Origin of the sequence: Sporosarcina sp. (assembly GCF_029257255.1) — a bacterium.
In the GTDB taxonomy this organism is placed as follows: Bacteria; Bacillota; Bacilli; order Bacillales_A; family Planococcaceae; genus Sporosarcina.
Genome location: NZ_JARICI010000057.1, coordinates 1 through 49,004 on the forward strand (window position 1 = coordinate 1; position 49,004 = coordinate 49,004).

The 49,004-nt window shown below is 43.2% G+C and carries 44 protein-coding genes; 20 read left to right on the forward strand and 24 right to left on the reverse strand.

Annotation, left to right across the window (positions count from 1 at the left end):
- The 4 genes from deoD to Q1J64_RS11875 all read left to right on the forward strand — a co-directional run.
- Positions 1–563 (forward strand): purine-nucleoside phosphorylase (deoD, locus tag Q1J64_RS11860; RefSeq protein ID WP_301109276.1); only part of this gene is annotated, 563 nt, incomplete at its 5' end.
- A gap of 87 nt (positions 564–650) precedes the next feature.
- Positions 651–2,156: a lmo1851 family serine protease gene (locus Q1J64_RS11865; protein ID WP_301109277.1), complete on the forward strand. Its 1,506-nt coding sequence runs from the start codon at positions 651–653 to the stop codon at positions 2,154–2,156.
- Positions 2,157–2,237: 81 nt separating this feature from the next.
- Positions 2,238–3,140, forward strand: coding sequence for a CobW family GTP-binding protein (locus Q1J64_RS11870; RefSeq protein ID WP_301109278.1), 903 nt, complete (start codon positions 2,238–2,240; stop codon positions 3,138–3,140).
- Between the two features lie 179 nt (positions 3,141–3,319).
- Positions 3,320–4,117, forward strand: a complete 798-nt coding sequence (locus Q1J64_RS11875) for a CAP domain-containing protein (RefSeq protein WP_301109279.1) — start codon at positions 3,320–3,322, stop codon at positions 4,115–4,117.
- Positions 4,118–4,165: 48 nt separating this feature from the next.
- On the opposite strand, the gene Q1J64_RS11880 is transcribed toward Q1J64_RS11875, so the two are convergent.
- Positions 4,166–5,527: an MATE family efflux transporter gene (locus Q1J64_RS11880; protein ID WP_301109280.1), complete on the reverse strand. Its 1,362-nt coding sequence runs from the start codon at positions 5,525–5,527 to the stop codon at positions 4,166–4,168.
- Between the two features lie 109 nt (positions 5,528–5,636).
- Here Q1J64_RS11880 and murG point away from each other — a divergent pair, with 109 nt between their 5' ends.
- The 4 genes from murG to Q1J64_RS11900 all read left to right on the forward strand — a co-directional run bounded on the left by murG (position 5,637) and on the right by Q1J64_RS11900 (position 11,315).
- Positions 5,637–6,713, forward strand: coding sequence for an undecaprenyldiphospho-muramoylpentapeptide beta-N-acetylglucosaminyltransferase (gene murG, locus Q1J64_RS11885; RefSeq protein ID WP_301109281.1), 1,077 nt, complete (start codon positions 5,637–5,639; stop codon positions 6,711–6,713).
- A 185-nt stretch (positions 6,714–6,898) separates the two neighbouring features.
- Entirely contained in the window at positions 6,899–9,709 is a 2,811-nt protein-coding gene (locus tag Q1J64_RS11890; protein ID WP_301109282.1) for a 2-oxoglutarate dehydrogenase E1 component, read from the forward strand.
- 95 nt (positions 9,710–9,804) lie between these two features.
- Positions 9,805–11,028, forward strand: coding sequence for a 2-oxoglutarate dehydrogenase complex dihydrolipoyllysine-residue succinyltransferase (odhB, locus tag Q1J64_RS11895; protein WP_301109283.1), 1,224 nt, complete (start codon positions 9,805–9,807; stop codon positions 11,026–11,028).
- A 77-nt stretch (positions 11,029–11,105) separates the two neighbouring features.
- Positions 11,106–11,315 (forward strand): DUF6501 family protein, encoded by a 210-nt coding sequence (locus Q1J64_RS11900; RefSeq protein ID WP_301109284.1) that lies wholly within the window; start codon positions 11,106–11,108, stop codon positions 11,313–11,315.
- A 401-nt stretch (positions 11,316–11,716) separates the two neighbouring features.
- On the opposite strand, the gene Q1J64_RS11905 is transcribed toward Q1J64_RS11900, so the two are convergent.
- The gene (locus tag Q1J64_RS11905) at positions 11,717–12,907 is read right to left on the reverse strand and encodes a toxic anion resistance protein (protein WP_301109285.1); all 1,191 of its coding nucleotides are present in this window, start codon (positions 12,905–12,907) and stop codon (positions 11,717–11,719) included.
- Positions 12,897–13,556, reverse strand: coding sequence for a 5-bromo-4-chloroindolyl phosphate hydrolysis family protein (locus Q1J64_RS11910; protein ID WP_301109286.1), 660 nt, complete (start codon positions 13,554–13,556; stop codon positions 12,897–12,899). Before Q1J64_RS11910 ends, Q1J64_RS11905 begins: the two co-directional genes overlap by 11 nt.
- A 234-nt stretch (positions 13,557–13,790) precedes the next feature.
- Between Q1J64_RS11910 and Q1J64_RS11915 the strand changes: the two genes are divergently transcribed.
- Entirely contained in the window at positions 13,791–14,084 is a 294-nt protein-coding gene (locus Q1J64_RS11915; protein ID WP_301109287.1) for a DUF1033 family protein, read from the forward strand.
- 209 nt (positions 14,085–14,293) lie between these two features.
- A complete protein-coding gene (locus Q1J64_RS11920) occupies positions 14,294–14,494 on the forward strand; it encodes a cold-shock protein (protein WP_153723634.1) in 201 nt (66 codons plus the stop codon).
- Between the two features lie 48 nt (positions 14,495–14,542).
- Here the strand turns inward: Q1J64_RS11920 and Q1J64_RS11925 are convergent, their stop codons facing one another.
- Complete coding sequence (locus Q1J64_RS11925) at positions 14,543–15,220, reverse strand: hypothetical protein (RefSeq protein WP_301109288.1); 678 nt, start codon at positions 15,218–15,220, stop codon at positions 14,543–14,545.
- Positions 15,221–15,313: 93 nt separating this feature from the next.
- Complete coding sequence (locus Q1J64_RS11930) at positions 15,314–16,912, reverse strand: ABC-F family ATP-binding cassette domain-containing protein (RefSeq protein WP_301109289.1); 1,599 nt, start codon at positions 16,910–16,912, stop codon at positions 15,314–15,316.
- A 148-nt stretch (positions 16,913–17,060) separates the two neighbouring features.
- Between Q1J64_RS11930 and Q1J64_RS11935 the strand changes: the two genes are divergently transcribed.
- The 3 genes from Q1J64_RS11935 (at position 17,061) to Q1J64_RS11945 (ending at position 20,516) form a co-directional block, all read left to right on the forward strand.
- On the forward strand, positions 17,061–18,233 hold the full coding sequence (locus tag Q1J64_RS11935) for an MFS transporter (RefSeq protein ID WP_301109290.1): 1,173 nt from the start codon (positions 17,061–17,063) through the stop codon (positions 18,231–18,233).
- A 75-nt stretch (positions 18,234–18,308) separates the two neighbouring features.
- Positions 18,309–19,265 (forward strand): LCP family protein, encoded by a 957-nt coding sequence (locus Q1J64_RS11940; protein WP_301109291.1) that lies wholly within the window; start codon positions 18,309–18,311, stop codon positions 19,263–19,265.
- 27 nt (positions 19,266–19,292) lie between these two features.
- Positions 19,293–20,516 carry an AI-2E family transporter gene (locus Q1J64_RS11945; RefSeq protein WP_301109292.1) on the forward strand — a complete coding sequence of 408 codons (1,224 nt, stop codon included), beginning with the start codon at positions 19,293–19,295 and terminating at the stop codon, positions 20,514–20,516.
- A gap of 26 nt (positions 20,517–20,542) precedes the next feature.
- Here Q1J64_RS11945 and Q1J64_RS11950 read toward each other — a convergent pair whose 3' ends face one another.
- The gene (locus tag Q1J64_RS11950; protein ID WP_301109294.1) at positions 20,543–21,499 is read right to left on the reverse strand and encodes a substrate-binding domain-containing protein; all 957 of its coding nucleotides are present in this window, start codon (positions 21,497–21,499) and stop codon (positions 20,543–20,545) included.
- A 156-nt stretch (positions 21,500–21,655) separates the two neighbouring features.
- Here Q1J64_RS11950 and modA point away from each other — a divergent pair, with 156 nt between their 5' ends.
- From modA to Q1J64_RS11975, 5 genes are all read left to right on the forward strand, one after another.
- On the forward strand, positions 21,656–22,474 hold the full coding sequence (gene modA, locus Q1J64_RS11955) for a molybdate ABC transporter substrate-binding protein (protein WP_301109296.1): 819 nt from the start codon (positions 21,656–21,658) through the stop codon (positions 22,472–22,474).
- 29 nt (positions 22,475–22,503) lie between these two features.
- On the forward strand, positions 22,504–23,178 hold the full coding sequence (modB, locus tag Q1J64_RS11960; protein WP_483315947.1) for a molybdate ABC transporter permease subunit: 675 nt from the start codon (positions 22,504–22,506) through the stop codon (positions 23,176–23,178).
- Positions 23,139–23,861 (forward strand): ATP-binding cassette domain-containing protein, encoded by a 723-nt coding sequence (locus tag Q1J64_RS11965; RefSeq protein WP_367183392.1) that lies wholly within the window; start codon positions 23,139–23,141, stop codon positions 23,859–23,861. The genes modB and Q1J64_RS11965 overlap by 40 nt, the downstream gene beginning before the upstream one ends.
- 176 nt (positions 23,862–24,037) lie before the next feature.
- The gene (fni, locus tag Q1J64_RS11970) at positions 24,038–25,069 is read left to right on the forward strand and encodes a type 2 isopentenyl-diphosphate Delta-isomerase (RefSeq protein ID WP_301109300.1); all 1,032 of its coding nucleotides are present in this window, start codon (positions 24,038–24,040) and stop codon (positions 25,067–25,069) included.
- A gap of 43 nt (positions 25,070–25,112) precedes the next feature.
- On the forward strand, positions 25,113–25,484 hold the full coding sequence (locus tag Q1J64_RS11975; RefSeq protein WP_301109302.1) for an rRNA methyltransferase: 372 nt from the start codon (positions 25,113–25,115) through the stop codon (positions 25,482–25,484).
- A 221-nt stretch (positions 25,485–25,705) separates the two neighbouring features.
- Here Q1J64_RS11975 and Q1J64_RS11980 read toward each other — a convergent pair whose 3' ends face one another.
- The 15 genes from Q1J64_RS11980 to parE all read right to left on the reverse strand — a co-directional run bounded on the left by Q1J64_RS11980 (position 25,706) and on the right by parE (position 45,772).
- Entirely contained in the window at positions 25,706–27,706 is a 2,001-nt protein-coding gene (locus Q1J64_RS11980; protein ID WP_301109304.1) for a helix-turn-helix domain-containing protein, read from the reverse strand.
- A gap of 411 nt (positions 27,707–28,117) precedes the next feature.
- A complete protein-coding gene (locus Q1J64_RS11985) occupies positions 28,118–29,605 on the reverse strand; it encodes an aldehyde dehydrogenase family protein (protein ID WP_301109305.1) in 1,488 nt (495 codons plus the stop codon).
- An 18-nt stretch (positions 29,606–29,623) separates the two neighbouring features.
- A complete protein-coding gene (locus Q1J64_RS11990; protein ID WP_301109306.1) occupies positions 29,624–30,754 on the reverse strand; it encodes an acyl-CoA dehydrogenase family protein in 1,131 nt (376 codons plus the stop codon).
- Positions 30,755–30,772: 18 nt separating this feature from the next.
- Positions 30,773–31,969 (reverse strand): acyl-CoA dehydrogenase family protein, encoded by a 1,197-nt coding sequence (locus tag Q1J64_RS11995; protein ID WP_301109308.1) that lies wholly within the window; start codon positions 31,967–31,969, stop codon positions 30,773–30,775.
- A gap of 31 nt (positions 31,970–32,000) precedes the next feature.
- On the reverse strand, positions 32,001–32,423 hold the full coding sequence (locus Q1J64_RS12000) for a Zn-ribbon domain-containing OB-fold protein (protein ID WP_301109310.1): 423 nt from the start codon (positions 32,421–32,423) through the stop codon (positions 32,001–32,003).
- A gap of 10 nt (positions 32,424–32,433) precedes the next feature.
- Positions 32,434–33,594, reverse strand: coding sequence for a thiolase C-terminal domain-containing protein (locus Q1J64_RS12005; protein ID WP_301109311.1), 1,161 nt, complete (start codon positions 33,592–33,594; stop codon positions 32,434–32,436).
- 13 nt (positions 33,595–33,607) lie between these two features.
- Positions 33,608–34,045, reverse strand: a complete 438-nt coding sequence (locus Q1J64_RS12010; RefSeq protein WP_301109312.1) for a MaoC/PaaZ C-terminal domain-containing protein — start codon at positions 34,043–34,045, stop codon at positions 33,608–33,610.
- Positions 34,046–34,060: 15 nt separating this feature from the next.
- Positions 34,061–34,504: an FAS1-like dehydratase domain-containing protein gene (locus Q1J64_RS12015; RefSeq protein WP_301109313.1), complete on the reverse strand. Its 444-nt coding sequence runs from the start codon at positions 34,502–34,504 to the stop codon at positions 34,061–34,063.
- 15 nt (positions 34,505–34,519) lie between these two features.
- Positions 34,520–36,664 (reverse strand): acetate--CoA ligase family protein, encoded by a 2,145-nt coding sequence (locus Q1J64_RS12020; protein WP_301109315.1) that lies wholly within the window; start codon positions 36,662–36,664, stop codon positions 34,520–34,522.
- Positions 36,665–37,239: 575 nt separating this feature from the next.
- The gene (locus Q1J64_RS12025) at positions 37,240–37,902 is read right to left on the reverse strand and encodes a DNA-3-methyladenine glycosylase family protein (RefSeq protein WP_301109316.1); all 663 of its coding nucleotides are present in this window, start codon (positions 37,900–37,902) and stop codon (positions 37,240–37,242) included.
- Positions 37,895–38,641 (reverse strand): nucleotidyltransferase domain-containing protein, encoded by a 747-nt coding sequence (locus Q1J64_RS12030; RefSeq protein WP_301109317.1) that lies wholly within the window; start codon positions 38,639–38,641, stop codon positions 37,895–37,897. Before Q1J64_RS12030 ends, Q1J64_RS12025 begins: the two co-directional genes overlap by 8 nt.
- 66 nt (positions 38,642–38,707) lie before the next feature.
- On the reverse strand, positions 38,708–40,435 hold the full coding sequence (locus tag Q1J64_RS12035; RefSeq protein ID WP_301109318.1) for a M3 family metallopeptidase: 1,728 nt from the start codon (positions 40,433–40,435) through the stop codon (positions 38,708–38,710).
- 256 nt (positions 40,436–40,691) lie between these two features.
- Positions 40,692–40,895 carry an ATP-dependent Lon protease gene (locus Q1J64_RS12040; protein ID WP_301109319.1) on the reverse strand — a complete coding sequence of 68 codons (204 nt, stop codon included), beginning with the start codon at positions 40,893–40,895 and terminating at the stop codon, positions 40,692–40,694.
- 438 nt (positions 40,896–41,333) lie between these two features.
- Positions 41,334–43,760 (reverse strand): DNA topoisomerase IV subunit A, encoded by a 2,427-nt coding sequence (parC, locus tag Q1J64_RS12045; RefSeq protein WP_301109320.1) that lies wholly within the window; start codon positions 43,758–43,760, stop codon positions 41,334–41,336.
- A complete protein-coding gene (gene parE / locus Q1J64_RS12050; protein ID WP_301109321.1) occupies positions 43,757–45,772 on the reverse strand; it encodes a DNA topoisomerase IV subunit B in 2,016 nt (671 codons plus the stop codon). The genes parC and parE overlap by 4 nt, the downstream gene beginning before the upstream one ends.
- Before the next feature lie 226 nt (positions 45,773–45,998).
- On the opposite strand from parE, the gene plsY reads away from it, so the two are divergent.
- Together plsY and Q1J64_RS12060 are read left to right on the forward strand one after the other, a co-directional pair.
- Complete coding sequence (gene plsY / locus Q1J64_RS12055) at positions 45,999–46,601, forward strand: glycerol-3-phosphate 1-O-acyltransferase PlsY (RefSeq protein WP_301109322.1); 603 nt, start codon at positions 45,999–46,001, stop codon at positions 46,599–46,601.
- 30 nt (positions 46,602–46,631) lie between these two features.
- Positions 46,632–46,928 (forward strand): HesB/YadR/YfhF family protein, encoded by a 297-nt coding sequence (locus tag Q1J64_RS12060; protein ID WP_301109323.1) that lies wholly within the window; start codon positions 46,632–46,634, stop codon positions 46,926–46,928.
- Positions 46,929–46,958: 30 nt separating this feature from the next.
- Here the strand turns inward: Q1J64_RS12060 and Q1J64_RS12065 are convergent, their stop codons facing one another.
- The 3 genes from Q1J64_RS12065 to Q1J64_RS12075 form a co-directional block, all read right to left on the reverse strand.
- Positions 46,959–47,273 carry a hypothetical protein gene (locus Q1J64_RS12065; RefSeq protein ID WP_301109325.1) on the reverse strand — a complete coding sequence of 105 codons (315 nt, stop codon included), beginning with the start codon at positions 47,271–47,273 and terminating at the stop codon, positions 46,959–46,961.
- Positions 47,273–47,698 (reverse strand): acyl-CoA thioesterase, encoded by a 426-nt coding sequence (locus Q1J64_RS12070; RefSeq protein ID WP_301109326.1) that lies wholly within the window; start codon positions 47,696–47,698, stop codon positions 47,273–47,275. The genes Q1J64_RS12065 and Q1J64_RS12070 overlap by 1 nt, the downstream gene beginning before the upstream one ends.
- Positions 47,699–47,817: 119 nt before the next feature.
- On the reverse strand, positions 47,818–49,004 hold a 1,187-nt coding region (locus Q1J64_RS12075; RefSeq protein ID WP_301109327.1), incomplete at its 5' end, for an aconitase family protein.

The following is a 49,004-nucleotide window of genomic DNA, read 5'->3' on the forward strand; positions in this document are numbered from 1 at the left end:
TTACGGGCACATACAAAGGAAAGCGCGTTTCTGTTCAAGGGACAGGCATGGGTGTTCCTTCTATTTCCATTTACACAACGGAATTAATGCAGGAATTCGGCGTAAAAAAATTGATTCGTGTGGGAACATGCGGTGCGATTCAAAAAGACGTAAAAGTTCGCGACGTAATTTTGGCACAGGCGGCTACAACAAACTCTTCATTAAATGACGTGTCATTTGGACCAATCCGTTATGCACCGATTGCAAACTTTGATTTGCTGATGAAAGCTTACAATGCAGGGAAAGAAAAAGGCCTTCATTTGCAGGTAGGTAACGTTTATACAGAAGACTTCTTCTATAATGAAGACAGTCAGCACGAGAACCTTGCACGTCATGGCGTTCTGGCTGTAGAGATGGAAGCGGCGGCTCTTTATACACTAGCTGCACGCTACGGCTGCCAGGCGCTTGCTGTATTAACAGTAAGTGACCACATTCTGACAGGTGAAATTACGACACCTGATGAGCGTCAAACTACTTTCAATGAAATGATCGAAGTAGCACTAGAAACAGCAATTGCTGAGTAATCTATACGGAACAGAAACAGAACTTTCTCGAAAAGACCGCTCTTGGCAGCGGTTCTTTTCATGAGAGTATAGAAAGTAGGGAAGACGATGAGCGAGAACGATCCTCAAGAACACGGAATGCCTGAGCCTGAACCGGAAAAAAAACCGGAACCAAGCCGGTATATCCGTATTAAACCATTTTCGTTGATCATGCTCATCTTTGCACTTGTCCTGACGACAGCAGCGGTCACCTTTGTCGCATTGACAGTCGGCGAGGATAAAGTAGTAGAGGTTGTCAAACCCCAACAAGTGGGCAATGAACGGAAAGAATTTAAGAAACTTTTCGATGCATACGATCAATTGAAACAAAGTTATTTTGATGATGTAGATGACACAGAAGTAATAGACGGCGCAATTAACGGTATGGTCGATGCACTCGGCGATCCGTATTCCGACTATCTGAATGAAAAAGAAGCGAAACAGCTGAATGAAAGTATTTCTTCGAGCTTTGAAGGAATTGGTGCGGAGATACAAGAGTCAAACGGCTATATTAGTATCGTTTCGCCGATAAAGAATTCACCAGCTGAAAAAGTAGGTCTACTTCCGAATGATACGATTCTGTCTGTAGACGGAAAAAGTATTCAGGGCATGTCTTCTTCAGAAGCAGTGCTGTTAATTCGAGGAGAAAAAGGATCGACCGTAACGTTATCAGTCCAGCGCGGTAAACGTCAAGAACCGTTTAATGTGAAAATTGTACGAGATGTCATTCCAATCCATACTGTTTATGCAGAAATGCTGGATGATAAGATTGCACATATCAATATTACGTCTTTCTCTGAAAATACCTATAAAGAGTTATTGGAATCATTAAATGAAATGACGGAAAAAGGCATGCAAGGTGTGCTGATTGATGTACGCCAAAATCCGGGTGGTATTTTGAGCGCAGCTATTGATATTTCCGATTTATTTGTCGATGAAGGCAAGGCATTATTCCAAACGCAAGAAAAAGGACGCCAGCCTGAGATCTTCCCGGCTTCAGATGGCCAAAAAGTTGAAATTCCAGTTGCGTTAATCGTAGATGACGGCAGTGCGTCGGCTTCTGAGATTTTAGCTGGTGCTTTGAAAGAGTCTGCACATATTCCGATTGTCGGCGTGAAAACGTTCGGTAAAGGAACGGTACAGACACCAACACAGCTGCAGGACGGTTCTAATCTCAAACTGACAACTGCGAAATGGCTGACACCTGATGGCAATTGGATACACAAAAAAGGAATCGAGCCTGATGTCAAGGTGCCGTATCCTCCATACGCAAGCCTTCCTTTCCTCGATTCATCAGAGAAAATGACAGAAGGACAAGTATCACCTACCGTACAAGCAGCCGAAGAGATGCTTGAAGCAGTAGGATATGATCCTGGAGAAGCAGATGGTCTATATGACAAAAGCACTTCACAGGCGGTCAAAGCACTTCAGAAGGATCTGTCAGTTGAACAGACAGGTGTACTGACTGGCGATACAACAATCGGCTTAATGCAGAAACTGCGTGACAAAATGAAAACAGATGATCCTCAGTTATTGAAAGCGAAGGAAGTCGTCTTAAAAGAAATAAAAAAATAATCCGTATGACTACGGACCAGAAAACGCGTCCAGCTGATTTGAGCTAGGACGCGTTTTTACGGGAGAAAAGGATGATGAAACATGATTGATGTCTATTTACTGAGCGGATTTCTCGGCAGCGGGAAAACCTCATTGCTCGTACAACTGATTGAACAAGTAAAAAAACAAGGGAAGCAGCCAGCCGTCTTAATGAATGAGTTTGGCGAAATGAATATAGACAGCCAAATTGTAGAAGAGGCAAGCGAGGTACCGCTGAAAGAACTTCTGAACGGCTGCATCTGCTGCACTGGTGCTGAATCAACAGAGGCGCAATTACAGGGATTACTGACAGATTATCCGGAAATCGATGTACTGTTCATTGAAACAACAGGTGCCGCACATCCTGTTGAAGCGTTAGATGCCGTTTATTCTCCTTTATTTGCTGATCAATTAGATGTCAAAGGGATTATCACGGTTGTTGATGCGAAGCGCTGGATCGACCGTGATAAGCTGTCTCCGCGGATGCATGCACTATTTCTCGAACAAATACGCCATGCGCACTTTATGCTACTGAATAAAACAGACCTGCTCACTGCGGATGAACTGGCAACTGTGACGATGCAGGTGACGCAGTTCAACAGCTATGCACCGCTCGTTCAGACAACTAATGCCAAAGTAGACTTCAGCTATGTTGTGAAAATGATCAATGCGGCTTCTGCACCAAAACAACCCATCACTTCTGGCAAAGGACTACCTTTGTCGTCTAAAGTACTGGCGTTCGACAGTCCAATTAATCAGGAACATTTTGAAGAGTGGGTACGTTCTCTGCCCGACTCAGTCTACCGTATGAAAGGATATATTCAGCTCGAAGGTTCCAGATACTCGCATTTGTTCCAATATGCTTACGGCATGGTCAACTGGATACCGGAATATATGCAGATTCCTTCTAAACTAGTCATCATCGGTGAACAGATTAAAGATATCGAATATAGCCCTAATAGATAACTGTCAACCCCATTTGAATGGCAATAACCTCACGAGACGGACAATATTACCAAAAGTAATGAAGTGAAAACTTGAATCTGACAGGTTTGACGCTTTCATTGGTAAGACTGGTAATATTCATCAGAAATCCTCCTTTTCTTAAACGTTATGATTGGTCACGTAGAAAAGGAGGGACCAAGATGAAAAAATCGTTATCCATCATCTTATTAAGTTCAGCTATTTTATTGCCTACTCATGCAACAGAGGCAAGCACGACCAATACCGTTCAGACACAGGCGCATACGTATAAGTGGAAGATCGAAAATATGGAGACTAAAGATCTCTATGCTTATATTTGGAAAACATATAATTGCTATTTGAATGGCGAGCTACAAAAGCCTCAGCCTGAAAAGCCAAGCAAGCCGGAGGTAAAGCCGCAGCAGCCTCAACAACCAAATAAACCTGTTGAGAAGCCTGAGCAAAAGCCTGTTGAGAAACCAAGCAAGCCTGTTGAAAAGCCAGTACAAAAACCAAATGTTCCAACTGAAAAGCCACAACAGCCAAGCACACCACCAACAGCTGAGAAACCACAACAGCAACAGCCGTCTGTCAATGCGAATGTCTCCGCAACTGAGCAAGCTGTTTTAGATCTAACGAATGCAGAACGCACGAAAGCAGGTCTGAAGCCATTGCAAATTGACAGCGCACTGCAAAAGTCAGCGAAACAAAAATCTGCCGATATGGCGAAGAACAATTACTTCTCCCATACGAGCCCCACATATGGATCACCCTTTGATCAAATGAAGATGAATGGTGTTACGTATCGTGCAGCAGCAGAGAATATTGCGATGGGTCAGCGAAGCGCGCAGGAAGTCGTTACAGGATGGATGAATTCTCCAGGTCACAGACAGAATATCCTAACACCTGGATTCACGCATATCGGTATCGGCTATGATGCAAACGGAAATTACTGGACACAGCAATTCATCCAGAAATAAACAAAAAAGACGGTGGCACATTAGCCATCGTCTTTTTGTATATTTTAATCACTCGAGAAACTGCCCGGTTTGTTTACCCTGAATAAATCGTAGGCGGAATGAAAGAATGATTGCGCCGACTGTCAAGCCAGCGATCAGTCCAATCCAATAGCCGTACGCGTCAAGGTTCGTATAGGCAGCAAGTAGATAACCTGTAGGCAGGCCGATAATCCAGAATGAAATCACACCAACCAAGAATGTCATTGTGACATCTTTATACCCTCGCAACGCGCCCTGTATCGGTGCCTGAACGGCATCTGACAGCTGGAAGAACGCGGCATAGATGAAGAAATGCATAGCGAGTGTAATTATTTCAGGATCAGGCGTATACATAGAAGCAATCTGTTCACGCAACATCAGTAAGATGAATATGGATAGGAAACTGAAGAGAACCGCGAACCCAATTCCCAAATACGTATAGTGCCGCGCATCTTTCGGACGGCCTCCGCCGATTGACTGCCCCACAAGTATGGTCGTGCCCATAGAGACACTGAGAGGAACCATATAAAGCAGTGACGTAAAGTTCAACGCGATTTGATGCGCAGAAATGACTTGCGCAGTATAACTGCTCATTAATAGAGTAACAACAGAGAAGATACTGATCTCGACAAAGATCGAGAGACCGATTGGCACCCCGACCGCCAATATTTCTTTCCATTTGACAAATGAAATCTTCGGCCAATCTCTGAACAAATCGAATTCCTTAAAATGACGGGAAGACCAGGCAATGAATGCAGCGATAAAAAACACGAGCCAATAGGTAAATCCTGAAGCGTACCCTGCACCCGCACCGCCTAATTCAGGAAAGCCAAAATTACCGAAGATCAATAAGTAGTTCAGCCCGATATTAATAGGAGCAGAAATTAAAATAATCAGCATCGAAACACGCGTGGCTCCGAGTGCATCAAAGAACGAACGCAGTACGGTATAGGCCATCAGTGGAACAAGACCGATACTCATTCCGGTCAGATAACTTGCTGCCACCTGCTTTACCTGTTCATCAAGCGGCATATTCATGATGGCAGGGAGCACCGCCCATTTGATCAGAATAAAAATGATTGCCGAAAGAGTAAGAGATACGTATAATGCTTGCTGGACAGTAGGGCGTACACTTGATTTATTCCTCGCGCCGATCTGCTGTGCGATAATAGGAGTTAGTCCCATCAAGATCCCTGCAAGTCCGGTATACACTGGTGTCCAGAAGGAAGTACCAATGGTGACACCTGCCAGATGATAGGTGTCATAGCGGCCTGTCATTAAAATATCGAAGAATGACATTAAGTACAGGGCCACTTGGGTAATTAAGATAGGAATCATAATTTTAATGAACAATGAGATTTTATGCTGTACTGTATTTGTAGCAGAAGACATGATTGTTATTCCCTCAACTTTATCTTAGGTTCTTTTGACAACAGTCATTGTATCATGAAAAACAGAAGGAAAATGATCGTACATAACTTATAGGGGAAGGATGTAAAGAATGAAGCGACCGGTGATTGTGTTAACAGGTGGCGGTACTGCAGGACACGTTTCTGTAAATCAAGCGTTAATTCCCGTTTTTTTGGGTAAAGGATATGAAGTGCATTATATTGGTTCACATGAAGGAATCGAGAAAGAATTAATTGGAGAAGGTCATCCTGAAGTAATCTATCATGCGATACAAAGTGGCAAGCTACGGCGCTATGTTTCTATGAAAAACTTCACAGATCCTTTCCGGGTAGGTGCAGGGACTCTTCAGGCATTACGTATTCTACGTAAACTGAAGCCTGAGATAATCTTTTCAAAGGGTGGTTTTGTTTCAGTTCCCGTCGTGATGGCGGCAAAACTTGCAAAAGTTCCTGTTGTCATACATGAATCAGACGTCACTCCGGGACTTGCGAATAAACTAGCATTACCTTTCTCCTCACAGATCTTTACGGTCTTTGAACAGACTTTGCAATATGTGCCTTCAGGGAAATCCGTTTGCACAGGACCTATTATCCGGCCGGAACTTTTCCGAGGGAGCAGGGAAGAAGGCATGAAACGTACCGGACTGACTAGAGAACGTCCTATTTTCATTGTTATGGGTGGAAGTCAAGGATCAGCTGTTTTGAATGAAGCGGTTCGGAAAGCGCTGCCTGAGCTGCTAGAAAGATATCAGATCATTCATCTATGCGGAAAAGGAAATGAAGAACGTTCGTTAGATGATATATCCGGTTACGTTCAGTATGAATATGTAACTGATGAACTTCCTGATTTGCTGGCGGCTGCGGACTATGCTGTATCACGCGCCGGCTCCAATGCAATATTCGAATTGCTGGCTATTCATAAGCCGATGCTACTCGTTCCGCTTGCTGCTTCTAAAAGCCGTGGAGACCAAATATTAAATGCAACCTATTTTGCTTCTAAAGGATTAGCTTTACAAGTAAAAGAGGAAGAGCTTTTGGATCAACCAATGATTGAACGCTTCAGAAGTCTGGAACAAGAAAAAAGTCGGCTACTGTCGAATATCGAGCAGACAACTGAACCAAAAACACCCGAAAAAATGGCAGAAATGATATTGTTTTTTCAGAAATAACAGATAACAACCAACAGTAAAACCTAATAATTAACACTGTTTTCATTGATTTTTTATTATCTTCTTATAAATGTTTACAACTTCGTATTAATCCCTTTCAGTTCTAGGATTTGCGTGCTATTATTGTAAAGAAGTATTTAAAATAATCACAACAAGCCAATAGGCAAATGTGGAGGTCATATTACATGTCGAACAATGTGGATTCCCATCGTTCCCCGTATGCAGCATTTTCGGGTCCAAACCTTGGGTATGTAATGGAAATGTACGATCTGTTCAAAACAGATCCTAATGCAGTAGATCCTGAGTTAGCTGAGCTATTCAGGAATTTTGGTGCGCCTACGATGGCAGAAGGCGAAGACGCGGCAGTAGTTGCTCAAGGTTCTGGAACGGATCTTCGCAAAGTTCTAGCTGTGTATTCTTTATTGGAAGCGATCCGTTCATACGGACACCTTGCTGCTGACATTTATCCATTAAACGATCGACCGAAAGATACGTCACGTCTTGAATTGTCTTATCACGGACTGACAGAAAGCGATCTGGTCGGATTGCCAGCAACTTTGTTCTTGAAAAACGTTCCATCATCAGTAGAAAACGGACTTGATGCAATGAATTATTTAAAATCATTGTACACTGGGTCCATCGCATATGAATTTTCACACCTTATTGATGAAACAGAGCGTACTTGGATTCAATCGAAAATTGAAAACGGTGACGTTATGTCAAGCCTGCAAGGAGATGAGAAAAAAGATCTTCTTGAGCGTTTGACGAAAATTGAAGGCTTCGAGAAATTTATTCACCGTACATTCGTCGGTGCAAAACGGTTCTCAATCGAAGGGGTAGACACTCTTGTCGTATTAATCGATGAGCTCGTGCGCCGCTCTGAAGAAGCTCAAATGAAAAAAATGCTGATTGGTATGGCACACCGTGGACGTTTGAACGTCTTAACACATAACTTAAACAAACCATATGAAATGATGTTTGCTGAATTTGCCGGCGTACCTGCTTCTCCGTTCTTGCCAAAAGACGATTCATTGGAAGTAACACGCGGCTGGTTTGGCGACGTAAAATATCACATGGGCGCTCTTTACAAAGGGGAGTCCGGCTTAAACCGTTTCTTAGGATATAACCCGTCACACTTGGAAGTTGTAAATCCGGTCATCACTGGCCAGACAAGAGCAGCTCAGGAAAACACGGACAGCCCAGGAATTCCTAAGCAGGATACAAACGCAGCTTATGCAGTGCTTGTACACGGCGACGCAGCATTCCCTGGACAAGGGATCGTACCTGAATCATTTAACTACAGCCGTGTTCGCGGTTTCCAGACAGGCGGATCTATTCATGTCATCGCCAACAATACAATTGGTTTCACGACTGAATATTATGATTCCCGTTCTACACACTATGCATCAGACCCGGCGAAGGGCTTCGAAGTGCCTGTGTTCCACGTGAATGCAGACCACCCTGAAGAAGTCTTAGCTGTTGCTAAGCTTGCATTCGAGTACCGTCAGCAATTCGGCAAAGATGTTCTGATCGACCTGATCGGCTATCGCCGTTTCGGGCATAACGAAATGGACGAGCCTTTGGTGACGAATCCAGTGATGTATCATGAAATTCACAAGCACCCGACAGTACGTCAATTATACGGACAGCGTCTTGTGGAGCAGAACATCATGACGGATGAAGAAGTAAAACAAATGGATGCATCAGTGATCGCGACTATGCAGGCTGCATATGACCGTGTAAAAGAAGAATCTGTAAATGCGCCAAAAACTTCAAATGCGACTCCGGAAGTTGTTCTTGCGGGATTGCCTCGCGACTTGGAAACTGGTGTTTCCGAAGACCGTCTGCGCAAAATGAATGAAGAGTTACTGACTTACCCATCAGACTTCACTGTGTTCAGTAAACTGGATAAAATCCTTAAGCGCCGTGAAGAACCTTTCAACGGTAAAGGGAAGATTGACTGGGCACATGCTGAACAATTAGCATTCGGTTCCATCTTGCAGGACGGCAAGCCAATCCGCATGTCAGGTCAGGATATCCAGCGCGGTACGTTCGCACAGCGTCACCTGGTACTTCATGATGAAAAGTCAGGTGAAGAGTTTGTTCCGCTTCATCACATCGGCGGATCGAATGCTTCATTCGTCGCGTACAACAGTCCGCTGACAGAAGCAGGAATTGTCGGTTACGAGTTCGGTTATAACCTGGAAGAAGACAAAACAATGTCCATCTGGGAAGCACAGTACGGTGACTTCTCGAACATGGCACAGGTTATGTTCGACCAGTTCGTTTCATCCAGCTATTCTAAATGGGGTCAGCAGTCAGGACTCGTTCTATTGTTGCCTCACGCATTCGAAGGACAGGGACCTGAACACTCCAGTTCCCGGATCGAGAGATATTTACAGCTATGTGCAGAAAACAACTGGACAGTTGCGAATATTTCAAGTGCAGCGAACTACTTCCACGTACTTCGCCGTCAGTCGAAGATTCTTGGAAGCGAAGCAGAGCGCCCGTTGGTTATTGCTACACCGAAATCATTATTGCGTCACCCGTTAGTTGGAGCAGATGTCGAAGACTTAACTGAAGGCCACTTCAAGACGGTTCTTGAGCAGCCTGGTACAGGTACGAAGCCTGAAAAGGTTAAGAAAATCTTGTTTGCAAGCGGTAAGATGGCGATTGACCTTGCAGAAAAAATTAAAGACGGCGAAGGATTTGATTATCTGCACGTGATTCGCGTAGAGCAGCTATATCCGTTCCCATCCGATAAGATTACAGAAATTCTGAAGCGATTCCCGAAAGTGAAAGATCTTGTCTGGGTACAGGAAGAGCCGAAAAACATGGGGACTTGGTCATTTGCTTATAAATATCTGCAGGAAATTGCAGACGGCAAAGATATTTCGTATGTTGGACGTATTCACCGTTCAAGCCCTTCTGAAGGCGACGGCGCTTCTCATAAGATCGAACAAAATAGAATCATTGAAGAAGCACTAAAAAAGTGATATAACAAGTAAGGAAGCTTTACAGGACAAGTTAAAAACTACTTAGATAAAGTAACAATCCGTTAAAATGGGATACCTACGAGGAGGAATTTATTGTGGCAGAGATTATAGTACCTGAATTAGCAGAATCGATTACAGAAGGTACAATTGCAAAGTGGTTAAAACAACCAGGTGAAAACGTTGATAAAGGCGAATTCATCGTTGAGTTGGAAACAGACAAAGTAAACGTTGAAGTCATATCAGAAGAAGCAGGTGTTGTATCTGAACTGCTCGCAGCTGAAGGCGACACAGTTGAAGTCGGCCAAGTAATTGCGATTGTAGGCTCTGCAGGTGCACCGGCACAACAAGCTCCTAAAGTAGAGCCAGCAGCACAAGCTCCTGCTCAAACAGAACAAGCAGCACCTGCTCCGGCAGCAGCAGAAGAAACATCTTCTTCAGACCGTACAATTGCAAGTCCTGCAGCACGTAAATTAGCGCGTGAAAAAGGAATTGATCTTGCAGCTGTATCACCTGTAGATCCAATGGGCCGTGTACGCGCACAAGATGTTGCAGCTCACACAAACGCTCCTAAAGCACAACCTGCAGCTCCAGCGGCGCCGGCAGCAGCGTCTAAAGATGATGGACGTATTACTCGTCAAAAAATGACGCGTCGCCGTCAGACTATCGCTAAACGCTTGCTTGAAGTGAAGCAATCTACAGCTATGTTGACTACATTTAACGAAATCGATATGACAAACGTGATGGCTCTTCGTTCACGCAAGAAGGATCAGTTCTTCGATCAAAACGACGTGCGTCTTGGCTTCATGTCATTCTTCACGAAAGCAGTAGTTGCTGCACTGAAGAAATATCCTTATGTTAACGCTGAGATCGATGGCGATGAAGTTTTGTTGAAGAACTACTTTGACATCGGTATCGCAGTTTCTACTGAAGGCGGACTGGTTGTGCCGAACGTAGTGGATGCGGATCGTAAAAACTTCGCTGAAATCGAAGCATCAATTGGAGAGCTTGCTAAAAAAGCACGCGACAACAAGTTGACAATTGCTGACATGACAGGCGGTTCATTCACAATTACAAACGGCGGAGTATTCGGTTCACTATTATCTACTCCAATCCTTAACGGTACACAAGTAGGTATCTTGGGTATGCATACGATTCAAAAGCGTCCAATCGCTGTTGGAGACAACATCGAAATTCGCCCAATGATGTATGTTGCACTTTCTTATGATCACCGTGTAATTGATGGTAAAGATTCAGTAGGATTCTTGAAGATGGTTAAAGAATTGATTGAAAACCCTGAAGATCTTCTTCTAGGCTCTTAATTAATAAAAACATAAAGCGACCCGCGGCTATATGCGCGGGTCGCTTTTGTATAGAACGAATGAAAGGAGCTTTTTCCATGTCTTATTTGAACTGGTTGAACGAACCGACGTTAAAGACGGTGACTTGCACGCATTCTGATGCTGAGAAGTATGTGGTGAACAATATGCTGACAGTGGGGAAGACGTATGAAGTGAAGAACGAAACAGACGAGTTTATATTCGTCGTTGATAATTCAGGCAAAGTAGGGGGCTACTACAAAACCTACTTTGCTAACGAGCAGCTATAAGCAGTTATACACCGTCCTTTTAAAAAGGGCGGTTTTTTGTTGCAGATTGTGAATTTGTAAGTGGTAGGAGACCGTTGACTGCGCTTCAATCCTTATATAATAAACAGTGATACTTGATCTGACGTCTGCACAAATTAAAAAAATGAGTTAATAGAACAAGGTTTACAGTTCACTTCATCTTACTATGCACTTTGAAATGGACCTACCAAGTAAAATTTATTGAAAACTAACCCAGTGTACCGGAGTGGAAGGCGGCGATTCCCGGAGGATCAGCGGGACAGGTGAAACACCCAACGAGCGCAGCGAAGTTGTGGTTCACCGCACGACTTCCGGAACGCGTCCGCCTGGAACGTAGGGAAACGTATACTTACACATTCATTTCTACAGAAAAAACCGCCCTTTTAAGAAGGACGGTTTTTTGATTCTTCGTATACGGACAGCAGTCTTGTTTTCAAATCTTCTTCCATGCGGGCAATTTCTATCTCGGCTGACTTACGCTTTGCACGGCCGTCTGCCTGAATAACCAACGTTTCTTCGATAGTTTGAATCAAGTTTTCCTGCGTTTTCTTCAGCGTATCAATCTCAATAATGCCTTTTTCATTCTCTTTCGCCGTCTCAATACTGTTCACTTTCAACATTTCTGAATTTCGTAATAGCAGGTCATTCGTTGTCTTCGTCACTAGCTTCTGTGACTCAACAGCTTTTGCCTGACGATTCAGTGTAAGTGCAATCGCGATCTGGTTTTTCCAGAGGGGGATAGACGTCATGATCGAGGCCTGGATCTTTTCAGCGAGCGTCTGATTCGTCTGCTGTATCATACGGATCTGCGGAGCACTCTGGATCGTAATCTGACGGGACAGCTGCAGGTCATACAGGCGCTTTTCTAAGCGATCGACAAACTGCGCCATATCATTCACTTCCTGCACCATCATCTGATCATTTGATTCTTGTGCTTTTTTATGAAGTTCAGGAATAATTGTATTATTAATTTCATCCACTTTTAATTCAGCAGCAGCAATGTACACATTCAACGCCTGAAAATACGTTTTGTTTTGCTCGTATAAACTGTCGAGCATTTTGACATCTTCCATTAAACCACGTTTTGAATGTTCCAGCTGTACACTGATCTTATCAATTTGCGTACCGAGCTTCTGATAACGGGTCATCATTTCATTCACAGAACGTGTAGCTTTGCTGAACAGACGGCTGATACCTGATTTCTTTTTATCCGACAGGTCATCAGGGTCAATCTCAGAAAGCTTATTCATCAGTTCGTTCAACACATCTCCGACAGGTCCAATATCTTTGCTTTGAACATGATCAAGCATTTTATGTGAAAAACGAGAGAGTTCGTTTTGCGCATTCGCTCCGTAGGTGATGACTGCTTCATAATTCCCTACAGGAATTTGTGCAGCGAGCTGTTTCGCTTTCACCTGTTCCTCATCAGTCAGCCGATCAATCAGCTTAGTGGAAGAAGTGCTTTCTGCGAGTGTAGATTCCATTTCCTGCGGTAAAAGACTGGCATCCATATCGAATGGATTGTTTAGTAAATCATCCATTGTCGTTTCTGCCTGTGTATGTTTATCTGTCATTTGAATGTGCCCCTTTCGATTCCAGCAACGGTTTACCTTTATTAATCGTAACATCCACAAAATCTATTTCCATTTGCAGTTGCTCTAAATCTGTCGCCACCGCATTTCGTAAGTCTCTTTCCATTTCAAGATTTAGATCGGACAATGTCTCGCGTGTATGTTGGAGAGCCACTTTGATTTCCTGATCTTTTAATGGCTGATTTACCAGCAATCCATATTTAGAAGTCAATTCTACAGCAGAATCAAGATGTGCATAGAAAAAATTCTCCACTTGATAAAATTTCCGCGGGTTCATTTGAACAATTTTAATAATTCTTCTGGCCATAGAAGACATATCATATACTTGTCTGAAGGCTTGGATGGAACGTACTTGTCCGTACATATTGCCAAGCCGTTTCAGCTTTTTCTTTGATTCAGACACTTGAAATGCAATATGTTTATATTCAGATCTTGTCATACCAAATTTTTTTAACGTAGAACGCAATTGTATTTCTTTGATGGCCACATTACCGCCGGCATACAGTCCAATTCCAATGGCTGAGCTGACAAAGAAATTCAGACTCGTTGCTCCCAGTAGAATAAACCAGGTCACGAAACTGGTAGGCGCCATAAGCAAATGCCTTGTAAAGAAATTTTTGACGTTGTTCATGATTATTCAGGCCACCTTCCATTGTATCTATACATTATTTACGGATTAGCATCGAAAAAGTTTCATCATGTTACTAGCTGACGTAGATCAATAAATGTTCTCATTCTAATTATAGCTGAAATTAGACAAAAACTCATATATTTCGGCGCAGCAATCTTTTTACTTTGCTACAGCAGAGAGATTTGCTAGAATTAATGTCATTCGTGCATAGAGCCAATGAAGGAGTGCATACTAATGTATGAAGTAGTTTATATGAAAGCTGACTTTGAACCATGGTGGATGTTTGAGGAATGGAGAGATTTTACTGTTTCTTCAAAAACATTTTCGAATGAACATGACATGCAACAACATCTCAATGAAGTCCTAACGAAAATGGAGAAGCACTTTGAACGGTACGAAGCGCGCAAAGGATGTTTCCACGCATTTTGGTCTGCTTCTGAAAAACATTATTGCGATGGTTGCGAAGGGGATCTGCAGATTTTTCACGGAATTGTAGTGCTGCAAAACAATCAGCCTCTTATATCGTGATAACATTCTGTCATTTATACATGTTTTTAATTGACATTTACGTCACTCATGGTATACTTGCTGTAAGTAAATTAATTGAACAACCGTACACGAATGGATTCACCTATTACAAAAGTGATCGGCATCGTCGGTACTTTTTGTAATATGTGAATTTTTTTATGCGGAAGTTCATATATTAACAAGTACTTATCTATTTTGGAGGTAATCGAATGAAACAAGGTACAGTAAAGTGGTTCAACGCAGAAAAGGGCTTCGGTTTTATCGAAGTTGACGGAGAAGACGATATTTTCGTACACTTCTCAGCAATCCAAGGCGACGGATTCAAAGCTCTTGACGAAGGTCAGCAGGTTGAATTTGAAGTTGTCGAAGGTAACCGTGGTTTACAAGCAGCTAACGTTGTGAAATTATAATCCACTAAAAAAGGCATCCTAACGGGGTGCCTTTTTGCATGGGTAATTTTATTTCGTAACCGTTTCAAGTGAAGAGGTAACAACGAAATCCTTATTTGTCGTCATGATCGACTCACGCTTCACTTCGCCAAATCCTTTTACCAAGTACTTCCGATTAATAATATCATCGCCTTTTTGTTCCAATACGACCGCATCATTGAATTCCTGATAAGGCGTTTCGACGGACGCATCTGTTTCGATGATTTTCCAGTCTTCAAACACTGTCCCTTTTTCAATTGGACCATTCAGATAAATTCCGATTGGCTGCATTGCCTTTAAATCTTCGCCATTCGGTACTTCAGCTTTAATTTCAACAGGCTGTTCCTGGAGAATCTTAATTTCATCTCCCTCAAGCTTATAGACCTTCTGAATAAATGAACCTCCGTTATTCTCATGCACTACTACATAATCTTCTGCTGGGGAATCGACAGTGATATCGAGTTCTGCAAATTCATTTCCGTCACCTTTATAATGGGCGCTCGAGCCGTCAGGCAGAAAATAGTCAAGAAGAGATACGTCAGTTTTTTCTGCGTCTTCTTGTCCCGATTGGTTTTCATTCGTTTGTTCATCTTTTACCGAATCATTATTTGAATTGCTGTTACCGTCAAGAGAAGTAGCAGGCTTTGAAGAACAGCCGGCTAATGCAAGCAGAAGCACAAAAAACAGGAATAATCCATTACGTTTCATGTAAAAACCTCCTTTATTTTGTGTTATACCCTGAACAGATCTAATTATTCAGCAGAAAGCCGCTTCCTCCTAAGAGAAAACGGCTTAATCACCTTATGCTTTTTGACCTTTCCATTCCAGGTACTCGTCATAAGACATCATTTTATCGAAAATTGTACCGTCATCATTGATCTCAATTATCCGGTTAGCAATTGTCTGGATGAACTGGTGGTCATGAGATGTAAAGATCATAGCGCCTTTAAACGCAATCAGACCATTGTTCAATGCTTGAATTGATTCCAAATCCAAGTGATTCGTCGGCTCGTCAAGCAACAGCACGTTCGCACTTGTCAGCATCATTTTAGACAGCATACAGCGTACTTTTTCTCCACCTGATAACACGCTCGGCTTTTTATTTACTTCTTCACCCGAGAACAGCATGCGACCAAGGAAACCGCGCAAGAATGTCTCCGTTTCATCTTCAGGAGAATATTGACGCAGCCATTCAACCAGCGTCTGCTCAGATCCTTCGAAAAATTTCGAGTTATCGATAGGGAAGTAGGCACGTGTTGTCGTAACGCCCCATTTGATCGATCCTGCATCTGGCTCGGTTTCTTCTGCAAGAACATCCAGAAGAGCAGATTTAGCCAATGGATTACCAATTAGTACTACTTTATCATCTTTTCCTAGTGTGAAAGTAGCGTCTTTAATATATGTTTTACCGTCAACAGTCTTTGTAAGGTCTTTAATTGTTAAAACATCGTTTCCAATTTCGCGGCCCATCGAAAAGTTTACGAAAGGATAGCGTCGGGAAGATGGCTTAATATCATCCAATTCAATCTTATCCAAAGTCTTTTTACGTGACGTCGCTTGTTTGGATTTCGATGCATTCGCACTGAAACGCGCAATAAACGCTTGAAGTTCTTTGACTTTCTCTTCTTTTTTCTTGTTTTGTTCCTGTGAAAGTTTTAATGCAAGTTGGCTGGATTCATACCAGAAGTCATAATTCCCGGCATAAATTTGAATTTTACTGAAGTCCAAGTCTGCAATATGTGTACAAACTTTGTTTAAGAAATAACGGTCGTGAGAGACAACGATTACTGTATTTTCAAAGTTGATCAGGAATTCTTCAAGCCAGCGGATTGCTTTTAAATCCAGGTGGTTGGTAGGCTCATCCAGCAGTAATACGTCTGGTTTGCCGAATAAAGCCTGTGCAAGCAAAACTTTCACTTTATCTGATCCTGCGAGTTCAGCCATTTTCACGTGATGCAAGCTTTCAGGAACTCCAAGACCTTGAAGAAGCACTGAAGCTTCAGATTCTGCTTCCCAACCGTTCAGCTCAGCGAATTCGCCTTCGAGTTCAGCTGCACGCATACCGTCTTCATCAGAGAAATCTTCTTTCATATAGATCGCATCTTTTTCTTTCATCACTTCGTAAAGCGTTTTGTGACCCATGATCACCGTTTCCATTACCTCGAACTCTTCATATTCGAAGTGATCCTGTTTCAGTACAGCCAAGCGCTCGTCTTTTCCTAAAATGACGTTGCCTGTCTGCGGTTCGATTTCTCCTGAAACAATTTTTATAAATGTTGATTTACCCGCACCATTTGCACCAATTAATCCATAACAATTACCTGGATTGAACTGTATATTTACATCTTCGAACAGTTTGCGGTCGCCGAAACGAAGACTAACATTACTCACTGCTAACATAATAAAATCCTCCTAAATTCACAATGCTCCTATTATACATGATAATACGCCGAAATGAAATCTTTGACTGGTACAGTTTGCATTTTCGGTTTACGATAAGAAGGAGAGAGAAATTCTGGAATTCATCTGAATAAAAGGAGAACTATCATTGCGCTGGAAACCAACTCAAATTTTATTACTGCTAGCTATATTTATAGTAGCACTCAATTTACGTCCCGCTATTACATCAATTGGTCCCATGCTCGACATTATCAGGGTAGATCTGACGCTTTCAAACACGCAAGTCAGCTTGTTGACAGTTATTCCGGTTATTTGTATGGGTGTGTTCGCCATGCTCGCACCGATACTTAACAAAGCTATCGGGCTCAATAAATCGATGTATCTGATGCTGCTTTTATTGGCAGTCGCGACAGGAATACGGCTCAGTGTGTCATCGTTCAGTATTTTACTGTTGACAGCTCTTGCTGTCGGGATTGCGATTGCAGTGATTGGGCCACTCTTGTCTGCGCTAATCAAGCAGTACTTCCCGCAGCAAGTCGCAGCAGTTGTCGGAATTTATTCATTCGGTATGGGGATGGGTGCAACACTCAGTACAGGTCTTACTGGGGTATTCTATGAAAAAGCAAACTATCATTTTGCACTGGCCATTTGGGCTGTTCTAGCAGTGCTTGGAATGATTGCCTGGCGAGTCAGCTCAAAACATCCAATGGAAGTGAAACAAACGGCAGGCAAGTCTGCGAAAAAAGGAGAAAATCCTTGGCGAAGCAAGACGGCTTGGAGCTTTCTCGTATTTTTCGGATTACAGACTGCTTTATTCTTTTCCATATTGACGTGGCTCGTCCCAATTGCTGTGTCGAATGGAATGACCTTGTTGCAGGCAGGTACGCTGCTCAGCAGTATGACAGTCGTTCAGATCTTCATGAATATAGGTTTTCCTATTGCCTTACAGCGTTTCCAATCACGCACACCTGCGTTAATCGGTATTCTGCTGATCGGCATTGTTTCAATCGGCTTCATGTGGACTTCTGAACCGCTGCTATTTTCAATCGGTGTGCTGCTGATGGGCATCCCGCTAGGCGGACTATTTCCGATTTGTTTATTAATGCCAATGGATGCAACGGATACAGCGGAAGAGACGAATACCTGGACTGCGATGATGCAGACAGGCGGTTTCATTATCGGGGGAATCCTTCCTCTGTTTATAGCGATGCTCTATGATTACACGTCAAATCATCAAGTTACCTTATTCGTATTTCTCCTTTTATTTGTGGCTATGCTAGTACTGGCAATTCAAATTGGACGGACAGCCAGCAAAGCATGAGTAAAGACGCAACCCGACGTGCACAGAAACGTCTTTATTACAGAACTACAGCGATATTGGAGGAATGAAGGGTACATGGATGATCATTTGGAGGAACAGCTGCCCACGCGCAGAAAAAAGAAACGTAAACTCCGGATTGGCAGGGTATTTTTCACTGTCTTATTACTCGGCACAATCGCCGTAACGGCTTATTGTTATATACTGTACAAACAAGGAAAAGCGTTGACAGCAGGAAATGAAATCGAGCCAGGGGAGTTTCATGGTGATTTACTGGATCCTCAAGACCCGACAACAGAAAATTATTTGCTGCTGGGAATAGATAATGACGGGTCAGGAAAGTACCGAACTGATACGATGATGGTGCTATCATGGGATCAGACACATGGAACAGCGAATCTTATTTCGTTTATGCGCGATATTTATGCGCAGATACCAGGATACCAATCCTACAAATTAAATACTGCCTATTATCTGGGTGGTGTTCAGACTGCTAAAGAAACGATCTCGGGCATGTTTAACATTCCGATTCATCATTATGCCGTAGTGGACTTCGATAACTTTGAATCAATCATGGATATTGCCTTTCCAAAAGGACTGGAAATGGATGTTAAACAAGAGATGTCCGAGAAAATTGGTGTTACGCTCACTCCGGGCGTTCAGCGGCTGAACGGCAAAGAGTTATTAGGTTATGCCCGTTTCCGCGCAGATTCAGAAGGAGATTTTGGACGAGTCAACCGCCAGCAAGAAGTTATTCAGGCAGTTAAAGGGGAGCTATTCAGTGTTCCTACTATATTGCAGGCTCCCAAAGTAGCCGGTGCGCTGGATAATTTTATTACAACTGATCTTACGTCAAAAGAAGAGCTGACAAAATTACTGACGGTGCTAGCTAAACGTAAGCTGGATCTAAACACACTGAGAATTCCGGTAGAAGACAGTTATTCATTCCGTTCGTATCAGCACGCAGGCTCTGTCATTGAAATTGACTTAGAAAAAAATAGGGAAGCGATCCGTTCATTCTTAACGGCACGATAATTGTTTATTCAGAGGGGGAGAGTGGTTGTGAAACAGCCGCCAAAAAAGAATTCATTAAGGGATTTTTGGTCTACACGTTCGACATCACCGATCGTTGGATTTCTGGGTGGTCAATCTACGTTATTCGTACTTCTCTGTGTGTTGCTCATTGGATTGATCATCTTGATCTTTTCACAGGTCTCATTCATTTTCTATCCGATACGGGTCTTTTTTTCAACGGTCGTCCTGCCAGTTGTACTCGCGACGATTCTATATTACTTAATGCGGCCGATTCTTCGTTTTTTGGAAATGCGACTGCGGATCCCGCGAGTTTACGGAATCTTAATCATTTTCCTGGCCGCAGCAGGATTGCTGACATTGGTTATTTTCCTTGTGCTGCCATTCTTGCGGGAACAGTCGATCAATCTCTTTGAAGAATTTCCAACGTATTTCAAACAGCTCATTTTAGATATGGATGCTTTTTTCCGCAACTCTTTATTCGCTCCTGTTTATGAAGGATTTAACTTCAATGTCAATACCTTCTTAGATTCAGGATTTGAAAGTATCGGCAAGTTCTTTACCGAAACACTTGGAGGAATTGCTTCCGGCGTCACTTCGTTTATTTCTGCTTTAACAGGAATTATCCTCGGATTATTTACTGTGCCGCTAATTCTTTTTTATCTATTGAAAGACGGAGAAAAGCTGCCTCAAGTGACTTTGCGTATGTTGCCGCCCCGTTTGCGTGATGATGCAATGACTATTTTCCGAGATGCCGACAGACAGATCAGTGCTTATATTCAAGGACAAATACTTGTAGCCATAGCAATCGGCATCATGGTTTCCATCGGATTCCTTATCATTAAAATGAAATATGCTCTATTGCTCGGAGTTCTTGCGATGTTTACGAGTATTGTGCCGTATTTAGGACCGGTCATCGCGATCACACCAGCCGCAATTATTGCGGTCGTTACGTCTCCATTCATGCTCGTCAAGCTCGCAATCGTCTGGACAATTGTACAGGTGGTCGAAGGCAAGTTCATTTCACCGCAAATAATGGGGAAATCACTGCATATTCATCCGATTACCATCCTATTCGTCTTGCTGACAGCAGGATCTCTGTTCGGTGTAGCCGGTGTCATACTAGGGATTCCTACATATGCCTTACTGAAAGTCGTCGTCACGCATATGTTCTATCTGTTCACGCTGCGTTATAATCGATTCGAGATAGAAGAGGATATGTATTATGAAGTAGTGGAAGAAGACAAAGAATAACCCGCTCATCATCGGCGGGTTATTTTTTATGGAGTTTCATATAGGATGGCACCTGTATTTGACAGATCATAGCCGCCGATTGCTCCGATTTTCGCCTTAAAATCGGCTGAACGTATGGTGGTGAGTAAAAACTCCCGTAAAACTTCATTTTCATCGGTCTTTAAAATGACCAGATCATATGACTCTTGAATAAGGGGAATAAAGTCGACATCGATCAGGCGAGATGTTTTCTCAATCCCTACACCCGCATCTGCCTGTCCTGAAGCTACCCTTGCTGCCACAGCCATATGATTGAGCTCTTCATCCTCATAACCTGCTAACGTGCGCGGTGAGATGTCTGCGAGACGTAACTGTTCATCGAGTAGCACACGGGCACCAGAGCCTTTTTCACGGTTGATGAGGCGTAATCCCGACTGTCCTAAATCAGACCAATTACGCAGCAGTTTAGGATTTCCTTTCTGCACGTAGATCCCCGCAGTTCTACCAAGTAAATTAACGACTAGATAGGAGTGTCCAGTCAGCAGGCGTTTAATGTATGGTAGATTGTACGAATTTGTTTCACCATCGAATAAATGTGTGCTCACGATATCCGCTTCGCCCTGCACCATTTTGATCAAGCTGTTCAGACTGCCTGCGAATGAACGAAGGGGACGATAATCGAGGTGCGCTTCTTCTATATAGCTTGCCAGTATATCTAGACTCAAATCCTGTCCGCTGATGATGACAGATGGATCACGCAAAGGCTCAGCAGGCTGTTCTTTGTGATTAGCAGCAGCTGACTTCACCGGAATGATTTCACCGCCGCTTTTTAAACGTTCCTTATAAGCGGTTAAATCGATGGCATCTACACGCATCTGACGCCCGACGCGGTATGCACGAATTTCCCCTTTTTTAATTAAGTCATAAACTGTCAGCTTTGATACTTTCAACAGCTGTGCAATTTCTTCAGTTGTATAGGAAACATCATTTTCTGTGTTACTCATTTTTCAACCTCCGTTAAACATTACTAACTATCTTCCACCATTTTTATCAAAATTGCAAAATTGACAAGTACAGGAAATCATACTATGATATTTTTACATATAACTAATTATAACTAGTTATGTTTAGTTATATCTAAACAAAAGGGGGTATGAGAATTGAAACGATTTTTACTGATGGTTTTATTCGCAGTTTTGTCGATCATGCTGGTTGGTTGTTCGGATAGTACAGGGCCTAAAAAAACGGATGGAACCGATCAGGAGACACCTGTCGTGGACAAGCCTGCTGAAGAGGTTGAGCTCTTAATTTCAGCTGCAGCGAGTCTGACGGATGCACTGGAAGATCTGAAAGCTACATATGAAGAGGAACATGAAGGAGTAAAGCTGACATATAACTTCGGAAGCTCGGGGAAGCTCGCGACAAATATTGAAAACGGCGCTCCTTCTGATGTCTTTCTGTCTGCCAGCTCGAAAGATATGAACGACATGGAAGAAAAAGGACTGATCCGTGACGGTACTCGCAAAGATTTCACGTCAAATGTGCTAGTATTGATTGCACATAAAGATTCTAACAGCACAATTGATTCATTTAAAGCGATTGACCCGGAAAAAGTTGATCATTTTGCGGTGGGAGAACCTGAATCCGTGCCTGTCGGGCGATATACAAAAGAAACCTTTGAAAATCTGAATCTATGGGAACCTCTTCAGAATAAGCTTGTGATGGGTTCTGATGTACGTCAGGTCTTAACGCATGTGGAAATGGGCAATGCGGATCTTGGCATTGTGTATTCCAGTGATGCATTTGTTTCAGATGATGTGAAGGTTCTGGCTGAATCAAATCCAGAATGGCATGCACCGATTGTTTATCCAGGGGCTGTGGTTGAGGCTTCAAAACATCGGGAAGCTGCACAGAATTTCTTGGACTATTTAACAAGTGATGCAGGTAAAGAAGTATTGCAGAAGTTCGGATTTAAGTAAGAAGAAAAGGGGGAGAAGGCTTGCTTGAGATGGATTATTCACCTTTGTTGTTATCGCTGAAAGTGGCAGCCATCTCCACTTTCTTCGTATTTCTGGCAGGCGTTTTCATCGCATATCTGTTGGCTAAACGTGATTTCTTCGGCAAAAGTATATTGGAAGCACTGTTTTTACTGCCGCTTGTACTGCCACCGACTGTTGTGGGTTTTGGACTGCTCATTTTATTCGGCAAGAAAGGCTGGATCGGCAGCTGGTTAGTAGAATGGTTCGATTTTCAGATTGTCTTTACATGGATCGGTGCCGTTATTGCTTCGATCGTCGTGTCATTTCCGCTGATGTATCAGAGTGCGGCTGCAGCATTTGAGAGTCTTGATGAACGCTTGTCCAATGCTGCACGTACAATGGGTGCTTCAGAATGGAGAGTATTTTGGTCAGTCGTTTTTCCGCTGGCGTGGCCTGGACTTCTTGCGGGTCTTGTGCTTTCATTCGCCAGGGGGCTTGGGGAATTTGGTGCGACCTTGATGCTTGCAGGCTACATACCGGGCAAGACAGATACCATTCCGATGGCGATTTATTTCGCAGTGGAATCTGGTCAGATGGAAAAGGCGACATTTTGGGTTGTCATCATCATCGTCTTCGGATTTAGTTTGATTTTATGGGTCAACTGGTGGAGCAAACGCAATATCCGCCGATTCACGCGATCTTAACCGTAGTAGGAATCAATATGCTGAATGTACAAATACATAAACAGCTGGCGCATTATGAGATGAAAATTAGTTTTGAGATGGCTCATGAAATACTTGTACTGGTCGGGCCGTCGGGCTCAGGGAAGACCACGATTTTACACATGGTTGCTGGTCTGATACATCCCGACTGCGGCATGATTACGTCCAAGAAACGCATATTTTTTGAAACCAATGAAAAACCTATGCCGGCCAGAGAACGTCAAATCGGTTACTTATTCCAGGACTACGCCTTATTTCCGCATATGACGGTTGAGAAAAATATCTGGTACGGTGTTAAAAAGGCTCAAAGGAATGAAAGCAGAGAGATGATCACGCAACTGCTGCAGGTTCTCGGTATTGAACATTTGTTGCAGAAATATCCGCATCAAGTATCTGGAGGAGAAAAGCAGCGTGTTGGTTTAGCGAGAGCTCTTGCTGCGCGACCGTCCGTTTTATTGCTTGATGAACCATTGTCAGCACTTGATAAGGAAACGAGACAGCAGTGCCAGAATGAACTGCTCAGGCTCCATGATATATGGAAGATCCCGTTTATTATCGTCACGCATGATCTTGATGAAGCAGAACGTCTCGGTGATCGAATTATTTATTTGGATCAGGGTACAATTGCTGATGAGAAATGGAAGAAACAATTAACTTATCATTGAATAGCAAAACCCAGCTCTGGTTCAGTGGAACAGAGCTTTTTGTTTTTGTGAATCAACAGGGAAACGGGTATACTGTAGGAAAGAAAACAAACAGTTTACAGTTTCATTATGAAAATGAATAAGATCTTTAAGTAATTTAGAGATTAATGTTTATCAACCAAAGAGGAGTTAAAAACGTGGGCAAACAGCTGAATGACCGCAAAGCAGAACATATCCGGATTGTGCTGGACGAGCACGTCACAGGCCACAGGATCACGACGGGATTAGAGAACTTTCATTTTATACATAATGCTTTACCCGAATTGTCGTTCGACGACATAAATACAGAGCAAAACTTCTTCTCTAAAGCTTGTAAAACTCCATTCCTGATCAGCTCAATGACCGGAGGAGCCAACTTTGCTGAAACAATCAATCGGAATTTAGCGCTTGCAGCAGAAGAAAAAGGTTGGGCGCTGGCCCTCGGGTCGACACGTGCTTTGATTGAAAGCAAGGCTTATCGCCAATCGTTTGATCTCAGACAGTACGCTCCTACGATACCAATTATTGCAAATCTGGGTGCTGTGCAGCTTAACTATGGATTTACAGAGAAAGAGTGCAGAAAGATTATTGAATATACAGATGCTGATGCTCTGGTTTTGCACGTGAATGTCCTGCAGGAAGTAATTCAGCCGGAAGGAAATACAGATTTCAGTAATTTGTTATCAAAGATTGGGAAACTTTGCACTGATTTATCGATTCCAGTCGGTGTGAAAGAAGTTGGCTGGGGAATTGATCGTTCGACTGCTGAAAAACTTGTGAACGTCGGTATTTCATTCATTGATACTGCAGGAGCTGGAGGCACTTCTTGGAGCCAAGTAGAAAAACACCGAACGGATCCCATTAAACAGCAGGCCGCAGGGGCATTCAGTGAGTGGGGAATACCTACCGCAGCTTCTTTAGCATCAGTAAAACCGGTTATGAATGAAAGAATGCTTATTGCAAGCGGTGGATTGCATTCAGGTGTAGATGCTGCAAAATGTATCGCACTGGGTGCAGATTTTGCAGGCTTCGGCAGAGCCATCTTAGAGCAAGCTACGATTTCTGCTGATAGCGTATTACAAACTATGGAAGTTAGAGAATTAGAGCTTCGAATGGCAATGTTTGCGGTTGGTGCGAAGAATCTCTCAGAATTACAACAAACAGATCGACTGCAGAAAATAAATCCGTGAGTGGTTGTTCACGGATTTATTTTCTAGTTAAGGAGGAATCGTCATGTGGAAATTAGTAAACGGTAAAATGGTCCAGACAACAGACGAAACGCGAATAAAATTCCGTACCAATATCAGTCAGGAGATTTTACAGCAATTAGAGGAATTGTCTGAAGAACATCATACATACAGTAATTATTTATTGGAGAATGGATTACGGAATGTTTTAGAACAAGGATTTGTTGAGTATGACAAAAATCTGCGTCCCAAAGACCGTGTGCAATATAAAACAACATATGATCAGGAATTGCTCGAATCAATCAAACAGCTGGCTAAAGAACAGAAGCTGTTTATTAATGATGTGATCGAGTACAGTGTAGAACATATAGACTTTGATGATTTAAAAACGAAGGATTATAAGAATCGTATTGAATAACGGTGTGAGAGGCCAAAGAAGAGTGAATAAAATAGTTCAATCATAGAACGCCCCGAACATAATATAAATTATAGGAAGTTGCGTATCACTGATAAGTATACTTGTGATATTGAGATATAAGAGATTTATTTGAGTTTATTAACTAATCCAAGACGAATCTTTAGTTAAGCGATTGATCTTATTTCGACCAATCGCTCTGTTTACTATACATTTCGGTTCCTTCAATCCATCCACTCCTGCATGCGATTATATATACGTTGGGACGGTTTTGATGAACCTCTCTCGATATTGCTTAAATACGATGTCGATATTTTCAATTCATCGGATACTTGCTGCAAGGTATAACCAATCTTTTTCCGCTTCGCTTTAAACTCTTGACCGATCTCTTTACCAGTATGTTCCTCCCCCTTAGTTAACGATAGGTTTTTGGGGGTATTCACAGCATTTTTTCTTTCAATGGGTTGATAATAACTAATAATTTCATCCGGTGGTGCTATGATGATCGTTGTTTCTAGCCAAACGCGCAGCCAACCTTTTTTCGACATACTGTCTTCATCCCACTGATTATACTGCCAAAATGAGATGACACCTTCTTCTTCCAATATATCTAAAGCTTTCTCCAGTCGATCGCGAATGCGTGACGGAGCCTGAGATTCTGCTTGTACACCTATTTTTTCGAGTAATGTACTGATTTTATGCGGCTGCAAATAACTGGCTTTCCGAGCTTGTGTACGCCACCTCCAGCTAATATAACGGATTAATTTCTTCTCCCATTTACGCTGATATGGATTGAATTCGATTGCTTGCTTTGGCAATAATTTCACCTGTCTCACGGAACCCTTCAAGAGATGGTCGAATACGTTGCCGATTGCTACATAGATACGCTCAGGCGACTTTCCGACAGTCAACTCACACGGACTTCCGTCTTCAGTACAAAAAGTGAATGCGCGACCTTCCATTTTCTTAGTAATCGGCTTTCCTTGGTCGTATAGTAAGACGGAATCCAACTGTATCCATAGCGACCGCAATATAGAAAGCGCTTTCAATACTAGTCTGCGTTGCTCTTTTTCATAGCCTCCCCGCCGACCAGTTCCACCGAGTTTCGTTTTCAATCCACGAATCGCCAATAAATCATCTATTTGTATTTCTACACGTTTGTTCGCCTGCGGAGACTGCGCTAAATACATATGACACAACGAATCTAGTACATCCACTTCTACTTCAGATAAATTATGTGCAGCTTCATGCAGTTGATGCATCTGGCTTACTGTTCTATCCGCTTCATCCGGCAACAGCAGCAAACGCCCCGACAGTGTTGGGCTTTGTATCGTCGCAAGCGGCCATTGATCTGGCTCACAAACGAATTGTTGATTGGAAATCGCTTCCGTAATGAATTGATAGACAACATTGCTCATGACGCGAAGATTATTCTTTTTTACTGGTGATTCGACTAGTTGATGACCGGAAATCCGCTTTTGAACACTGAGCAATTCATTGATTTGCTCCATTGAGTTTTTTTCCGACTCGAACGCTATGAGTATTTCCGAAATCATTTTATCAAGATAGATATTGACGGCGGCGGTGAATGAATTGAGGAAGCTGTCGTTAGAAGTGAAACTATGTTTCAATTTCTTGAGGAATAGTATGTTCAATTGCTCTCTGTCAAGAGCGTTCAATGTATCGTAGCCATGCTTTGTGATCATTTCATTGACGCTATGGTTCATCACATACGTCCTGTACCATGTACTGAATACTGTCCAGGACTTTTCGTCATTCAGTCCGACGTGTGCATTCAACATTTTATGGTATTTATCATATAGTTTATTGATGATTTCCCATTTGAGTGTCGGTTTGTTTTCGAGCAACGGTGCAAGATGCCCTTCATATGCACTATAGAATTTAGCAATCATGAACTCTGTAGCTTTCTTGAGCACTTCACGTCTCGCGTTTACACGCAATTTGAAAAATAAATCAATATTATCTTCGTAGATTTGCTGACGGACGATGAATGTCTCGTTTTTGACTCTGGGAAAAATCCGGTTGGCATTCACTTTCTTCCGTACATTTTCAGATGGAAAGTTGATTAAGTAATTATAGTCAAAGAAATTGGGCTGATGATCATGGATGATGATGACTTGGAAGTGGTCGATTTTATTTGCAATCGTTTGGTGGTGGATGAGTTCGCCGTTCGTATCATTCAACAGTAAATCGTTATTGATCAAAAGTAGTCCCCCCGATAACCGTAATCTTCAAGTAGTATAACATGAATTCACAGAATTATCCATCGTCTTCCCAGTCAAAACGACCGGTTATCGACGACGTCCGAAGTCCCAAGGAAGACCTAACTCGTCGTTGAAACTAAAAATCCTGATGACCAATGCTGTGATGATTACTAGCCTCGATGGAACCCTCTCAATCCGCCAATACCGATGAACAAGAAACCTAAAATAATCGATTTTTTGAATGCCACTTCACTCATTTTGTGGCCTCCCCTATCAATAAACAACAGTTAATTTCCAAATTATTTATTATGTCAAATATAGCAGTAACTTAAAAAATCCGTGGCAGGAGTTTTCAGCATGCCTCAAGCAAAACTGAAACCCTCCCGCCACGGACCACACATGTTTGGCTAGTTAGCGGATATTGATGATGCAGGCTTTTTCTTGCGTGTAATCAAAAATCGAATCCGTACCATAGCCACTTTCCTTTACCCCGCTAAACGGCAGGTCGGCTCCTACTCTAGCGTACGTATTGACCCATACATTGCCCGCCTGCAACTTGTCAATCATGCGGTGAGCAAGTCCGAGGTTTTGTGTCCAAACACCCGCTGCTAGTCCGAAGTTCGTGTCATTGGCGATTTGAATGGCTTCTTCTTCCGTATCGAAAGGAATAGCGACTGCCACCGGGCCAAAAATTTCTTCACGGGCTAATTTCGTACTATTGTCCGCCACTTTGACGAGTGTCGGCTGTACCCAGTAACCTTTCGCAAATTCCGGTTGACCGGGCAGAACGTGTTGACCGCCGTATTTCCCGCCGAACACTACTTCATAGCCGTCTTTTGCCGCTTCATCTATATAGCCACAAACTGACTTGAATTGCGCTTCATTGGCGATTGGGCCCATCGTATTCGCCGTATCGAGCGTATTGCCGTGCTTGACGAATTCATTGTCAGTCATCAACTCTTTCAATCGACCGATCACTTCTTCGTAAATAGTGCGCTGGATCAACATGCGTGAACCACCGACACAAATCTGGCCGGAGTTTGGAGTAAAGATACCGTTAATCAATCCGTAGACCGCTTGATCAATATCCGCATCTTCAAAGACGATATTCGGCGACTTGCCACCTAGTTCAAAAATTAGTGACTTCGGAGAATGGGCAGTCGCTTTCGTAATGCGCTCCGCCGTTGCTTTCGATCCCGTCATACTAACTTTATTGACTTCTTTATGACCAACGAGATAATCGCCGATTTCACGGCCCGCCCCAGAGATGACATTGAGTACACCGGGAGGAAGGATTTCTGATATCAGTTCTCCGTAGCGCAAAGATCCAACCGCTCCACTCTCAGCCGGCTTGATCACTACTGTGTTTCCAGCTGCCAGCGCATAAGCCGCCTTGATCGTAAACGTAAACAGCGGTGCATTCCACGGTAAAATACCGACGACTACACCGATTGGTTTGCGTACAGTGAATCCAAAATCCCCTGTACCCATTTGTACCGTTCGACCTTGCCCACCTACTAATGCTGCAGCACCCGCTGCGTCGTACCAAACTTGTTTCAACACTTCCGCCAGATAGCCGTATTCATCAAGTACCCAGCCATTGTTCCGCGTCTCCAGTTTTAGTAACTCTTCAGCGTATTTGGGTATGATGTCCCCAATTTTACGCATATAATCACCGCGTGTACGTGCCGGCAGATCCGCCCAGTTTTCAAATGCTCCGCGAGCCGCCTGGATCACAAGCTCGGCATCTTCTTTCTTGCTTGACGGAACTTTTGCCCATACTTCGCCAGTTGAAGGATCGATACTGTCCGTCACGGCTCCGTCTTGCGCCTGTACGGTCTTGCCGTTAATAATATTGCCGTATGTTTTCAATTTGGATTGCTCGGATACGTTCGCCATATATTTTCCTCCTTCAAATTACCAGCCTAATGAAGCAACTACTTTTTCTTGATAGAACGAAGTGGAGCCTAAATATTGATCATAATAACGAGCGCGCTTGACGAATAAATGGCAATCAATTTCTTCCGTAAAACCGATCCCACCGTGAATTTGAATATTATGGGATGCCACTTCAATGAACTTTTCCGTCGCATATGAACGCGCGCTGTAGACGGCCGCTTCACGATCTACTTCGTCTGTGTCTACTACCCAGTTGGCATAATGGCTGAGTGAACGAGCAATTTCCAAATTCACTTTCATATCAACGATACTGTGTTTAATCGCTTGGAAACGTCCAATCTTTTGTCCGAACTGTTCACGCATATTCGCATACTCTGTCGCCATATGGACTACGCTCTCCATTGCACCGACTAAGTACGAACTAAGCGCCGCGTTGAAATACAGCAAACCTTCTTGCAAGTTGTCCCAGCCCTTATCCACTTCACCAATAATTTGCTGCTGTGTAATCTTAAAATCGTAGAAGTCGAGTTTCGCTACATGCTTCGCTTCGTCAAAAGAGGTTTGGGGCGTGATTGTCAGTTCATCGGTCTTGTCGATCAACAGAAGCGTCAAGCCATCTTGTTGATCGTCATTTGTTCGCGCCACTACTAAAAAAGCATCCGCAAATCCCGCTTCTGGCACTAAAGTTTTCGTACCGTTTAGCACGTACTGTCCATCTCTGCTCTCCAGTGAACATTCTATGCCGGATGGCGAGAAGTCGTTGAATGGCTCAAGCGCCGCAAAAGAGATCTGTTTCTGTCCGGTAACAATTGCCGACAAATACGTTTGTTGCTGTTGCGTTGTTCCGTACTTCTTCAGAATCGGTACGGCGAGCGCGTTCGTTTCCATGAACAATCCCGGAACGAGTGAACGTCCGAGTTCTTCATATGTCGGAACGAGGTCGAGCGAATCAAGATCGAGGCCATCGTAGACTTCTGGTATATTGATAGCCGTACAACCAAGTTCAGCTAGCATGCTATAAAGTTTCTGTAAATTTTCGGTTTTATTGACGATCATTTCACGTGCTACTTGCGTACCGCCGAATTTATCCAGCATTTTTCGAATATGTCCGCGAAACGTTTCTTGATCTTCTGTTAATGAAAAGTCCATATTTCATCCCTCCGTCTATTAACGTCCCATGTCTTTCGGTAGTCCGAGTACTCTTTCGCCAATCGTATTACGTTGCACTTCGCTCGTACCGCCGCCGATCGTATGACCGAATGACGATAAGAACAAGCTTTGCCATTTGGCGTCTACTGGTGCATCTTCTTGCCACAGCATGCCTTGATGTCCTTGAATCTCTACTGCAAATGATGACAATTCTTTGGTCAATTCACTGACGACGAGTTTATCGATCGAACTTTCCGGTCCTGGTTGACCATTCTTCAACGTCGTGGTCAAGTTGCGGTAATAATTCAATAAAGACCCGCGAACACGTGCATAGAAGCTCGCCATCTTCTGTCTGATCTGTGGATCCATTAATAACGACTGTCCGTTGACCTTGTATTGCTGGGCCATCTTGACCGTATCGTTGAACTGTTGCTCGAGCGTAAACAGTTCGGCACCAATTCCTGAACGTTCATGCAGCATGAGTGCGATGAGTACATGCCAACCGGAATCCAGTTGACCGACGATATCCGCATCGGTCGCTACCGCATCCGTCATATAGACTTCGTTAAAATCCTTATGACCGTCCATTTGTACAATCGGCACTGTTTCTACTCCAGGCTGATCCATATTCATTAAGAATACGGTGATACCGCGGTGTTTCTTCTCGGGATGCGTGCTCGTCCGTGCAAGCAGGAAACACTTATCCGCCACATGACCGTAGCTCGTCCACACTTTCTGACCATTGATCAGCCAGCGGTCTCCGTCCTTTACGGCACTTGTCTTGATAGCGGTTAAGTCGGATCCGGCGTTAGGCTCCGAATATCCTTGACACCAGATTTCTTCACCAGTCAGTATTTTCTTCAAATATTTCTCTTTTTGTTCATCTGTGCCTACATCGATTAGCGTAGGCCCCACCATATGGATGCCTATGTAATTAATCAGTGGCGGTGCTTTGACTTTGACCATTTCCTGATGATAGATAATCTCTTCCATCAAACTAGCATCCCGTCCGCCGTATTCTTTCGGCCACGCGATCGCTGCCCATCCGCCTTCGTATAACGTGTTTTGCCACTGCCGTAACACACGGGAATATTCTTCAACATCTTCCGGCAACTCACGTTTGCCTTCTAGCCATCCTTCCGGCAAATTCTCTTCTAGCCATGTCCGCAGCTCTGTTCTGAATTTTTCTTCCTTTTTGCTGAACGTGAAATCCATCATCCATCATCCTTTCTTCCGCTTTTATCAATCAGTTCATGACGGGCACCCACTGCGGCAACGCACGGTCTTCCGTTATATCAATCCACGTCATTTGAATCGGCATGCCGATCTGTACAGCTTTTTCATCGCAATTTAATATATTGCCCATGATTTTCACTTCCGGTACATCGTCAAGTTGTGCCAGAACGATCACGGTTGGCAAATCGTCCTGGAAGCCCGGCAGAAAGGGACGATAGGAGATGACATAAGAGTAGACGCTCGCTTTTACGTCGTTGCCCATCTCTTCCCATCCTACATTCACACTGCCACATGTTGCGCAAGTTGGGCCTGGCGGTTGTGCGTATGCTTGGCAGTCATTGCATTTTTGCAGCACAAGCGTATGCTGATCCGCTGCGTCCCAGTACGCTTGATTAATTTGGTCTTTCAATGGAATTGGTTTTGGGTACGTCATACTATTCCTCCTAGTTTCGTAAAATCATTGCACCGGCAATATCCGGTCCCGCCCAGCCGGTACAAATTCCGATTTGGCAATCTTCCACTTGGCGATCGGTTCCTGCATAGTCATGACGTAGCTGTCTGACGATTTCAATGGCATTGTTCATTCCGTGCGTGTACCCTTCAGACAACATGCCGCCAGCTGTATTCGTTGGAAGTTTGCCGCCGATCTTCAAATTACCCTGCGCGACGAACTCTCCTACCTCCCCGCGTTTCGCAAAGCCGTATGCTTCTAGCTGTCGCAATACAACCCAACTGAAACAGTCATAGATTGCCGCCACGTCGATATCTTCCGGAGTCACGCCTGCATTTTCATATAGTTCTTTCGCCACGTAATCGGAAGCGACTTGGTCGATATCATTCCAGTAGTGTGCGTGTGGATGGCATTGTCTTGCTGACATGCCCATAATATAGACCGGCTTCGAAGTACAGTCTTTCGCTTTTTCGACAGACGTCACAATGATCGCATTGCCTTCATCCAACTCGAGACAGGAATCATGGATGTTGAAAGGTGAACTGATGTCCGGTGTTGCAAGATAGTGTTCCATCGTCAACGGCTTTCCGTTTAAGAATGCTTTCGGATTTCTTTGTGCGTGTTCATAGAAACTTAAGCACACATGCCCGAGATGTTCTTTCGTAATACCGGTTTCGTGCATATGGCGTGTCGCGTACATACCGAACCACTGGGACGGGCTTGCCGATCCATACGGAATAACGAAGCTTCCGCCCGCTAGTGCACCTTGCAGCATATCCGGATCATAGCCACGCCCTACGCGGGTTCCTGAGCTGCCGTTTAGTGAACGGTAGATCAATACGGTGTTTAATTGTCCCGCTTCAATGAGCGCCACCGCATCCGCGATCAACATCTCCGTACTTGCTCCGCCACCTTGGATATCCTTAACGTACTTCGGCCGTACGCCGAGATAGGTGGCTAGTTGGTGGGATGTACAAGAATCACCTTCGTTGTAGTTCATAAAGCCGTCAATGTCCGTAGCTTTCAAACCTGCGTCTTCAATTGCTGCGCGGGCAGCATCTAGTGCCAAATGAAGAGGCGTTGTTCCCGACTTTCTTGAGCGTTCGCTCTCTCCTACACCGACAATGGCATAGCGGTCCTTAATAATTCCCATAAATCTATTCCTCCTATTTCACGATTGCATGTAAGTGTAAAATCGCGCTTCCTGCCCCGACGATTTCTCCTGATACTTTCTCGGCCGTCAGCTCCAGTGCGATACAGCGCTTACCCTGTTCTTCATATGTCCGTGCCACCGCACCCGAGCAGCGAATTTCATCGCCCGGTACAGTCATCTTTCCGAAACGCATCTTAAAATTTGCAAGCCACGCTTCATTACCCGCAATTTTCATTACATATTCACCGAGAAATGCCATCACCAGCATGCCATGTACAATGACACCGTCGAGGCCTATTTTTTTTGCGAAGTCATCGTCAAGGTGCAACGGGTTAAAATCACTAGAAGCACCTGCATACTGGGCAATCTGTACTTTCGTAATCGGCGGCTTGACCATCGGTTCGAGTTTCTGGTCTACGGTCAGTTCTTCCAATACCCAATCTTTTATCATCTCAAGACCCTCCTGCTAGTTATTCGCTGCGCGATAGACAATATTCATCCGGCTGATACAGACGAGTTCGCCTGTTTCATCTTTCATTTCGGTATCAAGCTTCAAAAACTGCATATTTCCGCTTTTACCTTCCTTATCGTACAGATCACTTACTTTGATCCGGCAATGTAGTCGATCGCCTATGCGGATCGGTTGATAGTAGAGGAATTCCTGCTCGCCGTGTAACATTCTCCGCTGGTCGAGCTGAATCGGCAGTTCGACTTTGCCATCGTTCATCGCTATAGGGAATGTTGGAGGTACAATCAATCCTGCATAAGCCGACTGAGCAGCGTATTGCTCGTCGCTATAGAGCGGGTTGTCATCCCCGACTGCAGCAGCGAATTGGCCCACATGCCGTCCTTCTATCTCAAATACGTATTCATTGCTCATCAGCCCGATGACACTTTTATCCAAGTTCATTTCTCATCCTCCTCGTTACTTCGTAATGATCAATGCGTCCGCCGCTACAATACCGTTTTCATAGACGATGAGCGGGTTAATATCGATTTCTTTGATTGCATCCGAATAATCCTGAATTAACTCGGAAACTTTCAGTAACACGTCGATAATTGCTTCTTGATCGACCGGTTTTTTATTTCGCACACCTTGCAAAAGTTGATAGCCTGCCAAACTCTCCATCTTATCGATGGCGTCTTGCCTTGTGATCGGTGCTACGCGGAAAGACACATCTTTGAATACTTCAACGAAGACGCCGCCTAGGCCGAACATGATCACCGGTCCAAATGTCTCATCATTTGTGACACCTATAATGACTTCCACGCCTTCCGCTAACATTTCCTGCACGGATACTCCGTGGATATCGGCTGTAGGACAATGGGTCGTAGCGTTTTTGGAGATTTCATCAAAAGCTAGCGTCACTTGTTGCGCGTTTTGTACATTCAATCGGATTCCGTTTACTTCTGTCTTGTGTGGAATATCGGGCGAGTCAATTTTCAGCACGACCGGGTAGCCGATGCTTTCCGCAATCGCTACTGCCTCTTCTGCCGAACGGGCAATTTTGCGTCTTACGGTACGGATTCCATATGCATTCAAGATCTCCATTGACTGTGATTCACTCAGCGTCTGGTTTTCAAGTAACAGGTGACGGATGTTCGATTTATAGATTTCCTTCGGCTTCGCTTGCTCCTTCTTTGCTTTGTCATACGCTTCTCTATAGTCGACGAGCTTTGCGAGCGATCGAACAGGATTCATATCCCCCTTGACGAATGGAATACCATGTTCTTCTAGATAACTGATTCCTTTTGGAGAAGACATGCCTTCAAGTGGGAACGTCGTAACGAGAATGAACTTATCGGAGTTCTTGCACAGCTCTACAAACTCTTGCAGTTCAGGCGTGTTCTCATCCCAACTCATAGGGAATTCCGAGAAAATGATAATATCAGTCTCTGGATCATGGACGAGTGCTTTTAGGGGCTCGAGAAACAACTGTGGATGCGTGATTGCCGCGGCCGCCGTCAAATCGATTGGGTTGGAAGCGCTCGCAAAACTCGGGATAGTTTTTTCAATCTGTTGCTTCACATTGTCGCTAAGGGGATGGATGTTTAGGCCGTATGATTCACAACGATCGGCTTCATTGATCCCTCGTCCTCCTGAGCTTGTAACGATTACGGTATTTCTGCCTTTAGGCATTTTATTCGACATGAACAATTTGGAAAAAGAGATAATATCGGTGTAATCATCTGCACGTACGATGCCGGTTTGTTTGAAGAAGCCGTCATATACTTGATCGGCACCGGCCAGTGAACCGGTATGCGATGCTGCAGCACGGCTGCCTGCAGTGCTTCGTCCGGATTTCATGATGACGATCGGTTTATTGATTTCCAGCGCGTATTTTGCAAGCTTGCGTAACTTTTCAGGGTTCTTCTCGCCTTCAAGATAGCCACTCGCGATCGTAGTGTTCGGGTCATGCAGCATGTATTCGATAACATCTGAGAAGCCAATATCCGCTTCGTTTCCTACGCTGACGAAATAGTTGAATGTCAGGCCTTGCTGGGCAGCTGCAATATATGTCAAGACACCGAATGCGCCACTTTGTGTAACGAAGCCGGCTTCACGTTTTTTGTTGAGCGGCACATGAGTCAGTCCCGGCGAGAATGTGCCCATCAAGCCGTTGGTCGTATTGAGCAGCCCGACACAGTTCGGACCGATAATGCGGATTTGATATTGGTCGCATATGTCTTTGAGACGTTGTTGAGCGACGATGCCCGCTTCACCGATTTCAGAATAACCGGAAGCGAAGACGATCGCCGTTTTGACACCGCTTTCACCACACTCGATCAAACATTTTTCCACTTGTTCGATGCCGACGCAGAGGATAGCAAGATCGACTTGGCTCGGTACGTCCTTGACACTTGCGTAGCACGTCAAGTCCGCAATCTTTTTGGCGCTGCGGTGGATCGGATAAATTTCCCCTTCAAATCCTCCGTCGAGCAACGCCATCAATTGCAAGTACCCTATTTTATTCGTGTTCTCAGAAGTACCCAGAACCGCTATTGCACGTGGATGGAATAATGGATCTAATTCTAAATTTGAGACAACTTTTTCATTCAACAATTTCATCTTCTCTTCACCTCTCCACTTCCTGTATTTTGCTGGCTTACCTAACTTGACTAGAATCATAGCAAACGGTTTTATTTCCTATTTTATTATTTGTGGATTAAATAATTAATAGTATTAGCACTGGATAAGTGAATGTCAGGATTAACGAAGTGATGATATAGCAACGAATTTAGTTTTCGATATTTTCTGATTAGTATAGATACACCCGACTATCGTGTAGGATGACCGCGACATTCGAGAAGGATAGCCGCACGATTTGTAAAATTACCAACTAACAGCGTATGAGTATTTCTGTTCCAACGGGTATAGTGCACGGTGAGGTACATAGGAAAACGCCCGATTTCTCAATTTTCGGTTGAGAAATCGGGCGTTTCGTTACGATGGACAATCATGCGATTATTTTAATGTTTATTCTAACTCCTATCGCTCCACATACTGCTGCAATTGAGTTTTATTTCTCTTTGATGAAGATAAAGAATCAACCACACTACATACGAACGTATTTTACAGCCAAAACTGTATAAAAAAACGGTTGGGTTGTCGATATACTGGCGTTTTCGTTTCATACCAGAGTGTCACTCTACCACAGTAATATTATCTATCGTATGATAGTCCGTAACAAATCCCAAATGAATTGCCTCCCACAAATAAAACGACACAATCGAACGGTGAGGTTTCCAAAGTGGTAACTTCTCAACCAAGATCCCCTGCCGTTCTAACTTCTCCACCCCATATAGCCACTGAGCAGCCCGCTGGATACCTACGTCATTTACAGCTAGAACGTCTTGCCGCCCAAGTGACAGAAGCAGAAACATCTCTGCTGTCCACTTGCCAATACCTTTGACATTTATCAACTGCTCCATAACAGATTCATTACTATATCGATCAATACTCTCAAGGTCCAGCTCCTTTACTGCTACTTTCTCTGCCAGATCCTTCACATACTGTACTTTTCTCTGCGTTAATCCTACCTGTTTCAAATGATCATCAGTATTTGTCAGCAATCCTTCCACAGTGATTTGCCCGCCAAGCAACTTTTGAAGCCTATTGTAAATAGCGCTGGCTGCACTGACCGAAATTTGCTGTCCGACAATAGAGCGGACAACCGAGGCCAAATGATCTGTTCTTAATGAAATTTCAATATCACCGGCGGCTACTATTAACTTCTTCATTACAGGATCTCTATCACAAATATATTGCACCCCTTCATCCTGTCTACTGAGAGTAAGCTTATTCAATTACAGTACCTCCAGCTGCTTCATTCTTCCCTAATGAAAACCCTTCAAATAACCTGCCGCCATATGGCGCAAGGACAGTCTCCGTTAAACTGATCACTTTGCTTTTCACGCCATTCTTATAATATTCGTCAAAAGACTCAACAAATTCCGCGGTGAATTTTTTGTCGTATTGCTGCAAAGATCGAATAACCCACTTCGATGAACCTGTCCAATGACCATTGGTGCGTAACACAAATTCTTGGATCAAGTCAGCTAACGTATTTGCTGTAAAGAGCTCTTCCGCACGATTAGTACTTCCTATAAAATCATCCAGAACATCCGTGATAAAATAACGTTTTACCGTAATGATTTCATCTGTCCATGTTTCAGGTCCTTGATCTAAAATCTCTTTAGCTTCCAACTTGATCGCCTCGATAATGCCTTCATCCTTTAGAACGATTCCTTCCACGACCATTCGCTGCATAGAAGGTTTAGCATTGTGATAATCCATTTCAAAAAAATGTTTGTAGGAAGTTGTTGTATGTACAAATACTTCAATTGGCCAGCCAAAGTCAATTAGAGACTCTCTATAAGACAATTTGACAGCTTCAGTAAAAATTACGATATCCAGGTCGGAGGTGGCAGTCCCTTCCCCTCTGACAGTGCTCCCAGCCAATAAAGCCCCTTGACAGTCAGGGAAATGCTTATCGATAAAGAGCTTGGCAGCCTCTTTCGCCGTTAATCTATTGATCGTCGCCATTTGACATTCCCCCATAATCTCATCATCATTCATTACCTTTCGTTACAAAACAGAACTATTTCTTTATCATAGTTCCTGATACAGATCTATATCCTGTACAATCTTTTGTAATGATTGCTGCCAAAAGCTTTGCAGCGACAGATCTATATTGAAATGCTTCTTCATAAGTTGTTCCAAGGGTACCATTCTGGTTTCACTCAGAAAGCTTTGAAACTTGTGGTCAAATTGTTGATCTTTTTTAGCCAGATCAAGAAGTCCTATACTTAATAAGAACCCAACCGTATAGGGATAATTATAAAAAGGGGTATTCGCTTGATAAAACTGTCCATACTTAATCCACACGAAAGGCTCATAATTACGTAAACTCCCTCCATAAGCTTCTTTCTGACAACGTAACGAAAGTTCTTCTATCTGTTCTGCATCTACCTCCCCGGTCTCTCTGCACTCATAAAATTTTTCTTCAAAATCAAAAGCACCTCTTATAGACATCAAATAAGTTAGACTTCGCTCTATCTTCTCTCCAAGAATTGATTTCCTTAATGAAATATCGCTGGTATTTTCAATGAGATAATCAATACATACCGTTTCAAAGAAGATGGAGGACGTTTCCGCTACTGTCATTTCTAACGTGTCATCTAAAAAACGCAGGGAAGGCACTGCTGTCATTTGTTTAAAATGCCAAGCATGACCAAGTTCGTGGGCAAGTATCCTGACACTATTGATTGTATTGTCAAAATTTAAAGAAATTCGTGACTCTCCTTCTGAAATGAATGGAACACAAAATCCCCCAGGTTGCTTTGTTGTACGTTGCTCCGCATCCACCCAGCCGTTAGCAACGGCGTTCTTAACAAACTCACTCATATTAGCGTCGATACTTTCAAGAGACTTTGTAATTGTGTCAACAGCTTGATTGAAAGTTAGTTTCGCAGGATCATTTTGAGATGAAATCATAAATTCATGCCAATCAAGTCGTTCATTGTCACCTTTATGTAATTTCAGTTTAAAATATCTGGTCAGAGCATCCAATTTCGCGTCTATTGTTTCCCATACCACATCCAGTGTTTGTCTGGATATTCCATTTACTTTTAATGATTCGTCAAGGCAATTTACTCCTTTCACCTTCGCCTCATGAAGTCTCAGCCCCACCATTTGATTATAAATCGAAGCAAAGCTGTTCGATTGTCTCTCAAGAGTTTTGTTAAGTTCCTGGAATATAAGAGTCCTATCAGATTGAGCAGGATGCGACTCAGCTAAATCTATTGCTTCACCAAAAGTTAGTGCGTCCAATTCTTCAACTTTTATTCTTAAGTTATTGCGGACTTGCAGGTAATGGGCTTCCAGACTGTTTACTGTTTCATTAGAAGGTTCAGAAATTTCATGTTGTACTTTTGCATAGTTTACTAGTTCGGAAAGAAAATGTGACTGTTTAACGCCATTTTCCCATTCTGAATATTGTTGTTCACTCCTATTATGTAGACTTTCCTGCAAATTGGACAGTATTGAATAAACTCGATTTTTCAGTGTTAAGATCGTTTCGTTTAATGAACTCAGATAATTTGGCTCCACATCTTCTGTAGTTAAGCAGTAGTAAAAGGAATCTGCTGAGTCAATCTGTTGTATAAATTGAGCAATTAAAACTAAATCACTTTCAAATAAGGTAGTTAACTCTGAATAGCTTTCTAGATCTATCAATTTATTATTCATTTCGCTTAAATACATAGTATACTCGTCCAACTTGAAACCATACTGAAGATTATCTAGCTTCCAACGAGTTGCTCCATCGAATTTCCCCACAGTGTGTCCACATCCATTCAATATCTTGCAGATACAATTTAATATGACAATTCCTGATTACTCCAAGAATAATTTATCCTTCCAAGAATCGAACCTTCTTGATCTTTAATTAAATAAAAACAACAAAGACGTTCAGCCTGTTCTTTTAGTAAGGGCTTTTTCAAGCGGATAATACACTGATCTCCAGACAGATTACCGCCACTATATCTTTAGTGACTTCAATCATTATTAGCGCGCTCTCTTTCTTCTCTCTCTTTCATATATCTTTCATATATCTTTCATATGCATCATTCACCCCGTCATCAACTGGTACGGTTTGTTTATGTATATCAAGCAATAAGATAAACGACCTAAAAATTACTCCGACAATAATTGCCGATAAGATATACCAACCAATAGGTCCAATGAAAACTAAAATACCTAGAAGGCCGGCAACTAAAATACACCCTAATAACTTCATAACTTCCCTCCTCGGTTTTAAATATAGTAAATAAGCAGTTTCTCAACGATAAAGTAGTTCGTATGCATAGATAAAGACTGAAATTAAACGTTTTATGGAGGACATTCTACAGCTTCCTCCCCGTTTGGTTTATGCTCGTTGTTTATCGCTTGATCAAGTAGGGACTTAAGTAGACAATTCCTGCACTAACACCAAGCGCAATGGAAAATGCAGTCAAAACATTGATAGCATCTTTGAAAACGAAATTAGTCATTAGATTAATAGAGAAAATAAACACAAAGTATAGTAAAAATCTAATATGCCGCTTTTTCAATATTTTACCTCCTTTCCATTAATTATTCATATACAGTCTACCATGCTATAGATAACGTTTGCTTGAGGAATGATATAAAAAAACGGATTGCAGCCTCAATGGTTGCAATCCGCCTAACAATTGTCTTACTTATTTTCCTTCTTAACAGAAGCAACCTGCACAATCTGTCCGTCTTTCGCTTCATCTACAACAGCGCTGCCAGTTGATTGTCGGTTCGTATTTTTTAATGCCATCGGATCAACTTCAATTTTATGATCTTTAGATGTCAGCAATACGAATTCTTCGTCATCTTTTACAGCTTTCATTGCCACAATTCGATGTGGATTTGACTTTAGTTCTTTAATAACCGTCACGCCTCTGTTCGCTCGTGATGCGGTTTCAAACTCTGAAATATTCATTCGCTTGACAGATCCTCGCTGTGTCGCGAGGAAGACATTTCTTGTCTGCTCCGTAATGACTTCAAACGCTGCCAGTTCATCTTCAGGCTTCAAATGAATGCCTCTGACGCCGCCGGTGCGTATGCCGGTAATCGCCAGTTCAGATAAGCCGAAACGCAGTGAATATGCCTGTTTGCTGACTAATAACACATCTTCTTCACCAGTAACGACTTGTGCACCTATCAATGTTTCACCTTTTTTAACATTCATTGCTTTATATGAGCGGTTATAGCGTTGTACTTGGAAATCAGTCAGTTTGGATAACTTCACATTACCATTTGACGCTGCTGTTAATACACTCAGGTTTTCGTCAAATGTCTCGATACCGATGACGTCCACCAGTTCTTCGTTTGGCTCAAGGCCCACAATACTCGATACATGCTGACCTAAATCACGCCAGCGGATGTCAGGAAGCTCGTGGACAGGCTGATAGATATAATTTCCGAACGATGTGAACAGCAGGAGATGATGCTGCGTATTCATCGCAGATTCCAATAAATAATAATCGGATTCTTTCATTTCCTGGCCAACACCGTTAGACGCCGAATAAGAGCGCATGCTTGTACGTTTAATATAGCCGCCTTTTGTAACGGATACCATAACTTCCTCACTAGGAATTAAAATATCCAGGTCCACTTTCAGCTCTTCAATCTTTTCAACGATTACGGAACGGCGCGGCTCCGCAAACTGTTTACGGATTGCCTTAATCTCCTTCACGAGCACAGCAATTAATTTCGACTCGCTTGCCAGGATTTCTTCCAGTTCAGCTATCAACTTACGCAGCTCTTCTTCTTCTTGTTTCAATTCTGTAATATCCGTGTTTGTTAGTCTATATAACTGCAAGGAAACAATGGCTTCTGCCTGAACTTCCGTAAATTCATACGCCGAGATCAAATTTTGCTTCGCATCTTTTTTGTCTTTTGATGCTCGGATAGTCTTGATCACTTCATCGAGAATAGACAAAGCTTTCATTAAGCCGTCAACGATATGCAGGCGGTCTTTAGCCTTGCGGATATCGAAATTAGAACGTCTGGTAATGACATCTTTCTGATGATCGATATACGCATCAAGCAGCATCGGGAGTGACATAAGCATCGGCCGTCTGCCTGCAATAGCAATCATGTTGAAGTTATACGTAATCTGAAGATCGGTGTTCTTTAATAAATATTGCATGATGGCATGGCTGTCCATATCTTTCTTCAACTCTACGACAATCCGCATACCCGTACGGTCCGATTCATCCCGAATTTCAGCAATCGCATCCAATTTACGATCATGACGCAGCTCATCCATTTTTTTGACTAAGTTGGCTTTATTCACATCATATGGAATCTCCGTAATAACGATTTGGGTTTTACCGGCTTTTAGCTGCTCTGTTTCCCACTTTGCACGAATTACAAAACGTCCCTTGCCTGTTTCATAAGCGGTTTTAATACCATCGGTTCCTTGAATAATGGCTCCAGTCGGAAAATCCGGCCCCGGAATGACCGTCATCAATTCTTCCACGCTAACATCCGGGTTTTTCAGGCGCATTAAAACGGCATCAATCACCTCATGCAGTGCGTGAGGCGGGATGTCCGTTGCATATCCTGCTGAAATACCCGTTGATCCATTGACTAACAGGTTCGGGAAGCGTCCAGGCAATACCGCCGGCTCGAGTTCTGTATCATCAAAGTTCGGTGCAAAATCCACCGTTTCTTTACGGATATCACGCAGCATCTCGCTAGCGATTGCAGATAAACGAGCTTCCGTGTAACGCATAGCAGCCGCGGAGTCTCCATCGACCGATCCATTGTTTCCGTGCATGTCAATCATTTCATGGCGCAGTTTCCAAGATTGGCTCATCCGCACCATTGCATCATAAACAGATGTATCACCGTGCGGGTGATAGTTACCGATAACGTTACCGACTGTTTTAGCAGATTTACGGAACGCTTTCTCATGTGTATTTCCTTCATGGAACATCGCATACAAAATCCGGCGCTGAACCGGCTTTAAACCGTCACGAGCATCCGGAATTGCACGGTCTTGAATAATGTACTTACTGTACCGCCCAAAACGGTCGCCGATCACTTCTTCTAAGGGAAGATCTTGAAAAGTTTCTGAATGGGTCATTTCATATCCCCCTCAACCTGTATAAATGCATTATCTAAAATATTATGTTCTTCAATTAAGCCAAAATCGACATTTTCTTCAATCCATCTCCGGCGCGGTTCGACTTTATCCCCCATCAATGTCGTCACACGGCGCTCTGATTTAGCACCGTCTTCAATCGTTACACGAATTAGGGTACGTGTTTCAGGATTCATCGTCGTTTCCCATAATTGATCGGCATTCATTTCTCCAAGTCCTTTATAGCGCTGGAGCATATAGCCTTTACCGATTTTCTGCATCGCTTCATCCAGATCATTTTCTGTCCAGGCATATGCGAGCTTTTCGCTTTTTCCGGAACCTTTAAACACTTTGAACAGCGGCGGAAGTGCAATATATACTTTACCTGCCTCAATCAAAGGTTTCATATAGCGGTAAAAGAATGTCAACAGTAATACTTGAATATGTGCACCGTCTGTATCGGCATCTGTCATGATGATGATCTTGTCATATGCAGCATTTTCTATTTGGAAATCTGCACCAACACCCGCACCGATCGCATGAATGATCGTATTGATCTCTTCATTTTTCATGATGTCTTCGAGTTTGGCTTTTTCCGTATTAATGACCTTACCTCGCAACGGCAGGATCGCTTGGAATGTCCGGTCGCGCCCTTGCTTTGCAGATCCGCCCGCCGAGTCACCTTCGACCAGATATAATTCGTTTTTCGCGGCATTTCGTGATTGTGCCGGTGTCAATTTCCCAGACAGCAATGTATCCGATTTGCGTCGCTTTTTACCGGAACGCGCATCTTCTCTTGCTTTTCGGGCTGCTTCGCGTGCTTGATGGGCACGAATTGCTTTACGTACAAGATTCGCGCTTAGTTCCGCATTTTCTTCTAGGAAATACAGCAATTTTTGAGAGACAACTGCATCTGTGATCGTACGTGCTTCACTGGTACCAAGCTTGCCTTTCGTCTGTCCTTCAAACTGCAGAATTCCCTCTGGTATACGCACAGAAACGATCGCAGCGATTCCTTCCCGGATATCCGCTCCGTCCAAGTTCTTATCTTTTTCCTTCAACAAGCCTGCTTTACGTGCATATTCATTCACAACGCGCGTCATCGCAGCTTTCGCACCGGTTTCATGCGTTCCTCCATCTTTCGTCCGGACATTATTGACGAATGAAAGAATCGTTTCCGCATAGCCGTCACTGAATTGGAAAGCAAATTCGACTTCAATACCATCTATTTCGCCTTCTAGATACGCTACTTCATGCAGGACGTCCTTCTCTTCGTTCAAATACTCGATAAACGCTTCAATACCTGATTCGTAATGGAAAACATCTTTTTTATCGGTACCCTCTTCTTGCAGAACAATTTTTAAGCCTTTCAAAAGAAACGCAGACTCACGTAATCTTTCAGCTAGTGTGTCGTATTGATATTTAATCGTTGAAAAGATTGTGCGATCCGGTTTGAAATGAATGATTGTGCCCGTTTCTTTCGTTGTGCCAATCTGTTCAAGCGTCGTAGCAGGATGTCCGCCGTTCTCAAAACGCTGACGGAATTTCTTGCCGTCACGAAAAATTGTTACTTCTAGCCATTCTGATAAAGCGTTAACAACAGATGCACCTACACCGTGCAGACCGCCGGATGTTTTATAACCGCCCTGTCCAAACTTTCCACCTGCGTGTAATACAGTCAAAATGACTTCTGCAGTCGGCTTTCCTGACTGGTGCTTTCCTGTCGGCATACCCCGTCCGTAATCGCGGACACTGACACTGCCGTCGGAATGAATCGTCACATCGATCTCTGATCCGAAGCCTGCTAATGCCTCATCCACAGAGTTGTCGACTATTTCATAAACCAAGTGATGCAGCCCGCGGCTATCCGTCGAACCTATATACATACCCGGTCTTTTGCGTACGGCTTCTAAGCCTTCTAAAATTTGAATGGAACTATCATCATACGTATTTTGAATTTTCTCTTTCGCCAAAATGAAACCCCCGTCAAACAAATGTTCTCTTAATTTAATCATACCTCTTCTGATAAATGCTGTCAAATCAACGTTTTCTTGCAGTCAACTTATTGTATAGAAGAAATCTCAGGATTGCAATGCAGAAAAGATGACAACCTAATGAACGACAACTTCCGACATTTCGATTAACTGTCTTAGCTACGGCTTGTGTAAAACTGTTATTGTTCCAAACTTACTCTTCTGCTAAACTTAATGCAAACAAGTAATCATGCAAAAGGGGTTCATTATGGAAACTTATTTAATCATTCTGGCGGCCTACCTACTTGGTTCGATTCCCTCTGCGTTATGGATCGGGAAACTCTTTTATCATACAGACGTCAGAGAGCACGGTAGCGGAAATATGGGCGCGACCAATACGTTTCGTGTGCTAGGGAAAAAAGCAGGAATCGTCGTCACGCTGCTCGATATTCTTAAAGGTACAGCAGCTGTTCTGCTGCCGTTTCTTCCTTATTTTCAAGACAACATGATACATCCACTGTTACTCGGGATTGCAGCAGTTCTCGGCCATATCTTCCCTCTTTTCGCAAACCTTAGAGGCGGGAAGGCAGTGGCTACTTCCGGCGGTGTTTTACTCGGATATAATTGGCCAGTCTTCCTTTTGGTCGTCATTACCTTTTTAATCGCATTAAAGCTGACAAAGATGGTATCTTTAACTTCTATCATCGTTTCGGTGCTCGGGCCTATTTACTGCCTGATCTATTATTTACTAACAGGTGATTTGTACTTATTCCTAGTTGTTTCACTAATGGGCTTTTTCATTTTTTATCGGCACAGAGCCAATATTACCCGTATAAAAGATGGAACAGAACCAAAAATAAAATGGCTGTAGGCTGTTTTAGGAGAAAGGGCGTTTTACTTCATGAACATCAGCGTATCCGAAAACGCAGAACACTGGTTTAAAGATGAAATGGAAGCTTTATCAGGTGATTATGTAAAGTTTTTTGCACGTTATGGCGGTCCAAGTCCGCTTCATGAAGGTTTTTCATTAGGCATCACGAAGGAAACACCTGATGAAATAGCCGTGGAAACTGTTATTAACGGCATCCACTTTTATATTGAAGAACGTGATATTTGGTTTTTTGATGACCATGACTTGCAGGTGGATACCGACCCCGCGAGTGAAGAATTAGCATTCAAATACAACAAGCAATCCTAACAGAACAGCACACTAAACGGCAAGAATAACTCAAAGGTTATTCTTGCCGTTTTTAAATCGAAACAACTGGTCCAGACGCTTTTCTGCCTTCAAAATTTCCTCTTGCCGTTCTCCCAGCAGATCAAAATGCGGATACTGCTCTCTTGCATGAATCCATTCAGGACGCAACCCATACTGTTTTCCCCAACTAGTCAGCTTCTCCATGTCACTGCATCCTGCTTTTGTGACCGTATTGATCCCTGGAAATCGATCATCAAGCCAATAATGCGTCAAGAACGCGATCTCTCCCTGACTGACTGCCTCTTTCCAGGCCTGCAACTCCTGTCGCTTAATACCGAATGCCATCAGGTTTCGCTCCGCTGGATTTCAGCATACTTCGCATCCCATTGAGGATCGATTTTGCTCAATGAAACAGGTCGAAAACTCTCTTTTTTCACTAGAACGTGTTCGGATACAGCCGTCGCTGCGATAGAACCATCGGCATGGAGAATCTCATAGCCATATACTGTACGCAGCTTGCCGTGCGATTCTACCCATGTCCGCACAGTGACGGTCTCTCCATATGTAATTGATGTCTTATACTTCACAGACAGCTCGGTAACCGGCGATAAATAGCCGTCCTTCTCTAGTTGTGCGTAATGAAAACCCAGATCCTGAATAAGCGATGTCCGTCCAATCTCCATCCAAACTAAATAGTTTGCGTGGTAGACAACACCCATCTGATCGGTTTCTGCGTAACGTACTTCAATTTCTTTTTCACTTGTAAACATTTTTATTCACCTCTTTATCCAGTATAGCGAACGAAAAATGACTTTGCTTGTAATAGCATGTCAATCATAGAAAAAGATGCCCAACAAAGTCAGTCGGACATCTTTTTCTTACATGATAATTATTTTGTTTTCAACTTGTCACGAAGAACCATTTGCAGGATTCCGCCATGACGGTAGTAGTCGATTTCAACTTCAGAGTCGAAACGTGCTAGAACTTCAAATTCAGTTTCCTTGCCGTCTGGAGCTTTCGCAATTACTTTAAGGATTGAACGTGGTTTTACGCCTTCAGCGATATTAACACAGATTTCTTCCTCACCAGTTAAGCCTAGAGACTCAACGTTTTCGCCATTGATGAATTGTAGTGGAAGTACACCCATCATCACTAGGTTCGAACGGTGGATACGTTCAAAGCTTTCTACGATAACTGTTTTGATTCCAAGCAAGTTTGTACCCTTTGCTGCCCAGTCACGTGAAGATCCCATTCCGTAGTCTTTACCGCCAAGGATAGCCAGGCCAGTTCCGTCCTGCTGATATTTCATAGCAGCATCATAGATCGGCATAACTTCTTTAGTCGGCCAGTACGTAGTGAACCCACCTTCAGTACCAGCTGCGATTTGGTTACGGATACGGATATTCGCAAACGTTCCGCGCATCATGACTTCGTGGTTACCACGGCGTGATCCGTAAGAGTTAAAGTTACGTGGCTCAACGCCATTTTCACGCAAATAGATTCCAGCAGGTGTGTTCAAACCAATCGCTCCAGCAGGTGAGATATGGTCAGTCGTGATAGAATCGCCGAACTTACCGATTACACGCAAGCCTTGAAGCTGCTCGATATCCGTTGGTTCTTTCGAAAGATTTTCGAAGAACGGTGGATTTTGTATATAAGTAGATGACTCGTCGAAATCATATAAAGAATCATCAGTTGTTTCAATTGCATTCCACGCTTCGTTTTCTGTGAATACGCGGGCATATTCTTTACGGAACAATTCAGGAGTAACTGTAGCGTTCAATACATCGTTAACTTCTTGAGTAGAAGGCCAGATATCTTTGAAGAATACGTCGTTACCATCTTTGTCTTGTCCGATTGCATCTTTAGCGAAGTCGATATTCACTGTTCCAGCTAGTGCATAAGCAACAACGAGTGGAGGTGAAGCCAAGTAGTTCGCTTTAACGAATGGGTGTACGCGTCCTTCGAAGTTACGGTTACCTGAAAGTACAGATGTAACTAGAAGATCTTCGTCGCCGATTGTCTTTTCGATTTCCGGAAGTAATGGACCCGAGTTACCGATACATGTCGTACAAC

Bases quoted from the DNA above. Each gene is read 5' to 3' on its own strand.
- Q1J64_RS11985 (WP_301109305.1), bottom strand. From the start codon at position 29,605: ATGGCGAACGTATCCGAGCAATCCAAATTGAAAACATACGGCAATATT.
- Q1J64_RS12000 (WP_301109310.1), bottom strand. From the start codon at position 32,423: ATGACGTACCCAAAACCAATTCCATTGAAAGACCAAATTAATCAAGCG.
- murG (WP_301109281.1), top strand. From the start codon at position 5,637: ATGAAGCGACCGGTGATTGTGTTAACAGGTGGCGGTACTGCAGGACAC.
- parC (WP_301109320.1), bottom strand. From the start codon at position 43,760: ATGACCCATTCAGAAACTTTTCAAGATCTTCCCTTAGAAGAAGTGATC.
- Q1J64_RS11875 (WP_301109279.1), top strand. From the start codon at position 3,320: ATGAAAAAATCGTTATCCATCATCTTATTAAGTTCAGCTATTTTATTG.
- Q1J64_RS11865 (WP_301109277.1), top strand. From the start codon at position 651: ATGAGCGAGAACGATCCTCAAGAACACGGAATGCCTGAGCCTGAACCG.
- modB (WP_483315947.1), top strand. From the start codon at position 22,504: ATGGATTATTCACCTTTGTTGTTATCGCTGAAAGTGGCAGCCATCTCC.
- parE (WP_301109321.1), bottom strand. From the start codon at position 45,772: ATGATTAAATTAAGAGAACATTTGTTTGACGGGGGTTTCATTTTGGCG.
- Q1J64_RS11930 (WP_301109289.1), bottom strand. From the start codon at position 16,912: ATGTTAGCAGTGAGTAATGTTAGTCTTCGTTTCGGCGACCGCAAACTG.
- Q1J64_RS11925 (WP_301109288.1), bottom strand. From the start codon at position 15,220: ATGAAACGTAATGGATTATTCCTGTTTTTTGTGCTTCTGCTTGCATTA.
- Q1J64_RS12020 (WP_301109315.1), bottom strand. From the start codon at position 36,664: ATGAAATTGTTGAATGAAAAAGTTGTCTCAAATTTAGAATTAGATCCA.
- Q1J64_RS12040 (WP_301109319.1), bottom strand. From the start codon at position 40,895: ATGAAGTTATTAGGGTGTATTTTAGTTGCCGGCCTTCTAGGTATTTTA.
- Q1J64_RS12060 (WP_301109323.1), top strand. From the start codon at position 46,632: ATGAACATCAGCGTATCCGAAAACGCAGAACACTGGTTTAAAGATGAA.
- Q1J64_RS12065 (WP_301109325.1), bottom strand. From the start codon at position 47,273: ATGGCATTCGGTATTAAGCGACAGGAGTTGCAGGCCTGGAAAGAGGCA.
- plsY (WP_301109322.1), top strand. From the start codon at position 45,999: ATGGAAACTTATTTAATCATTCTGGCGGCCTACCTACTTGGTTCGATT.
- Q1J64_RS11870 (WP_301109278.1), top strand. From the start codon at position 2,238: ATGATTGATGTCTATTTACTGAGCGGATTTCTCGGCAGCGGGAAAACC.
- Q1J64_RS11915 (WP_301109287.1), top strand. From the start codon at position 13,791: ATGTATGAAGTAGTTTATATGAAAGCTGACTTTGAACCATGGTGGATG.
- Q1J64_RS12005 (WP_301109311.1), bottom strand. From the start codon at position 33,594: ATGGGAATTATTAAGGACCGCTATGCCATTGTCGGTGTAGGAGAGAGC.
- Q1J64_RS11995 (WP_301109308.1), bottom strand. From the start codon at position 31,969: ATGGATTTCACGTTCAGCAAAAAGGAAGAAAAATTCAGAACAGAGCTG.
- Q1J64_RS12015 (WP_301109313.1), bottom strand. From the start codon at position 34,504: ATGAACTTGGATAAAAGTGTCATCGGGCTGATGAGCAATGAATACGTA.
- Q1J64_RS12070 (WP_301109326.1), bottom strand. From the start codon at position 47,698: ATGTTTACAAGTGAAAAAGAAATTGAAGTACGTTACGCAGAAACCGAT.
- Q1J64_RS11920 (WP_153723634.1), top strand. From the start codon at position 14,294: ATGAAACAAGGTACAGTAAAGTGGTTCAACGCAGAAAAGGGCTTCGGT.
- Q1J64_RS12030 (WP_301109317.1), bottom strand. From the start codon at position 38,641: ATGGCGACGATCAATAGATTAACGGCGAAAGAGGCTGCCAAGCTCTTT.
- Q1J64_RS11940 (WP_301109291.1), top strand. From the start codon at position 18,309: ATGGATGATCATTTGGAGGAACAGCTGCCCACGCGCAGAAAAAAGAAA.
- Q1J64_RS11900 (WP_301109284.1), top strand. From the start codon at position 11,106: ATGTCTTATTTGAACTGGTTGAACGAACCGACGTTAAAGACGGTGACT.
- Q1J64_RS11890 (WP_301109282.1), top strand. From the start codon at position 6,899: ATGTCGAACAATGTGGATTCCCATCGTTCCCCGTATGCAGCATTTTCG.
- Q1J64_RS11905 (WP_301109285.1), bottom strand. From the start codon at position 12,907: ATGACAGATAAACATACACAGGCAGAAACGACAATGGATGATTTACTA.
- Q1J64_RS11990 (WP_301109306.1), bottom strand. From the start codon at position 30,754: ATGGACTTTTCATTAACAGAAGATCAAGAAACGTTTCGCGGACATATT.
- Q1J64_RS11975 (WP_301109302.1), top strand. From the start codon at position 25,113: ATGTGGAAATTAGTAAACGGTAAAATGGTCCAGACAACAGACGAAACG.
- Q1J64_RS12010 (WP_301109312.1), bottom strand. From the start codon at position 34,045: ATGATAAAAGATTGGGTATTGGAAGAACTGACCGTAGACCAGAAACTC.
- Q1J64_RS11880 (WP_301109280.1), bottom strand. From the start codon at position 5,527: ATGTCTTCTGCTACAAATACAGTACAGCATAAAATCTCATTGTTCATT.
- Q1J64_RS11910 (WP_301109286.1), bottom strand. From the start codon at position 13,556: ATGAACAACGTCAAAAATTTCTTTACAAGGCATTTGCTTATGGCGCCT.
- Q1J64_RS11950 (WP_301109294.1), bottom strand. From the start codon at position 21,499: ATGAGTAACACAGAAAATGATGTTTCCTATACAACTGAAGAAATTGCA.